Origin of the sequence: Xenococcus sp. PCC 7305, from assembly GCF_000332055.1 — a bacterium.
In the GTDB taxonomy this organism is placed as follows: Bacteria; Cyanobacteriota; Cyanobacteriia; order Cyanobacteriales; family Xenococcaceae; genus Xenococcus.
The window spans coordinates 1-57,671 of sequence record NZ_ALVZ01000215.1 but is presented as its reverse complement, the minus strand read 5'-3'; the positions used below and the strand labels follow the sequence as shown (position 1 = coordinate 57,671).

The window sequence follows — 57,671 nt, the reverse complement described above, 5'->3', positions numbered from 1 at the left end:
GGAGATCGGTTTAATCCAGTCGGCATTTGCCCAATTATGAATCACTGCTATTTTTGAACTGGTTCGAGGATGCTTGGCGACAATACGGTCCTTCATTGTATCGCTGAGGACAATAATTCCTTGAGCTCTCGACCAAATGCGATTGTTACACCAATTCCATAGTTTTGCGATCGCATTTTGGGAAGAAATCAACCCAAATTCTGTCACGACATCCGGATATAAATCGTAAACTAAACAAACATACGGCGTCTTAAAAAATATATTGGCCAAATAACCTACCGTAAAGAGAAATGGTGGGGCAGTTGTTAAAAGGAGAACATCCTGGTTCTTGCGATGTCTGATGATATGTAACCCAGCTCGAACACTAAAAATAATGCCATTCAAGGCTTTTCCCAGAATTTTTTTAGATAATAACTGAGTAGCACGAGTTCTCTTGACTTTTACTCGCTGATTTTCCTCTATTCTCGGTGCTCTACTGTTACTAAAAGCATAGCCAGGTTGTCCCGTAAAGACACTTACTCGCACATTCTCATCTCCTAACTGAGTTGCCAGCTCTTGAATTAACTGGCCTGTTGCAGCGTAGTCAGGAGGGTAAAATTGAGTGATTATTGATAAACAGAACTTTTGCTGCTTGGGCCGAACTCTGTTCTTCCTTTTGCGCAATCTATTTAGAAGATTTAATTTTGATTTTTTATTCCATGCTACCAATAAATTGAGCATTATTATTGCCATCTTTTTAAGAAACCGATAGAGAGATTCAGATTACAAGCCCTAGTCCAGATTATTCCCAATTCTCAGAATTTCTACGCATATTTATCCAATAATTATCTAAAGTTTTCAGTCTTGTTTTATTCAGTAACCAAAGTGTAGAGAGCTTTACATTCTGGCAAATCTTATCTTTTAGCTAAAGTAAAACTAAAGATTAACGACTAAGCATTGTAAGTATTACCACGTAAGTAAATATATGCAATAAGATGATTCTTATATTTAATTTTTTATATAAGAATCAAATGAAGTTTTTATCTCCTATAGTTGCTTTACTCGCTGTTGGTAATTTACTAACAATGACAGTAAAGGCAGATGCCAATATTGCTAATCCAGAAAACACAATTGGTCAATCTTCATGCTCTACTATCCCAGAATTTGCTGCTGACAAAATCAGTAAAAATACTATATCTCTGAAGAATTTTCCTTTCGCAGAGCAAATTTCTGTTTCCCTAGAAAATTCAAGAATATTAGCTAAATTCTCTCCTCAAGATAATCGAGGACAAAAAATTTCCTTAAAGTCTTTAGCGGCAACTTTGGGTTACAAAAACTTTAACTGGGTGAATTACGTAGAAAAGGATCCCCATGGCATAGCTAATAATAAAGGGGATAAATTGGTAACTCCTTATAATGATCCACCATTTGGCGGTTATCAATATGATGGAGCTGATAATTTTCCTTTCTATTGGGATATAGAATCCTGTGAAAATTGTCGTTCCCGGCATAATTACCAACATCATCAGGTTAAGAATCAGTTTGAGTTAATCTTTGAGGATATGCCTTCTGACTATAGACTAAAAGATCAAGAATCAATTGATTTTATAACCCATTTAGTCGGTGTCAAAAGCTATAATCAAGCTCAGAAAAAAGCCGAATGGGAGGTATTAACAACTTTTCGCTGGAAACTAACAAATTTGGCTTCTGGAAAAGGGCAGGTATCTTTAGTTAGCTTTGACATTAATCCTCATAATCTACCTCCATCATTAATGAGTCAGATGCAAATAGATGGTGGGATGATCCGTTCAGAGTTTCAAGTTGCTCGTAATACTAATTACAATCCACTTGGTAGCCCCCAATGCCCACGACAAAATCATCAAAGTCAACATCTTGATAGTCTGTTTTAACGAGTTGAGAGCCAGTATCGTCAAAACGAATCAGAACCCCCCCATTAATCAGCGCTTCATATTGGTTGACATTGCTGTCAGGAACATTTTGGCGGGAAACTAGTTGAGCGGTGGCGACAGAACCTTCCTCAAAAATAGCCTGGACATTCCCTTGGCTATTTAAGTCCGTTGAGGAATAGACGATCCCCGCAAATCCGCCATTGAAGGAAGATTCTAGGTAAAAAGCATACCTTTTCCCCGCTTCAAACTTAAACTCACTCATGGGGCGAGGCACTGTATTTCCTGGGGTTCCCACAAAGTCTGTTTCTCGGGACTGATTGACCAAAGAATCTTCATAGGTTGAGCTGCGAGCCACTGTGTCGTGAGCGTCAGATGCTTTGGCTTCTACTAGTAAAGCGGTCTTGTCGCAAGAGCTGAGAATGATTTCGCCTCCTGGTTGAGTCTGGCAAGAATCGATATCGAGCACTCCAAAAGTTGATTGATAGGCGCCATGGGATTCGATAAATTCAAATTCAATAATTGTATCTTGGTCAAACTGAATATTATTGTTGCCAAAATAATTTTCTGCGATCGCAGATGGGGTCATACTATGGAGCAATCCTAGAGTTCCGAGAGTCACACCCATTAATGTGATGTGAGATTTCTTAACGGACTTAATCAAAAAATTAGCTAATTGTTTCTGTCGCTTCATGGGTAATTCTCCTAAATTTACCAAAGACTATTTTCGGGTTTTAGTTGATTAATTTGTTCGATAAAAATGCTGGATTCTTCTAGTTTTGTTTCTACTATTTGGCTGGCCTCTGTCACTGTCATGACATTCCGACGAGTAGCATAGCTATCAGAGTTAGAGGTTTCTCTGACAATATTGATCTCCCCTGGAATACAATCACAATGGGCCTGAGCATCAGATTCTTTTCTGACAATCCGGCGAGAGTCGTCCGAGGCAACTATGCCATCCGATGCCGCTTTTTCAGCCGCGACCAAATCATTCAAGGCTTGGTTAAGATCGCTTTCAATCAAGTTGGCGAGCTCGTTAACAGTGATTGTCTCACCATCAAAATTATTACTAGGGCTACATGCATCCGTCAGGCAAACTATAATCTCTTCCGGTGATTTTCCTGTGACGGCATCAGCATCTGTGGTAGTTACCGATTCAAAGACATCTTGAGGAATTGAGATGGTCGTCCCATCGATTACCTCAAATTGAAATCCGGTTCCTCTTCGGGCAAGGCCACCAAAATTAATGTTTGTAACAGTATTAGAAATACTCCCTGTTGCTGAAATCCCAGTTGTTAAAGTACTTTTATTCTCCTGGGCGAGGGTTACTTCGCCAAAGGATAGGATCGCTAATCCCAAGCCAATACTTACGAGAAGTGGTGTTTTGTTGGACACTAAGTTCCTCCTTATAACTTGATATTTTTTGAGTTTGTGAATATTTAAAATCCCATTCCCGCCCCAAAAACTAAGCGTGCGCCATCTCCTTCCCCCGCAATATCTCTGACTGCAATGTTCAAAGTCAGAGGAACTCTTCTAAACGGTGAGGCAGAAACACCCATAGCCAAATCGCTGCCTGTCCATTCGACAACAGTGCTCAGGGGTCGAGCAACTCTAAAGGCTAAACTACCTAAGACATCAAACTCGCGATCGCTATCATTGTTAAATTCGCTATTACTGAATCCTACAGTGGCAGCTATTCGGCTAAAAGGAGAATTAAGCTTTTCTCTGGTACGAAAAATTTTAGAAGTTACAAGATAAAAAGAATTCTCGAAGTCATTCTCATCTCCAAGATTGAGAAATCCATTCCAGCCAGCAGCTACACCCCAGGCCCCAGGAAATTGCCGATGCATTTTGGCATTGAAACCACCCGTCCCAAAATCCCGATTATTCCCGAAACTCCCCATTGTATAAGATAGTTCCAGTCCCACAGCCTTCTTGGCATTGCCTAAACCAACACCGAAATTTGCGACTCCATCTTCATCATCATCATTGCCAAATCGAGTGTCTGATTGGTACCCAAACCCAGCAAAGAAAGCACCTCCATCTGCACCAAAACCATAGGGATTGCCAATAGTCATTCCTGGCGCCCCTCTATTAGGGGAAAAGTTGGTGCTTTCAAGATTTTGTAATTGAAAGATTACGTCTTGGGCTTTTTCGGTATCAATAGAGTCGGATTCGCTCCAAGAATTATCAGCCAGATTAGCTTCTTTGATAGGACTTGGATCTTCTACTTGAGCAATAATCGTTTTGAGCTTTGCTGCTTCTGTTATCCACTGCTGTTGAAATAACAAATCTGCCTTTCGGGAAATGGAGAAAAATTCAGTATTTTTGACCATTGGATCTTCTAAAGCTGTTGCAGCCAAACTTGTCAGCGGCAGAAGAATAGCAGTGCAGCATATTGATGTTAGTATGCGCATAAGTTTATTTAGATATTGTCTTACTTCGTGATTGCCACTTTTTGCGATAAAGATAGGTTATTTGGGCTTATATTTAGGTTTTATTTAAATTCAGATTTTTATGAATTAGCATTTGCAAGTTTATATTACTTTTGCTGTTATACTCCCAATCACTTTCAGCCTCAACTACTAGTAGCTAATTTCGTTATTTATACGGATAAAAATACTTGTCTATCTGTTATCTCTCATGAATTTACAAGATTTTTGTAGTGCTTTTACTTACTTGAAATTAGTATTTTTGGCATAAAGGATGATTTTTTTAACCCTTATACTCATTTTTAGGGAGGTTATTACGGATAATCAATTTTTTAAATAGATTAAAGCTAATTTCTAATGTATAAGATATCTTGGTTCAAGAAATCAATTAATGCATTTATTCTGTCGCCAACTGTAGTAAAAAAATGAAACTCTTAGCGAATGGCAGTTTGGCGTTAAGCCTATTGCTTCTAGAGTTATTACAAGCTCCTGCCAAAGGCTTTCCCCTCAAAGCTTTCGCCGATTTTGAGGGCAGTAATACCTTTCAATTCGCGGCAACCCAAAGGTTTGATCCAATAACAATAGATGGAGCAGATGTGCAAAGATCAATTCAATTAAATGTCTTGGCGTTGAATCTAGGAACAGGAGATGGCGATATAGAATTTAATTTTGAGTTTAAAGACACAAATGATAATGTGGCGACTATTACTCAAATGCTGACGGCCAATATAGATTCTCCCAAATCACTTTTTTTTGCCTACCGGGATCGAGTTGAATCGACTAGTGATGCTGGTGGGGATATAAACCTTGCCAATGTTGATTACATCCTCTTTTATACTTCAGATGAAAATGTAGGTGATGATTTTACGTTTGACCTTTTGCAGACTTCACAAACCATTCCTTTTAAATTTAGTCCTGGATTAAGCATGATCATAGTTAGTGGTTTTCTGGAATCGAATCTTTTAAAGAAAAGAATAAATAAATCCTCTTAGGTATTTGCCATGATAAATAATAACCTAGTATTTTACAGAGAAATTGCCAAAAAAAATGGCTTTTGGTTGTGGACAATATTACTTTTCCTAGGTGTTTTTTATCTTAATTTAGTTTGGAAAGCCCTGGGCAACATAGATGATTTAATTACTAATATTTTGTTTTATGGAGCTGTTTTAGGACTAATCTGGCGACGTAGGGACAGAATCAATCTCAACAGTAATTTTTTTGCTAGTTTTCTTGGCTTGAGTTTACTGGTTGTTATTGTTATTAAAACCTTATCTTTGTTTAGTTTTGAGTCTAATTTATTATCTTTGGTTCCTTTTTGTGCAGGTCTTGGTGTTGCATTAATTGCTTCTGGCTTGAGAGGGTTGAGGCAATATGGTCAAGAATTATTTTTCGCTTGGTTTTTATTTTTTCCGACAGGTCTTATTGGCAATTTTATTGACAATATAGTAAAAATTACAGTTCTTAATGCCAAGTTCGCCACCTATTGTCTTTACTATTTGGGTTTTAATGTTATTAATCGAGGAAACGAAGTAATATTATCACTTCCGAGTCTTGGTAACTATAAGGCGATCGTCGATTATTCCTGTGCTGGGATGCCGATGATACTTTTGATGTTGAAGTTGTCTTTATTGCTCGTTAGTTTTTTTCCTGTGGCGAAATCTCAATGTTTTTCTATTCCTATGGTTTCTATTGTTATTGGTTTTGTCTTGGGGGTTGTTCGAGTTTGTATTTTGACTTTGGCAATTCCAGAACAAGCGACCTTTGATTATTGGCATGGTACGGAAGGTTCCCAGATTTTTTCTACTGCGGCAATTATGATTTTTGCGGCTTTTGCCTATTGGATGTTAAATCGAGATGGTTTGTTAGATTCGTCTCATGCAACATGATGTGAATATCTGGAATTATGTCTAATAACAGCAGGTTGCGTCGTGGCTTTCTCTCAACTATCAGTATAGGTTTTGCGTTGGTAACAGTTTATGCGATCGCGAATCCCCATGTTGGCAATCGTCGAGTTGCCGATTTTGTTTTTCCTGAGGAGATTCCCCTCACGAATTGGCAAGCCCTATCTAGCGAGTCTTTGGCGATAACAGCGCAACCAGATGAAAATGGCGAAGTTATCAAGGCGGCAAAACGATATTTTTATCAGCAAGATGATTTAAATCTGGTGTTGGAAATTCGCTATCTTGTGGGCACTAGGGGTAATATCCCAGGCTTATTACCCGAATATTTAGAGTTTGATCCCGCAATAATGACAACTCAAAAGGTCAAAAAAATTTCTCAAGTTGGTTCTTATTTATTAGTTCAAGAAAACACCAGCGATCAGCAGTTAGGAAATATCAATCATTTGAGCAGTTGCCTCACTTCTTTGGGCTATAGTATTGCTGAGCAAAAAGAGTTTTCCCTATTGCTAAATCAGGTTCAGCTGACTCCTGAATTATTTTGGGATTGGTTGTGGGGCCAGGACAGCCTTAGAGACCGTCGTTGTTTATGGATTCATCTTTCTCTTACAAATCACAAAAATAAATCAGATAGTAATGGGGATTTGCAACAGGTTTGGCTTGAGTTACATCGCTGGGGAAAACTTAATTTCCCCAAACTTTCAAAAGGCTAAGTCCATAAGGATAGCCCGAATCGAATTATCGGGCTTCGCCCTTGAAGGCAGACGGCAGACGGCAGACGGCAGAAGGTTTAAATCTACTTCTTCCTTCCTGCTTTGGGTTAAGACCTCTTCCTTTAGGAAAAAACGGGGTTCAGGAGGGAGCAAAACCTCTTCTAAACAAAAGAACTTCTGCCTTCTGCCTTCATTCTTCTGCCTTCGTTTATTGTCGTTCCTTTGATAGGATTATTATTTGGAGTGTATTTTTAAAGGATATTTATGGTGAGAGAACTCAGTCAGAAATCAGAAACATTGCTACTGAAACCAGGAAGATTATGGAATCAAGCGATCGCAAAGACTGAGTATGCTCGTCAAACTGGGGACCTCAAATCAATAGAAACTGAATATCAACTCATTGAACAAGATAACATCTCTTTTGTCATTCGCAGTTTATCAAATATCACCCGTAAAGAAGAAGCTAAAGCTCAACAAAAACTTCAGGAAGTAAAAACCGGAAAATATATTGATCCTTTTCTGCCCTACAATCCAAATTTATTTGTTTGTGATATTTCTGCTAGTCATTTATGTTTGCTAAATAAATTTAATATCGTAGACGGTCATTTACTGATCGTAACTCGCGACTTTGAAGAACAAGAAAATCTCTTGAATATTCATGATTTTGCTGCTTTATGGTCATGCATGAAAGAGATTGATGGCCTGGCATTTTATAATGGAGGCCCTGCTGCCGGCTCATCTCAAAGACATAAGCATTTGCAATTACTTCCTCTACCGCTGATCCCAGACTTGGCTTGTCTGCCGATTCAACCTGCGATTGATCAAGTGAGATTCCAAAATTCTTTGGGCATAATACCCAGTTTTCCCTTTATTAATGCGATCGCATCCTATGATTTTACCAAGATTGATAATCCTTTCACAGTAGGAAAATTAATGTTGGACTGTTATTATTCTTTATTGGAAAAAGTCGGTCTTAATTTACTTGATAATAGTCCGCAACAGCCCGCAGCTTATAATTTTTTGGCTACAAGAAAATGGATGATGGTTATTCCTCGATCGCGAGATTCTTTTGACTCAATTGCCATTAATTCTTTAGGATTTGCGGGCTCTTTATTTGTCAGAGATCAAACCGGTCTAGAATTGTTAAAAGAACAAACTCCTCTTAACGTGTTAAGCTCAGTTGCCTACTCGAAACTAATTGAAAATTGAAAATCATTGAGGTTTGATCTTAAACTTATAAGACACAATCCATTGGCCCCAAATATTTGATGCCAACAGGTGTAGTTTCGAAACTATAGGGTAGGACTTTTACCCCAGCAGCTACAGCTTTTCGCAATAAGATGCCATATTCCGGGTCAAAATTGTCCCCAGGGGCAAAGCTAGAACAGTCACTACGATTAATAAAATAAAGCATCACGGCTTGAGCTTTGGGGATTAATGCGGTTAATTCCCTGAGATGTTTTTGCCCGCGAGTGGTTACAGTATCAGGGAATAGAGCCCTTTTCCCGGCAGTAAGAGTAACATTTTTGACTTCTAGGTAAATTGGTAATTGATCATCTTCCCCTGTCAACAAAAAATCTATGCGGCTTTTCTTGTCCTGACCATAGGGAACTTCTGATCGCACTTTTTTATAGTGAGATGCTAACTCGGGAAATATTTTTCGCTCCAAAGCGGTCTTAATAACTTTATTCGGTAACCCTGTATTTACTCCCACCCACACATCATTTATCTTGATCATCTCCCAGGTATAAGCAAGTTTTCGTTTAGGATTATTGCTAGGAGAAATTTGCACCAGATTACCTGGAATGTAGATTTCCTTCATCGGGCCCGTATTCGGACAATGGGCTGTTACGATCTCTCCATTCTCAAGTTCAATATCGGCAAAAAATCTTTTGTATCGCTTAACTAATTTGCCAGATAGGAGTGGGGGATATTGATATAAATAGTCCACTAAATGTTGTGTTGATATTTTATTAAAAGCTTAATATATTCAAGATAAAACAAAAATGGTTAGACCAGAAAATCTAACCTGTCAAACCGATAAAAACACTAAATTAATTTGATAGCACGGAAACCAAAGTATAAGCCAAGAGCAAGTCCAGTAAATCCGCCAATTATGGCTACGAAAGCAATAACGCCACCCATTTTAGAGTTCTCCCCAATGAATATTAAAATTTTTTTTACTAGAAGTCATTCTACCTGATTTTAGGATTTTGCTCGTCAAATTCAGAGCTAATCTTAAAACATTACAAAATAGTCCTAAGTAAATACACTTGTCTGGTAAACATATAGAATTGAATTACTCACTATTGCTCAGATAATCGCTAGTTATACCTTGTTATGTCAGATACTGGTCTCAAGCAAGTTTTAAGCCGTCTTTCTCAAAACCTTGTTCGAGATAACATTGTTCAAGAAGTTAGCCGCTCTCTCAGAAATTATCTAGGAGTAGATCGTGTGGTTCTTTACTATTTTTATCAACAATGGGAAGGACAAGTAACTTTTGAAGCCCTGAGTGCTCCTGAGTATTCACTTTTTGGCTCTAAAGGCCCAGATGATTGCTTCAATGGGGAATATGCCGCTTTGTACCAAGCAGGAAGAGTTTCTGCAATAGAAGATATTGAGACCGCAGAAATTGCAGAATGTCATCGCGATTTCTTACGCAAACTTAGAGTAAGAGCCAACTTAGTAGTTCCTGTTTTGCCCCCCCGCGGACTGTGGGGACTTTTAGTTGCCCATCACTGTGAGCAGGCTCGCAGTTGGTCACAAGAGGATATTGAACAGATGCAACAAGGGGCCAGAAAATTAGCTGAAGCAGAATCCATCATGACCGTCTCCTAAACAAGTTATATTTCAACTGGAAATTATTATTTCTCCAACGCAGGCTTGAACTTTTATTTTCTTTTCTGCCACATTTTTGCCTGCTGGTTTATATTTTATAATCAGCATCTTATACCAATTTAAAATCAGAATACGACACTTGATTCTACAAAAGTTATTGCCCAATTGCTTTCTCACCGTGATTTGTAGTGACCGTAATTTAATTTGGCATTACTTACAGTCTGTTAATTAAGTATGTAATTTGGGTTTTAAAACTTCATCATCGTATATATTACACTTTGGGCCTTCTATATATTATTCATGAAACAGCTAACCATTTCTGGTACAAAACAAGATTTTATTCAGACTAATCTAGTAGAACCTATTTTTGCTCGCCATGAAACTTTTCATCTAAGATTTGGCTGGCTAAAGAAAGGGTTTGACCTTGTAGCCAAAGACTCAGGTATTTTTCAGAGTGAAGATGCGCCGATTCGTTTAGGAGTCGGGAAAAATATGGTACGCTCTATTCGATACTGGTGTAAAACTTTCAAAGTTTTGGGAGAAGATCGTTCTAGTGAGTTTGGACATCAGCTTTTTGCCGATGGTGGTTGGGATTCGTTTCTTGAAGATCCAGCCTCTCTGTGGTTATTGCATTGGAATCTGCTGAAACCTACTTGTAAAGCCGCTGCTTGGTATTTTACGTTCTTTGAATTTAAGAAAGTTGAGTTCACTACCGATGAATTACTCCATGAATTGAATGAGTGGCAACATACTTTCAAAAAGCAAGTAGTTGAATCTTCCCTAAAAAAAGATATTTCCTGTATTTTGCGGATGTATGGTTCGGAAGAAAGAAATACTAGTTTCTTAGAGGATTCAATTGACAGTCCTTTTCAGCAGTTAGGACTTATTCAAAATTTGGGAGGTAAATATAGTTTTAAAACTGGAGCAAAAGCCAATTTACCTGCGGCAATTGTGGTGGCTGCTTGTTTGGAATATGCAAGTTGGATGAGTGGAACTGCTAAAACGATCGCTATATCTCGTCTGGTTTACGATTCTGGCAGTCCCGGTATGGCTTTCAAGCTTTCGGAGAACGTTCTTTGTGAGGCGATTGAAAAAGTAGTTCGCAGTCACAATGAATTAGATCTTTCTGATACGGCTGGATTGATTCAATTTTCTTTTAAAAGCGATCCAAAACAGTTAGCAGAAGATATTCTAAATGAGTATTATCAGTTCAGACGCACAGGAGAATAATAATGGCAAATATGGCTAATACACTTGCTGATGTTTTTAGTGTCAAACGTCGCTATTCTCGTTCTGTCAATTTGGAAAGGGATTTAGAACAACCTAATGCTTTAGAAGGTTATATTCTGACAGAAAGATCAGTGGATGCCCTCAGACGAGTTTTATCTGGAATCAAAGAGGGAACGAGTAATTCTTGGACTCTAACTAGTGTTTATGGAACGGGTAAATCTGCCTTTGCTCATTACTTAGCTTCTTTATCTGCTCCTCCCAAAAGTAAAATGAGATCGCTTTCCTGGGAAATGACTCAAACAGCTTTAGGTGTTGAAAGTGATGAGTATCAGGCTTTAGAATCATCCATTCCCAAACAAGGTTATTTTCGAGCAGTTGCAGTAGCGCAAAGAGAGCCAATTAGCAACACTATTATTCGGGCTTTACTTCGGGGTACAGAAACATTTTGGACTACTACACAACGGAAGAAGATTGACGCAGTATCTAAATTACAGCAGCTAGCAGCAGGAATAGAGCAAGGCAACAAAATTGATGGTAAGGAAATTCCCACCTTAGTGAAAGAACTAGCCAAAGCTTCTAAAACAGGAATTTTCCTAATTATTGATGAATTAGGCAAAAACTTAGAATATGCTGCTAGCGATCGCGGTGCTGAAGATTTATATCTCTTACAACAACTAGCAGAACTTCCCAGAGACGACAAACATCCTATTTATATTCTGGGAATTCTGCACCAGGCTTTTGCTGATTATAGTCAGAGATTAGCTTCTATTCAGCGTAATGAATGGTCGAAAGTCCAGGGGCGATTTGAAGATATTCCCTTTACCGAATCCGCAGGACAAATGATGCGGTTAATCGGTCGGGCGATCAAGCACACCAGTACGGATTCTCATGCCTGTGCCTTGCAGAATCAAGCTCAAGAATGGTTTACTCGTTTAGATAATATTTTTAAGCGAGAAGAATTGGATGTCGAAGTTTTAGAGCAAGTATATCCCCTACATCCCCTTACAGCCCTGGTTCTACCAACTTTATGTCAACGATTTGCGCAAAACGATCGCTCTTTGTTTACTTTTCTCACTAGCTCCGAACCATATTCTTTTAATAATTATCTAAAAGAAGTTTCGGTTGAAGCAGATAAATTACCCTCTCTCAAGCTAGATCGAGTATATGACTATTTTATTGAAGCAGCAGGAATGGGGTTAGTATCTCGTTCTAATATGCAAAGATGGGTGGAAATTCAGGATTTGATTGCTGATGCCAAATATCTCGATCTAGATATTCTGAGAGTCCTAAAAACTATTGGTATTTTAAATTTAGTAACTTTTACTGGTTTAACCAGAGCTTCCCGCGAATTAGTTAAGTTTGCAATGTGCGATCGCCCTGGCGATACCAAAGAAATTGAATCTTGGGATCGAGTAATTGGCGAGTTACTAGAAAAAGGCTTAATCACCCACCGTCGTCAATTAAACGAACTTCGTATTTGGCAAGGTTCTGACTTCAATGTAGATAACGAGTTAATCCGATATCGAGAGGAGAATCGTGATCCATTATTCAAATTATTGTCATCGATTAGACCTTTGAAACCATTAGTAGCTCAACGTCACAGCTATCAAACAGGTACATTGCGTTATTTTGAACGTTGTTATCTCGATAGTTCTGCTAGTTTGAAGAATTTATTGTGTTCTGCTGCCGAAAGTGATGGACTTATTGGTTACTGGGTTGACGATGAAAAACCAAAATTAGTCCCAAATTTAACTGCTGATAATAAGCCTTTAATAATCCTATGTGCTGCTGAACTAGAATCTTTGCGGATGCAGGCTAGAGAATATGCAGCCTTAAAAAAAATTCAGCAAAACGCTTCTGAATTGCAAACTGATGGTGTTGCTAGAAGAGAAGTACGTTACCGAGTTGCTGAAGCGGAGCAATTACTATATGAGTCCCTTCAAGATTCTTTTGAACTGACAAATGACAAAAACGATTGCTGGATTGAAGGAAAACAGATAAAAATCAAAAATATTACTGAATTTAATTCCCAGCTTTCAGCAGTATGCGATCGCATCTATCATAAGAGTCCAAAAATTTGGAACGAACTAATTAATCGTCGTCAGCTTACCTCCCAAGGAGCTAAAGCCAGACGGGAGTTGATTGAAGCCATAATCGAACATTCCGACCTAGAAAAACTAGGATTAGAAGGATATGGTCCCGAAGTTACCATGTATCATTCTCTTCTTGGAGAAACTAAAATTCACAGAGAGGAAGATGAATTCTGGGATATTTATCCTCCAAAGGAAAAATCGGGAGTATGGACGCTATGGCAAGCTATTGATGAGTTCTGTTTGGCTGCTAAAGATAAGCCCCAAACTTTGGATCGACTTTGTCAAACCCCGGCAAATCCTAGTTAAGAGAGAATTAAAAAATCTAGTTCATAATTTAAGTTGTCAAGCGATCGCCACAGTTAAAGATAAAATAGAGAGAAATGCCATATTAAAATCGCTAAAAAATAACTTGGACAATTCATTAGAACAAGCCAAAATTGAAGCCAGAAGAAAGTTAAACTCCTTGCCACCTAAAGAGGCTCAAGCAATCATCAACAAAGTTCTTGGAGCTGATGAGCTTATGCCCGATATCAGTCAAGAAATAGATTGGGATGACATCCCCATGCCTTCATCTTGGAGTGAAGATGAGTAAAAAGTTTAGTTGCAGTTTTTTTTAATCTGCTCAAAAATCTAATTTATATTCCATCCCAGGAATTGAAAATTTAGCCACTATTTCACTAAATTTCCGTTTTGAATCAGCATTGAGTCGGATAAAAAAATGATTCTTGTTATTTTTTAAAATACTTCCGTGTAGATCGAATCGAGATTCAAGCAATTGAGCTAGAAATTCTACTTCGTTATAGGAATAGGCATGAGTATAAAAACTAACTGCACCACTAGAGCAACCATCATCGCAAAACCAAACAATTAGAGCAAATTCTGTTAGGTATTCAGTTGTCATTTTTCTAGCAATGATTTTTCTATCTGAATACCATTGTGAATGTAGTTCTGTAAGGAATGGATGTACTTTAGTTCGCAACCACCAAGCTTGATATTGTTTACCTGTTTTTGTGTGAGGCGAAGATGTACGCTCTTCAAAAGAACAAGAAAAATATTGACTAATAAACTTATATTTCCATTCCAAATATTTCTGATTGCTACCACCCTCCGCATATCTAGCATTTCGCCGACTAGAACGTTTTTCAAGATGACCATCGCCTATTAGACAACCAGTTAAAAATTCGTATAGCTTTTTGTCTGGCTTCTTCCCATTGTAGTTCAAATAGCGAGATCGCTTTATTGCCTCTTTTCCTCTTTGTGCTTTTATCCGCGAATTAATTACGGGGAGGTCGGGATAAAGTTGTTTGTATTCTTTAGTCGTCAGCCCATGTGTTTTTAGGTGGTTGTAACCAATCATCTCAAATTGTTGTTCGCACACAGCACAAGTTACCAAATCAAAACCTTGCTCTTTTAGTTGTTCGATTCGGTTGCGTTGGCGACGGAGATCCGCTTTGGCAATAGAACGCTTTTTGTAGATGGCCTGACATTCTGGACTTCCACAAGTACGATGACAAGCATGATGTACTGAATTAGGCTCTACTTTTTTAGAACAAACTAGGCAGTGGAATGATTGCGTCATAATTACTCGAACTTATTAAATCTATTGTTATCATAAATGCTAACTTTAAGTTAAAATATTGTTATCTCTAAAGTAAACAAAAGTTATTAAGCCTGAAGTATGGGTAAAGCAGGTCAAGCACTGAGATCGGTATTAGAAAGCTACAAAATAAACCAAAGTACATTAGCAACAGGCTTGGGTGTAGAACGCCCAATTGTTTTCCGTTGGTATCATGAACAGACAGATCCAACAGCGGAAACAGTGGTGCAAATTGTCCAAGCCTTACAAGTAATCAATAAATCTGCTGCCCAAGATTTTGTACAAGCTTATTTAGGCGATTTGGCACGAACAGTTAATACAACGTTCAGTCAAGATTTACCGCCATCAGATCGAGTTAACGTTTCGGTTTTGTCTCAAATCTTTGATAAAACAACTAATTCTTATAAATATCTTTTCTTTTTTTCGCTTTTAGATATTCTCAGAAGAAGAAACTTTGATACTTTATCACCCATTACGTTTCAGGAAATTGTTATCGAGATGCTAGCTAATGCTTGGTATCCGCATAACTATTTTAAATTGTCTTTTGGGATACAAGACCAGATTGCAAATAAACTAGATTCTCTTGAATTAGTAATTAGCGAACCAATATTACAATTTCGAGATTCAGATAAAAAGCAGTTACGAAAAACAATTCAAAGCCAAAGCCTTGATGATATTGTGAAAGATATTGGTAGGTATGTCCCATTTCGTTTGATAAGACCGTTTTTTGCTCGCGAAATTAAAGGAATCAAAGATTATCATGTAAATCCAAGTATATGTAAGTTATCTAATAATAATTTTGAAGAAATCAAACCATTATATTATTTTGATTCGGATTCATATAAAGACTGTACAGCGATTATCTTGCATCAAGACTGGATAGAGTATATTGCTGAAAATTATTCTATTGTTAGAGGCTGGGTGTCTTGGGAATGGTTGAATTATATGCAAGCAAAAAACATTAATATTCCTAATATAGTCAGCAAATTATTTATTCCACATAATAGAGATTCCTTAAGTAAGCAAAGTAAATACTGGAAGCTAATTTTAAATCACCAAAAACTAAAATGTATTTATTCTCAAGTCGAATTAGACAAGGATAAAATTTCATTAGATCATTACTTACCTTGGTCTTTTGTAGCCCACGATCAATTATGGAATTTAATTCCTACAACTCAATCTGTAAATTCTTCTAAGTCCAATAATATTCCTGCCGAAAAGTATTTTCAAGATTTTGTCAAATTACAGCATCAAGGCTTAGTAATTTATGCTCAGAATAATTCAAGAAAAAAATGGCTTAACTGTGTAGAAGATTATGTCGCAGAATTGAAAGTATCTCAACCAGATGATTTACTCGACTTGAATATTATTAGTAATGCTTATATTAAAACAATTAAGCCTTTGACTTCTCTGGCCCAAATTCAAGGTTTTAATCAAAATTGGGTTTACAAGTAAAAATATTCTAATGGCTAAAGTTAATAATAAAGTAAGAAAAGTTTTAGGTATTTCAGGAGGGAAAGATTCTACCGCCTTGGCAATTTTGCTGCATAAGGAAATTCCCGACATGGAATACTTTTTTTGCGACACCCATAAAGAATTACCCGAAACCTACGAATACTTAGACCGTATCAAGGCTCGTTTGGGCATCAAAATAAACTATTTAAGTGAAAAAAGAGGCTTCGATCATTGGTTAGCTCTTCATGATGGTCTGCTACCTTCACCTCAAATGCGGTGGTGTACTATCAAAATGAAAATAAAGCCTTTTGAAGAATTTGTGGGCAATGACGAAGCAATTAGTTATATTGGCATTCGTGCTGATGAAAATCGTGATGGCTATATGTCCACCAAACCCAACATCAAACCCGTATTTCCCTTTAAGGAAAGAGGATTAGTCAAAGCCGATATTATCCGCTTGCTAGAGGATAGTGGCATTGGGCTACCAGACTACTATCGCTGGCGGAGTCGTTCTGGCTGTTTCTTCTGCTTCTTCCAGCGTAAGTACGAATGGGTGATGCTGGCACAAGAACATCCCGATTTATTTGCTAAAGCAATTGAATACGAGCAAAATCATGCTGATGGTCGAACTTATACCTGGACACAAGGAGAAACATTACAAGAACTTTTAGCACGAAAAGATGAAATTATTGCCAATCATGAAAAAGCAATGAACAGGACTAAAAAAGCTGCTCCTAATCGTCCTTTAGCAGAAGCTTTAGAGGCAGTCTTAGATGACGAGGATGATGGTTTGCCCTGTTTAGCTTGTCATTTATAGATTTAATTCAAACTGAAAAAATACAATTTAAAGCAATTTTATAATTACTGAGTTAGTTTGGATCGGCTTTAATTCATTTGTAAAAAATAAATTATGGTTGATCTAAAATTCAAGCACTTGCACGAAGAATTAAATAAAGCAAGAGTGCCAGTAGGAGAATACCAAAATGACAATCAATTTCTTTGCGAAGCAGACTATTTATTGCGCCCACATCAACACGAAGGGCAAGTGATAACTTATGGTTTTGTATCAGTCGAAAATTTAAAAAATGTGCAGAATTTCACACTAGTTTCTTCTGAAGAGATTGCGATTGATAAAGCACGTAGTCTTGCTGATGGTAAAAACATATTTGTTGTTGTTGAAGCCAATCAGTATTCGGGACTCTTGATACTGTCGCAACCTCTAGAAACAGAATATTCTCTAGTAAGCTTTCAAAAAAGTCTTAGTGGAATTGTTGGGATTACCGATTCTAATGGCATTACCCGATTCTTCTCTAAAAATGGTATTGCAATCCACGAACTAAGAAACTGGAGAACTAAACCTAATATTTCTAGCACTGCCAGGATAATTCAACGTTCGGCATCAATGATTAATTACCAAGATCTTTGTAAAATTTTGGAATTCTGTTTTTATTCACTTAGTGCTAATAAAACTGGAGCAACGATAGTCTGGTTTCTTCGCGAACCGAATGCAACTATTTTGGCAGCAGCAAAACCACAAATAGACACTCAGTCTCTACAAATGAATTTGCTAGCCTCTCAAAATCTTTATGCACTTCAATCCATTCTTGAGAGAAACGACGGTGCAGCATTAATGTCACCAGATGGGGAAGTGTTTGGTGTTGGTGCGCATCTTCAACAATCAGAAAAAAGTATACAGCTAATTCAACCTTATTCTGGCACTCGCCATACTTCTGCTCGACGATTTTCTTACGATTGTGCCGAATCAATAATTTTTACGGTATCTAGCGACGGACCCGTATCAATTTTTTCTGATGGATTAAAGGTAACTGAGTTATATATTGATACTAATATCATTGCGGAGAGTTACCGCTCATTGTCATCTGACAGAAACGTTGTTGTTGAGGATTCATGGGAAGTTATTTGTCCCAAGTGTGGAAAAACTTCTATCGTTAATGAAATTTTTATATATGGTTGGAGAGAGCGTGAAACAGAGGAATGTCCTCTTTGTAATACGCAAATTGCTGCCAGTAAATGCTATCAGCTAATTGCGCATTTAGTGAAAAAAATTTGAACTTCAACGAATCAACTAAATTCCAGCACATCTGGCAGTTCAAGCGATGCGAGACAACGGCTATAAAAATGCAGCTTATGCACTTGCCGAACTAATGGATAATTCTATACAAGCTGGTGCTAAAACTGTTGAATTATTGTGCGGAGAGAAAAAACAGCAAGTAGGATCGAGAATGCGATCGCGTATTCATCAAATAGCAGTCCTCGATAACGGTAGTGGAATGGATGCGACAGTGTTGCGTCTAGCTCTCCAGTTTGGCAATGGAACGCATTTGCAAGAAGAAAAACATACGGGAATTGGACGCTTTGGTATGGGTTTGCCCTCTTCATCTGTTTCCCAATGTCAAAGAGTCGAAGTTTGGACTTGGCAGTATGGAGTAGAAAATGCTTTCTATAGCTATCTAGACCTCAATGAAATTAAAACGCAACACATTAACGAAGTTCCCGAACCCCAGCCAAAACCAATTCCTAGTATCTGGCAACAGGTAGGCAAAAATTTCGATCACAGTGGAACATTAGTGGTTTGGTCAGATATTGATCGCTGTATGTGGAAGACGGGCAAAACTATTATTGATAATTCCGAACTCCTCATCGGCAGAATGTACCGCAAATTTCTCGACGCAGGAGAAGTCGCGATCCGAATGTTGGCTTTTGATTTAGAAAATCCAAACACAGTTATTGAAGAAAAATCTGCTAAACCTAATGACCCTGGCTATTTAATGGCAAACACTTCTTGCCCTGCACCCTTTGGTAAACAATCAATGTTTCAACCTTGGGAAGAAGCAGGTCAATATGAAGCCGTTTTTACTATTGATTTTCGTGATCGCCAACACGAAGTCAAAGTCCGTTTTTCCTATGCCAAAGAAGAAGCTCGTCAAGCATCTGGTAACAAAAATCCTGGCGATTTACCTCATGGTAAACACGCAGCAAAAAACATTGGGGTATCGGTGGTACGTGCTGGTAGAGAATTAGATTTAGACCAGTCGTTAGTCATTAAATACGATCCTACCGAACGCTGGTGGGGTATTGAAGTCGAATTCCCTCCTTCTCTTGACGATCTCTTTGGCGTAACCAACAACAAACAATCCGCTCGTAACTTTGCAGAGTTGATTAACATTGATATTGAATCCATGCTTCAAGGTGGCAAAAGCATCGTTCAGTTTAAAGAGGAGTTAAAAGAGGACGAAGATCCCAGAGAACCTTTGTTGGAAATTGCCATCAAAATAAATACTCAATTAAGCACTCTTCGTAAATTAATTAAAGCTCAAAGAAAAGGAACTCGAACCAAAAATAATCGCTGCCCAGGTTCTAGCCCCGAAAAGCAGGCTACCAGAGTCACCGAAAATCGCAAACAAGATGGGTACAAAGGTACAAGCGATAAAGATGAATACCTTCCCGCTTTGGAAAGACAAACAACTATCGAAAAAACCTTAACTGAGGCAGGAGTAACCGAAAATCAGGCCAAGGAATTAGCTGCAACCACTATTTCTGATAATCTAAAATACGTATTTGTCGATGCCGATTTAGATAATCCCGCTTTTTTCTCAGTTAAACCAAAAGGTGGAGCAATTGTTATTACTTTCAATACCAAACATCCAGCCTATGAGAATTTAGTAGAGATTCTAGAAGATGAAGTAGACAACGTAGATACAGAAACATTGCGATCTCGTTTAACTAATTCTCTTAAGGGGCTAAAACTCTTACTTGCGGCTTGGGCACGTTATGAGGACGAGCAACCTAAAGGTAAAAGACGACAAGATACTCAAGATGCTCGTGTTGACTGGGGCAGAATTGCGCGACAATTTTTAGAGCGTGAAGAATAGCTAAAATTGTCTTTAATGTTAGGAACAGAATTATCCAAGCTTTGTGCAGAAGCCCGCAATGAAATATTACTTGTTGCTCCTTTTATCAAAGCTCCTGTGCTTGAGAGACTACTGACAGAAATATCTCTTGATGTTTCTCTAAAGTGTAGTGTATTACCCGTTGGTTTCCCGATGAAATAATAACAGGTGTCAGCGATCTAGAAGTATGGTCTTTGATTAAAAAGCGTCCTAATTCATCTCTATGGTTAAGACCCGATCTACACGCTAAATATTATCGAGCAGATGATTGCTGTTTGGTAGGTTCGGCTAATTTAACAGGTAAAGCTTTGGGTTGGTCAGATTGCGCTAATTTAGAGCTTTTAGTAGCTTTATCAGCCAATGAACCAACGATCAAGAGTTTTGAGATTGAGTTATTAAAAGCTTGTATCCCAGTAACTGAAGATTTATTCGAGCAAATGTCTCTTGCTGTGAAACTATTAGCGGAACAAACTTCTAATTTAGTAGCCAGTAATTCATCAAAATTAGAATTTTTAGAAAGTAACTTAACTACTCAGGATTTAATTAACGTAAATACTTGGTTGCCAACTCTCCGCAATCCAGAAGATTTGTATTTGGCTTATTGCGGACAGACAGAAAAATTAACTTCTGCTTCAAAAATAGCTGCTTCAACTGACTTGCGATCGCTCTCAATTATTCCTAACTTATCTCAAAAGGTATTCAAGGCTTACATCGGGACTCTTTTACTCCAGAAGCCAATTATCCAGAAAGTTGACAGTTTTGTTAAATTTCCACAAAGATTTGGTGCAGTAAGAGATTTCTTAAATTCTCTACCTTGCGCTACTATTCTCTATTTCGATGCCGAACGAGCCTGGCAAACCTTGATGCGCTGGTTACTTTATTTTCTTCCCAATCGTTATGCTTTATCTGTACCCAACTATTCAGAAGTTTTCTATCGAATCAAAACATAAACTTGTTATTTAGCAAAAGATAGAACCCATAAAGTATGAATTCCAAGTCTTCCAATAATTCTCCAATTTATCTCGATTATCATGCTACTACTCCCATCGATCCAAGAGTTGCCGATCTAATGCTGTATTATATGACAACCGCATTTGGCAATGCTAGCAGTACAGACCATATCTACGGCGATGAAGCAGCAAATGCTGTCTCTCAAGCACGCAATCAAGTTGCTAAGTTAGTTGGTGCATCCGCAAGAGAAGTAATTTTTACCTCTGGGGCAACAGAAAGCATTAACTTGGCTATCCAAGGAACTATAATCAAGCATCTTGATAACCCTAATAAACCTCGCATTGCTTTTTCCCCACTCGAACATAAAGCAGTATTAGATACTTGTCAGGAGATCGCGAAGAAAGGATCAGCCGATCTTATTAGTCTTCAGGTCGATTCAAAAGGCAGATTAGACTTAGAATATCTCGAACAAGTCTGCCAACAAGGGCTTTCACTATTATGCGTTATGGCAGCCAACAACGAAATAGGTAATATTTATCCAGTTAAAGAAATTGGTGAAATAGCTCAAAAACACAATATCCCTTTTCTTTGTGATGCCTCCCAAGCAGCAGGCAAAATACCAATCGATTTTGAACAATGGGGAATTACTTATCTAGCAATCTCTGGTCATAAATTCTATGCACCCAAAGGAATAGGAGCGTTAATTGTGAGAAAAGGGCATCATTTAGAACCAATTATTTTTGGTGGTGGGCATCAAAAAGGATTGAGATCGGGAACACTTAATGTTCCTGGGATTGTTGGTTTGGGAGAAGCCTGTCGATTAAGACAGTTAGAAATGGAAAAAGATGAACCAGCGATCGCTATACTACGAGACAAGTTACAAAATTTGCTCCAAGAAAAAATATCTAATCTAGTTGTTAATGGTGATGTAACTTCTAGATTAGCTGGAAACCTTCATCTTGCCATTCCCACAATTCCTAATAGTGCCATCATTGCTAGGATTCGCGATCGCTTAGCTATTTCCACTGGCTCAGCATGTTCTTCTGGAGTTGCTGCTCCCTCTCATGTCTTGCGAGCGATAAATTTACCAGATGAGTTAATCGAAGGATCGCTAAGGATAGGATTAGGAAAATTTACTACTAACCAAGAAATCGATATATCAGCCACAATAATTTCTGATGCAGCCTGCAAAATCAACCTACTGATGAATTCATAATTTTCTTTGGCAAAATTATTAAGGTTTGAAAAATAAGAGAAAATTGCTGTAAATCGAGGGAGTATAAGAAAATAAGACTCAATATCTAGCTCGTATTCAACCATTTGGGGAAATAGTAACTACTTACCTTCTGAAATATTCAAAACTACCAAACTTTTAATCAAAAAAGCTTGACCAAAGTGGCAAATCTCGTTACTATGGCTAGGCCGATAAATAATAAATCAATAAGCGCGGATGTCGTATAGTGGTAATACCTTAGCCTTCCAAGCTAAAGCTAGGGGTTCGATTCCCCTCATCCGCTTTTCCAGTTATACCAAAGGTTTCAGTCTACCGAATTCGGTAAGGAATCTAGGGGGCCAGTTTCCTTAAATCAGTGGAGTATGTCGAGCATTGTCCCCTGCGTTAATCATTTATGAATAAGCTGTAATGTCTTTATCTCTGTCTGAATTGCTCAATGAAAAAACGTTCAATCATCAAAACAATTTTTGTTGGTGCTATTAGTGGTTGTGTTGCTTTTATAACGCCCTCAGCTGTCGCACAATTTGAAAGTGGCACAGACGACCTGACTCCTACAGAGTTGTTAGAGCAACATTCTGAGCAGTTTAAGCCGGAAATTATTCAAATCACAGAAAATATCTATACTGCGGTGGGATATGATGGCTCGAATGCAAGCCTAATCGTAGGGGAAACAGGGTCATTTATTGTGGATACCCTACGGGCAACATCCGCTGCCGAAGTTGTTTTAGCCGAGTTTAAGAAAATCACAGATAAGCCAATTGAGGCTATTATTTATACCCATAGTCATGGAGATCATATTGGTGGCGCGAAAGTTTTTGCCCAGGATTTTAACCCAGTAATTTATGCTCGCTCCAACTTTGCCCCAGAGATCCGAGAATCAAGCGTAATTAAAGCTCGGAGAGTACGAGGTGCTAGACAATTTGGCCGTAATTTGTCGGACGATGAAATCATTAACCGAGGGATTGCACCTGCTAGAACGCCCACAGTTGGGGTAGGTGAGGGTTTTCTCCCACCCACTGAAACCTTTGGGGATGAAAAATTAGCGGTGACGATCGCAGGTATTCAAGTGGAGATGGTGGCTGCCCCAGGAGAAACTGATGATCAACTCTATGTATGGCTGCCAGAGCTAGAAGTACTATTTTCTGGCGATAACTTTTACCGAGCATTTCCTAATCTTTATGCTATTCGAGGTACGCCCTACCGGGATGTACAACAATGGGCCAATAGTGTGGCACAAATGAGTCAATTGGGAGCTGATTATCTAGTTCCAGGACATACTCGACCGATTACCGGCGAACCAGAAATTCAAGAAGCGCTTGCAAACTATAGTGCTGCAATTCAAACCGTTTATGAGCAAACGATCGCTGGAATCAACCGTGGCTTGACCCCCGATGAGTTGGTTCAGGAAGTGCAACTGCCCCCAGAACTGGCTAGTCAACCTTATCTAATAGAATTCTATGGTGCAGTACCTTGGGCTGTACGCTCAATCTTTACTGGCTATTTAGGGTGGTTTGATGGCAATCCTGCTAATTTATTTGCTCTGCCACCAGAAGCAGAGGCGCAACGGATGGTTGAATTGGCGGGTGGTTCTGAACTATTTTTGGCAGAGATCAAAACCTCTCTGGATCAGGAAGATTATCAATGGGTGTTGCAACTAGCTGACCATAGTATTCGTCTTGGTGGGGCATCTGCAGTAGAAGCCAAAAAGTTAAAGATACAAGCCTTACGAGCACTGGCCGAACAACAGGTTAATGCACCGGCTCGGAATTATTATTTATCTGTTGCTAATGAACTAGAAGCTGAATTAGAAACCGAATAGAGCGCAATTGGGCTCATCGACAGGCCATTCACTTAATATGAGACAATATATCTTGTTAAAAACACAGTAGTTTGAACAAGAACTGTGTTTGCACTAGACCTGATTAGTTGAGGAGCTAAATTGAACCTAAAATTTGTCCAAAGAGAGTGGTTTTTTAATACTAGACAAGATCTTTTAGCCGGGGCCGTAGTCGGGCTGGCATTGATACCAGAAGCGATCGCCTTTTCGATTATTGCCGGAGTAGATCCGAAAGTAGGACTTTATACCTCATTTATTATTGCTGTTTTGACAGCTTTTTTTGGGGGTAGGCCAGGATCGATTTCGGCTGCGACGGGGGCAATGGCTTTGCTGATGATCGACTTAGTTAAAGACCACGGCTTGCAGTATCTCTTGGCAGCTACTGTTTTAACAGGAGTAATCCAGGTCATATTTGGCATACTGAAGCTAGGGCGTCAAATGAAGTATGTACCTAGAGCGGTAATGATTGGTTATATCAATGCCTTAGCCGTGCTAATTTTCCTGGCCCAGTTGCCCCAACTGACTAACGTCCCAGTTACGGTTTATATCTTAACCATCCTTTCTTTGGCAATTATTTATATTTTGCCTCGCTTTACCCAAGCTGTTCCTTCTCCTTTAGTCGCCTTAGCTGTAATGACCATAGCGGCGATCGCCTTGAAGCTGGAAGTTCCCACCGTAGGAGATATGGGGGAATTGCCCACCGCCCTACCAATATTTGCCTTGCCGAGCGTACCATTTAATCTAGAAACCCTACAGATTATCTTGCCTTACTCTTTGACCATGGCGATCGTGGGTTTATTAGCTTCTTTTCTGACTGCGGCTTTAGTAGATGATCTGACCGATACTCCCAGCGATAAAAATCAAGAAGCCAAAGGACAAGGTATTGCCAATATAGTTACAGCTTTCTTTGGCGGCATGGCAGGTTGTGGCATGATCGGACAATCGGTCATCAACGTGCAATCGGGTGGTCGAGGTAGATTATCCACTCTTGCGGCGGGAGTTTTTCTCTTGTTTGCTATTTTGGGATTGCAAGATTGGGTCAAAGAAATGCCCATGGCAGCATTGGTGGCAGTGATGATTATGGTTTCTATTGGGACATTCAGTTGGTCGTCTTTTAAAAATATGTCCCGTACTCCTCGTACGGAAACCGCGGTGATGCTAACTACGATGTTTGTTATTATCTTCACTCGCAATTTTGCCTTGGGTGTGGCAACAGGAATTGTGATGAGTACAGTGTTCTTTTCCCGTAAGATTGCCCTGTTGGTATTTGTCAATAAGACTTTGAGTGATGATGGTGCTCGCCGTATTTATCAAGTAGCTGGTCAAATTTTCTTTTTGTCGAAAGAAGAGTTTTTAAGGTCTTTTGATTTTAGAGAACTAGTGGAATGTGTCACAATCGATCTAACCCAGGCTCATCTTTGGGATCAAGGAGCAGTAGAAACAGTCGACAAAGTAGTCAGTAAATTCCGCCGTAATGGGGCAGAAGTCGAGGTAGTCGGTTTAAATGAAGCTAGTGCAACTCTATTCAATCGATTGGCAGATAATAAGGAATCCGCAGTTATTGAAAATTAAGACTTGGAACCATGAAAAAAATTTTACTTTGTAGTGATGGCTCGGCTTTTGCGGAAAATACTTACCGCTATGGTGCATGGTTTGCCAATAAATTAAAAGCAGAAGAAGTAGATGTTTTATGTGTGACTGATATTCGGGGTCAACAAACAATGTCTTCACAAAATTTAAGCGGAAGTATTGGGATTGATGCTTCGGAAAATTTGCTCGATCGCCTGGTGGAATTAGAACATGAGAAAGCGAAGATTAATCACCAGCGGACGAAATTAGTGTTAAAAGCGGCAGCCCAAACCCTTAAAGCAGAAGGAGTAGAACGGATTAATCTGCTCCACGAAACGGGTTTTCTCGTAGATTGTTTGTCGGAATTTGAAGGCAGTTGCGATCTGATTGTCTTAGGAAAGCGAGGGGAAGCTGCCGAGTTTGCCTCGGGACATTTGGGGGCTAATCTAGAAAGAGTTGTTCGTAGTAGCCATAAACCATGCCTCGTAACTTCTCGTCAGTTCAAACCGATTGAACGAGTGTTGATTGCCTATGATGGTAGTCCCAGTTGCCAAAAAATTCTGCAATTTATCGCGGATTCGTCTGTTTTTGCCGGTTTAGAATTACATATTGTGACCGTTGCCAAAAATGCCACAGATCAGACGGCGATCGCGCGTCTCGAATCAGCCAAGCAGCTATTGCAAGAGACAGGATTTGAACCAGTTTGTTCGGTGAGAGAAGGACATTCTGAAAAAGTGATCTCGAACTATGTTACCGAGCAAGACATCAGTTTATTGCTTATGGGAGCTTATGGACATAGCCGAATTCGTCATCTAGTAATTGGGAGTACGACGGCTCAGATGCTTCGTAGCAGTCATATTCCAGTTTTATTATTTCGAGACAATCCCCATCCTTAAAAATCATGACTATTCAAAATCAAGAAAAATTAGAGCAAGAAAAATGGCTGGAGATTGGTACTATAGTTGCGGCCCAGGGATTGCGTGGTGAGGTTAGAGTTTATCCTTCTTCCGATTTTCCTGAACGTTTTTTAGAGGCTGGAACTCGTTGGTTGCAACATCCCGAGACAGGAAATATTCAAGAAATAGAATTATTAGGCGGTCGCTATCTTCCTGGAAAAAACCTATATGTTGTCATGCTCGAAGGTATAGAATTTCGCGATCAAGCAGAAGCTCTAAAAGGCCATACATTATTAGTCTCAGATCAAGATCGCCTCGATTTATCTGAAGATGAATACCATGTTGCGGATCTAATGAACCTCGAAGTATTTAATCAAAAAACAGGAGAAAACATTGGCATCGTAGTCGATATTTTCTATGCGGGAAATGATTTACTAAAAGTGCAACTTTATAAGCAAGTAGACGATCAAAAGAATATAGAGCAGCAAGATAAAGATTTATCAGCAATTAGTCGCAAATCTAAAAGGAAAAAATTCAAAAAGAAGAAAACGCAAGCCCCTACTATTTTGATTCCTTTCGTAAAAGAAATTGTTCCCATCGTCGACCTGGAGCATAATCGACTGGAAATCATGCCGCCAGAAGGTCTTTTGAGGAATGAGGGATAAAAAAGGATGAGGGATAAAGGATGAGGGATGAGGAATTCTACTAACCTTAACCTTCTTTCATAAGTATCGAGGGGAGAAAGGTTGGAATTGAGGCATTTTGGAGAGATTGCTATAAGATTGTAGGATTATTGATGGGGGAATTAGACGCGATCGCATGTTCTAACTTATCATAGCTATGTTTTCGATACTCTTAGGTATTAGCTAATAAGTTGAACCTAAAACCCAAAACCTAAAACCCAAAACCTAAAACCTAAAACCTAAAACCTGATTTAATGATGAAATGGGTGCAACAGTCAAAATTGCTAATTCTAATTTGTCTTCTTGCTGTAACGGGAATAGTTTCAAGAGATATTGCCCAAAGAAAAAGCAAAACCCTAGCATCCCAACCTTCAGAGCTGAGAATAGAGCAAGTTCGTGAGATTGCCACTGAGATTACAGTCAAAATATCGAATCAAGAATTGCTCGGTTCGGGTATTCTTATGCAAAAAAAAGGTAATCGATATATTGTCATCACCAATCAGCATGTTCTTAGGGCCGGGGAGAAACCCTATCAAATTGAGACCTTTGATGGTAAGATTCATGCTGCGACCGTGATTCCGACCCGAGCATCTTCCCGCTATGATATTGCAGTATTAGAATTTGTCGCCCGTCAAGATAATTATCGAATAGCAACCATGGGCAATTCTTCAGAACTCCAAGTGGGAGAGCCCGTTTTTGCCGTGGGATTTCCCTATCAATATCAGGAAACGGATTCTTCTTCTGCTACGCCTAAAGAATTAAAAGAATTATCTGATGATAGTCCGACCGGCATAAAATTTACGAAAGGTCGAGTGTCGGTAATTTTGGATCAAGCTTTAGAAGAAGGTTATCAAATTGGCTACACCAACGAAGTTCAAAAGGGCATGAGTGGTGGTGCTTTACTAACTATTCAAGGATTGCTCGTGGGAGTTAATGGCAAACATGCCTACCCTTTGTGGGAAGCTCCAGATTACTATGAAGACCAGTCTCAGCCTTGCGAGCCGCTACAGGAATTGATTATCCGTTCGAGCTTGGCAATTCCCCTAAAAAAGGTTACTAATGCAACACCAGAAGTTGCTTGGCAAGCACTGCCGAATAGCTCAATTTTTACGACGGATAAAACCTGGTCATCGGTAACTATTGACGAAACCGAGACCAATCCAGAAGAATTAATTGCCACAATGCAAGCTGAAGCTGCAAGTTCCAAACTTTGTCAATAATAGGGAATGAGCCTTTAGTTTTTCCTCATCCCTTATCCCTCATCCCTCATCCTTTATCCCTCATCCCTTAAAATCCCCCCAAATAGCTAGGGTCATCCCTGGCCGAAAAATATTGACAAACATCGTCTGACCGTCTGGAGCAAAGCACACTCCTGCAAATTCACTATTATTCAAGGCATTGCGGGCAAAATGATAATATTCCCCTTCAGGGGTAATCCCAACCAAAAACTGTTCTCCCCTGCCATCTTCACAAACTATCAGATCGCCAAAAGGAGCAACTATTAAATTGTCAGGATAATCTAGCACTTCCCGACCAGGAGATTCGACAAATAACTCTAATGTTGATTTGGCTAGGTTATAGCGAAAGATCTGACCAACTTTAGCTTGTCCCCCACTAGTACAAGTCCAATATAATTCTCCATCGGCATAACAAATACCTTCCCCTCTTCTAAAGATGGCAGCGCCTTTAGCTTGGGCTTCGTAACGCAAAGTATCATGCTCGGGATCTACATCCTCAAGTCTGACCCATTCGACAGTTTGGGGTTCTCCCACGTTTAGATCGATTCCTGTATCGATTTTGGGTTTGTTTTTAATCACCATCGTTTCTAAGATGCCCCCTGCTTGGAGATTTCCTGGCTCTTGGGGTAGGAAGCGATAAAAACAGCTATCTGTCTGGTCTTCAGTTTGGTAAATATAACCTGTTTGAGGATCGATCGCGATCGCCTCATGACGAAATCGACCCATTGCGGTCAGGGGAATTGGTGCGGCTAATCCTCCTGTGGCGGGAACTTCAAAGTTATAACCATGTTTTTTGGTGACTTTACCCCAATAAGGGAATAGTTCTTCTAGGCTATATCCTGGTGGAGCGTAGGGTGTGGCAATTTCTTCTTCGCAACTAATCCAAGAACCCCAAGTGGTTGTGCCTCCTGAGCAGTTGCGATTAGTTCCTGCTAGAGAAAGATAATGTTGCTCTAAATTGCGATCGCGATCTATCACTAAAGTAGTTGTTCCTCCTGGACAAACGGGATCATATTGGGGAATCTCAGCAGCTAGCTTATTTTTCGTATATGCAGGATTAAGTTCATGGTTTCTCACCAAAATAGTAGAGCCATTCTGGCCGGGAAAAGCAGCCATGCCATCATGATTATTGGGAACAGGTAACCCATCATTCATCTCTTCTCCAACACCAGAGATGATGCGGTATTCAAAGCCTTCGGGTAAATCCAAGATTTTTCTAGGGTCAGCCTTTAAAGCCCCAAATTTACTAATTCTAAGGGATTGTCCCCTGGCCGATTGAGAATATAGATTCTTCAGTGGTGAAGCGACTATTGCCGTTGTAGCACTGCTGAGACCCACTAGCCCCAAAAAATTTCTTCTTGATAGTTTCACAATGGCAGATAAGATTATTTATATTAATCTTATCTCGGATTTTTTATTTTTCGGCGCAGGCGATCGCAGCCAAATAAGCCGAGCACTAAAGCAAGACCCGCAGCAGGAGAAAACTCAAAAGGGACTTCTTGCACTTGAAAATTATCAACAAATAAACCAGAGGTATCGCCCACGCCATCAACATCAACAACACCTAATCCTACGACATAGGTACCCGCAGGCAAGGTCGCAGAAGTATAAAGGTCGTAGTCGCTTATTCCATTGCCACCAGAACCTAATGGATTGGCAAAATCTGTGCCACTGGTAAAATCAGTATTACTGAGAACTAAATCATTACTAGCATCAGCTAAAACTTCTATCGTACGACTGTTGACATTAGAAGTAGTATCGTAAATCGTGAATAATGCATAATCTTGATCGCCAAAGGTCGCATCATTAGAATCATTGGTTACAAAATGCCAATTAAAGCTTAGGGTAAAGTAATTATCGACAGTAATTGTTTGTCGAATAGCCGAGCCTTCTTTCGGAGTCCGAGTGCCACTTAAAGCCCCATTTTCGCGAGCTATATTTAAAGTATTTTTATCTAGACCTAAAAAGTCTTGTAAATTATTTGGGGAAAAAATGCCCGTAGCGTCCTGACCATCAGCACTGACTTGATCATTGCCTGAAAAATTAAAGTGATTACTACCCGAACTTTCAACACCATCAAAACTAGTGGCATCGTCATTTCGTACCGTAGTCCTAGTTTCATCTTGTTGGTCAAAACATTCTCCAGCAGGAAAGGCAGTATCAGGACAACCTGTAGTGATAAAACCTTGTTTGTTGTCATACTGAAGTAGCGAATCAAAATTTTGCTGGATGCTAGTATCTCCCGTTGTTGTCCAGCTATCAAAGTCATTTTCAAAATCAGTATTTTCAAATGTCACAGAAAAAGCCTGAACCGGACTGATTGAGAGCAAGCTACTCAGACCAACTAAGGTCAGCAAACCCATGAAAGGGGTAATTTTTTTAGAGTAAATAAGTATCGGATATTGATTAATCATAGATAGAGATAGAGAGAAATTATCGAGCAAGATATTAATTAAAACAAGATACTCACGAACCAATATGAGACTGGGTATTTTTCTTCTGGGAACTAAAAAATTAGATTATTAGCTCCCAGGGTCGTTTCATTGATATCAGCATTGGCTGTATCCACCACTAGAGCGACATCTTTAGGGAACAAATCACCCGTCCCATCAAAATCAATTTGTACCATTGTCCCCGTAGTGCCGTAATCAACCAGTACAACATAACCATCTGAGATCGCATCAGTTCCTGTGTAGCCAACCTCATCCCGTAATATTTGAGTCAAAATAATCTGGTCCCCACCACTCCCAACAGTAAATCCGTTAACAATGTCAACTCCATCACTAGTTTCGCTATAGCAGAAAGAATCAACCCCAGCTCCACCAGTTAGAGTATCTTGCCCTTTATAACCAGCAATTACACTACCACCAGGATCAGCAACGATGAGATCTGCTCCATCGGTTCCTCCCTTGCCACTACTGACCACACAGACATGATAATCTTCCACTTCGCCATCACTGAGCAAACCAATTGAGTCAGAGTCTTCAATAGTATCGAGGGCCGAATCTGTGCTGAGACGGAAGCGGGCATAGGTTTCGCCGGCTGTGGGAGTAATACTATTCCAGGTAATAGTTGCTGTTTGCTCAGAGCTGTTACTAGCAACTGTTGCCGTTGCAACTTCTGTGGCTTCAAAATTACCATCTTGATCAAAATCGATCCAACCGACCAAGGTGGCATTGCTACCCGTATCATTGGTGATATCAACCGTAACACTATAGCTAGTGTCTCCTGCTTCGAGAGTCGCCAGGAAATTTACCCCATCTTCGTCGTTGGTGCCATTATTATCATCTGCAACAGCGCCAACTCCTTCCAAAATGCCATCATCTTCATCTACTAGATCACCAATAAACAAATCACTGACAATAGTATGACTCGCTCCCCCATCAGCTAAAGTTGTTTTGTATTCTCCTGTGCCAGTGCCCACACCAACGGCCCCAACTACCGTATCCGGCGCATCACCATAATCGACTCCTCCTTGAACAGGAAGTTGATAGTCTTCAACTTCGCCACTATCAAATTGACCTATCGAGTCACTATTTTGAATATTTCCCAGATCAAGACTCGCATCTGCTGTGAGACGGAAGCGCGCATAGGTTGTCCCGCCGACAATTCCTGAAAGTCCAGTCCAGTCCAGGGTCGTATTTTGACCGCCAATGGCATGAGATATGGTTTGGGTAACAGCTTCGGTAGCTTCAAAATCACCATCTTGATCGAAATCTATCCAGCCAACTAATTTGGCATCACTCCCAGTTTCGTTGGTGACGACTAGATTAACACTATAGCTAGTGTCATTTTTATTGAGAATATTGTTAAAGGTGACTCCATCCTCATCGTCGGTATTGTCATTGTCATCTGCGATCGCATCTCGATCTTCTAAAGTACCATTATCCGCATCAACTAAACCACCAAGATACAAATCATCAACTATGATATGACTTGCTCCAGTGTTTCCCTCTGTAGTTTGATAGTCACCAGCACTATTCCCCACAAAACCGTCATCAGGAGCATCCCCATAATCTACCCCAATAATATTTAATTGATAGTCTTCAACTTCGCCATCGGTTAAGGCTCCTGTGGAATAACTTGTAGTGAGAGTGGTCGTATCTGTGCTCAGGCGGAAACGAGCGTAGGTTATGCCTTCACTAATATCGGAAGAGGTAAATCCGTTACCGTTAGTATCCCATCTCAGGGCTTGGCTACTGGAAGTCCCACTGGTAGGAATTGTTCTAATCACAGCTTCGTCGCTATCAAAAGTCCCCGAGCGATCGAAGTCAATCCAGCCGATTAATTTTGCGTCGCTGCCAGTATCGTTAAATACATCCAAGGTAATGCTGTAACTAGTATCTCCCGTGGCAATATCAGTTAAGGTTGAGGTGACACCATCCTCATCATCAGGACTGCCATCGGTATCATCAGCATCGGCATCATCATTTTGTAAGGTTCCGCTATCGGCATCCAAATTAGCGCCGAGACGTAAATTGTTATCAATTCCGTGAGCTGCACCATCATCAGTAGCAGTGGTCGCATAGTCTCCCGCACTAGTTCCCGAAGCAATATCCGGGGCATCGCCATAATCGGCTGCATCAATGGTAATTTGATAATCTTCTACTTCTCCACTACTGAGCAGACCAGTAGAATAGCTAGTGGTTAAAGTTGTGGTGTCATTACTAATGCGGAAGCGAGCATAAGTTGTACCCGGAAGGATATCGGAGGGAATAGTGTTCCAGGTTAAGGTTTGAGTTTGTAAAGCACCGCCATTACTAGAATAGGTTGCGGTAACAGCTTCGTCACTATCAAAGGTTCCAGATTGGTCGAAATCGATCCAACCAAGCAAAACTGCATCATTGCCTGTGGTATTGATGACATCAACATCTATACTGTAAGCACTATCAACTACTCTGAGATTATCAACAGCAGAGAAATCAACCCCATCTTCATCATCTGTGCCATCGTTATTATCGGCAGTTGCCGCATTATTTTGTAATGTTCCATCGTCGGCATCTGCCGCAGTGCTACCAATACTCAAATCAGCAACAATAATATGAGCCGCTCCATCATCATTTTCTGTGGTTTGGTAGTTACCAGTTCCTGTTCCTGTTCCTGTATCAGGCGCATCACCGTAATCTGTAGCGGTTATAGTAATCAAATAATCTTCGACTTCCCCGCCATCTAAGGCTTCAGTAGGAGTATTAGTATCAAGATTTCCTGGGTTGTCATTAAGTCGGAAACGAGCGTAGGTATCACCGACTTGAGTACCAGCCGGAATATTCGTCCAATTAAGAGTTACTTGCCCACTAGCAGAAATAGTAAGCACTTCCGATGCTTCGTCAGCGTCAAATACTCCATTTTGATCAAAATCAATCCAGCCAATCAACTCGGCATCACTACCAGTGGTATTCACTGCATCGACGGTAACATTATAGGTTGTATCGGTAGTTTGAAGATTGGAGCTAAAGGTGACGCCATCTTCATCATCTGTTCCATTGTTATCATCTGCATCAGCAGTTGCATTAGCAGTTGGAGAAGTATCATTATCAATGATACTTCCTAGGTTTAGTCCACTAACAATATTATGACTAGTTGTGGTCGATGCATAACTATCATTAGCACCAGAATTAGTAGCATCACCAAAATCAGTGCCACCTTCAATAAAGATTAAATAATCTTCTACTTCACCATCGCTAGCTGAACCTACTGAATCTATAGTTGCGTCTGGCAGTAATATTACATTGACATCATCAACACCAACCTCAATAACACTATTGTTGGCAACATCTGTAGCAATAAATCGTAAATAAACAGTAGATCCTGCAAAAGCATTTAAAGAAGAGTTAAATGTAGTCCAAGTTCCAGTTTGCTGAGCAGAAGGAGTTTCATCTAAAAGAGTTGACAAAAGAGTATCATCTGAAGTCTGACGAAGTTCGATAGTAAAGTTGTCGTCATTTGCCGCACTAACCGATAAATAATACTCAAGTTCTAACTCAATTGAACCAGCAGTGCTAGGTAAAGTGAAGTCAGGAGAATCAACGGTTGTCACCCCATCAGTACCACTACCACTAACATCAACATCTGTGTTAGTGCCTCCAGAACCAGTAACTAATGCATTAGGAGAACTATTAGCTTCGAGTTGTTCATTATTCCCGTCTCCAAATCGATCATGGGCGACGGGCTCAGCAATAATCCATTGGCCCTGAGCATCAGCTGTTGCAGTATCAGTACCATTGGGATTAACAGTCCAACCAGTAGCACTATCATCAAAATCTTCAGAAAAAATAGTGCTGGCATAATCCGTACTGAGACGAAAGCGGGCATAAGTCGTACCGCTAATAATTCCAGGGAAAGAATCCCAAGTTAAAGTAGTATTTTGATCTAAAATGCTATCGAAGACAATGGCATTAACTTGTTCATCTGAATCAAAACTTCCAGATTGATCAAAATCTATCCACCCAATAATCGCAGCATTACTACCAGTATCGTTTGTGTAATCCACAGTAACGTTGTAGGTTGTGGCAGAAACATCGAGAGTGGAACTGAAGGTAACTCCATCTTCATCATCATCATCGTTATTATTATCAAGATCATCAGCAGTTGCCGCCGTATTTTGCAAAGTCCCATTTTCCGCATCTACTGTAGCGCCAAGTTTTAAGCCATCAGTAATTATATGGCTCGCTCCGCCATCAGCTAAAGTAGTAGCATATTCTCCTGGACTGGGATTAGTTTCTCCAACAGTTACATCGGGCGCATCAGCATAATCGATACCAACAATATTAATCTCGTAATCTTCAACTTCTCCATCACTCAGTTGGCCTGTGGAGTAATTAATATCTAAAGTATCATCAGTACTCAAACGGAAACGCACATAAGTATCACCATCGGTAATATCTTCAGGAATAGAGCTAGAGCTCCAGGTCAAGGTTTGATTCTGCAAAGTGCCACCGTTACTAGGGAAAGTTGCAGTAACTGCTTCATCGCTGTCAAAAGTCCCTGACTGGTCAAAATCTATCCAAGCAATTAATTCTGCATCATCTCCAGTCGTATTACGAATATCTACACTAACGCTATAGCTAGTGCTATCAGTTCTTAACGTATTGCTAAAAGTTACACCATTTTCATCATCAGTAGAACCGTCATTGAGGGCATCATCATCAGCTGTTGCTCCTGTATTTTGTAAGGTGCCATCATCGGCATCAACGCTACTACCAATACTCAAATCAGAATCAATAATATGAGATGGACCATTATCATTGGCTGTAGTGCTGTAATCTCCTGTGGCGGTTCCAACTCCAGTATCCCGAGCATCACCATAATCTAGACCAACAGTTAGTTTATAATCTTCAACTTCACCATCACTCAATGCTCCATTGGCAAAATCACTATCTAAATTACCATCTGTACTAAGACGGAAACGAGCATAGGTTGTACCAGATAAAATAGTGGCAGGTAAGTCACCGTTGCCACTTAGATCACTTGTAGCATTATTGCCTGTATTATCATCCCAAGTTAGAGTTACAGTTGCATCGGTGCTGTTATCCGGAACAGTGGCAACAACTGCTTCACTCGATTCAAAAATGCCATCTTGATCAAAATCTATCCAACCAACTACAGTTGCACTGCTTCCTACAGTTTTATCATTCGTGACTTGCAAAGTAACACTATAGCTAGTGTCATCAATCTCTAGGTTAGAAGCAAAGGTAACCCCATCTTCATCATCGGTATTATCTATATCATCAGCAGTTGCATCAGTGTTTTGTAATGTGCCATCATCAGCATCAATGTTATTCCCAAGACTTAAATCGCTATCAATAGTGTGACTTGCCCCGTCATTCTCACGAGTAGTTTGGTAATCCCCAGTTCCATTTCCACTAGATGTATCGGGTGCATCACCATAGTCTACAGCAACATTAATTTTATAGTCTTCGACTTCTCCATCGTTTAGTAATCCTGTAGATGGTAGAGGATCGGGTACATCTACATTAACCGTAACATCTTCAGTGTAAGTTACCGTAATGTCATCAACACCTGCTTCTACTCTATCGTCACTACCACCATCTTGAGCTGTAAATTCTAGATAAACAGTTTTGCCATTGAAACTACTATCGATCGCCTGAGTAATTTCTGTCCAAACGGCTGCTTGAGTAGCGTCAGAAGCTACTGTATCGGTGAAGAGATTAGCGCGATCGCTGGTATTAGCAGAATTAACAATATCAACGGTAATTTCATCAGTGACGTTAGAGGTAAAAGAAGAAAAGAAATAGAAGAAGTTAACACTATGACTTCCAGAACCACTATCTAAAGTAAAAGTATCTGAGCGAGAGGTAATCGCACCTCCATCTATATCTGCTGTACTTAGATCACTAATTAAGGCATTAGTCCCACCATTAGCATCTCCTGGTTGCATGATAGTTCCACCAAGAGTACTTTGTGTTGGGTCTCCGATTGCCCAGTCACCACCAGATGCAGTATTGCCTGTGTTTAACGAACCATCATTTCTCCAGTCAGTAATTCCTTCAAAGTCTTCAGAATAAATTGTAGTGGTTACAGGCGAAGTCGTACTTTCAGTTGTAGTGGTAAAGTTTGTACTAAGCCTAAATCGAGCGTATGTAGTTCCAGATAGGATAGTGGCAGGTAAATCGCCGTTGCCACTTAAATCATTAATGGCATTATTGTCTGTATCATCATCCCAAGTTAGGGTTACATTGGCATCTGTATTGCCATTGGGAATACTAGCAACAACTGCTTCACTAGTTTCAAAAACTCCATCTTGATCAAAATCTATCCAACCAGTGATGATGGCATCTTCTCCAGTAGAGTTAGTAAGATCTACATCGACACTGTAGGTCGTATCTGTCAGGGAAAGATTCGTCGCAAAGGTTACTCCCTCTTCATCATCGCTACCATCAGTATTATCATTATCGGCATCGGTATTCTGTAAAGTGCCGTTATCAGGATCAACAATACTACCAATATTTAAACCAGTGGTAATTCCATGACTAGCACCTGTATCTGCTGAGGTCGTTTGATAATTACCTGTCCCTGTGCCAGAACTTGCATCAGGAGCATCACCATAATCGAGACCAACAGTAATCAGATAATCTTCCACTTCTCCATCGGAAGCAGCACCAGTGGCATAGCTAGTATCTAAATTACCATCAGTACTAAGACGGAAACGAGCATAGGTTGCACCATCGATGATGCCAGGAAAAGAATTCCAAGTTAGAGTTTGAGTGCTATTACTAGAAACAGTGGTACTAACTGCTTCATCGCTATCAAAAGTTCCTGATTGATCAAAATCTATCCAACCAACGAGAGTTGTGCTGCCAGTAACATTTACATCAACATCAACGCTGAAACTTGTATCTGTCGTTTGCAAAGTAGAAGTGAAAGTAACCCCGTCATCACTATCAGCCGTCGCATCGCCATTTTGCAACGTTCCATCATCAGCAGAAATTCCACTACCAATGGTTATGCCACTAACAATTGTATGACTTGCTCCTGTATTAGCAGCAGTTGTTTGATAATCCCCTTCTCCTATCCCACTAGTTGTATCTGGCGCATCACCGTAATCAGTAGTAGTGGCATTAGTTAAACCAAAATCAAAACTATAATCATTGGTTCCCGAGGCACCTGTCGTAAAAGTAATGCTAGGCAGACCACTATTATTAGTTGCATCAGAGTCTATTCTGTCACTACCATCACTATTGGCATTTTGAATGGTTGCTAAATAGCCATCGAGAACAGCTCCAGAAGTGAAGTTACTCGCAGCTAATCGTATTTCGTAATCGGTAAAAGGAGCGAGTCCTGAGAAATAATACTCTCCATTAGTAGTGGTAGTAGTAGCTATTTCAGTACCACTGCTATCGTAAAGTTCAACCTCAATTGAGTTGTTAGTGTCAAAATTAGTTTCGTCAGCATTTTGAATGCCATCCTGGTTAGCATCATCCCAAATTCGATTGCCAATTTCGATATCTGAGGCAGCGAAGATAAATTCGAGGTCACCTAAGCCATTAGATTTACCGAGAGAGTCAGCCACGGTACCATCAAAAATATCTAATCCGCTATCTCCGTTGGCAGCAAAGTGACCAGCAAAACTACCATCAACAGTATTGAACCATTCAAATCCTCCAGCAAATGCATCAATCGGATCTTCTGCCGTAGTCACAACTTCGGTGAAACCAGGAACTACTGTTAGACCACCCTGCGCAGATTCACTGTGCAATTCATTACTGTCATTAGCTCCGCCGTTTTCAAAAAATTCGTTACCGAATAATTCTCCATCAGGGTCATTATTTCCATTGATATTGTCTGTAGTGACATGGGTTTCAATCGTCCAGGTGTCAGTATCGGGATCTAAAATAGCAACTAGAAGATCTCCTCCCGAATTACCTGTAAACCCAGAACCTCCAGTCCCATCAGGCCTGTTTACTTGTCTTCCAATCTGATCTCCCCAGCGATCGCGAAAACCGAGGAGCATATTACCATTAATATCAAAGTCAATATCACTGAGAATTGGTTGTGTATAAGCTTCTTCTCCAGTTCCTGCGATCGTATCGGTAGGAAATGAGGCCACCCAAGGATGCCAATTAGCACTAGGTTCTTCAGCACCTAATTGAGCAGAACTTGATGCGAGATCTCTTTCGTAATCCAAAGGAATATCTAAAACCTGAACTGGTGCTGCGGTTGGGTTTTCAGGATCAAAAGTATAGACAAACGCTCGTAGATCACTAGCAGAAGTTGTATCATCAACCCCACCTACTCCATTGGGTGTACCTTCATTACCATCAGCATCATATTGTGCTGTATTAACCATTCCAAAATAGACTAAACCTTCTCTTATCGATAGTGCAAAGGGTCGAATATTTTCTTCGGGATTAACACCTAAATCATCACCATTATTGATAATATCTGTGATCAGATCATAGCTATCGATATCTGCACTAGCAGGGGTAGCCGGAGTTAAAGGGTCAGCACTGTCACCAACAGGGACTTTATATAATTTGCGATCGTTAAGATTTACTGCCCAAAGAGTTGTTCCATCAGCAGATAATTCTAAATCTCCTAAACCATATTTTCCAACAGCATCAAAAACAGCGTTGCCCCCAGCTGTATCTTGTCCAGTTCCTTGATCGCTCTCCCAGCTATAACCGATAGCATCAGAATCGATCGCACCCCGAGGATCTACTACATCATCTAATCTGGCAAAAATACTGACATTCCCCGTCGTATTAGCATTGCTATTATCAACGGTATAAATAATGCTTGTATATGCTGCACCTGTCGCATCATTAGTGTCTGCATTAGCATTATTATCATTAGTAAAGTCAATTGTTCCCAATAGAGCCGAATGCCGCTTATAGAAACTTCCTGCAAACAGAGTTTCACTTTCGCGATGATAGGCCAGACCATTGACTGTTCCAACTTCTTGGACTGTTGCTTTCTGAGTATAAGCATTTTGATTTTGGTCATCAAAATCGTTATAACCGTGGATGACAATACCTGAACCAGTACCGACCCCTTCAACATAACAAACAGTAATCAGTTGGATACTACTAGCATCTCCACTAGTAACTTCATGGGGACGGTGAATGCCCAAGTCCATCGTCGCCGCAACGCTTGCAAAGGCAATATCGGAGACTGTACTACTAGGGGCTGTATTTAAAGAAGTAGAAACAAAGCCACTAGGCAAGGTAAATTCTACTCTTACTGGATCATCAGTATTGATATTGAGAGTATAAGTCCCATCTGCTCCTGTAGTAGCAGTACCCACCACAACTTCTGAAGCATTATAGGCCGTGATTGTAATGCCTTCGACTCCCGATTCTGAGGCAAACCCCACTCCTCTGGCTGTCCCATCATTTACTCCGTCGCTGTCATAGTCATTAAAGACTGTCCCTGAGATGACATAACTATCAGTAAAATTAGTAGTTGCGATCGCGCCAGAATCTAACCCCAATGCTGTGAGCTCAAATTGAGAATTTAGCGAGTCAAAAGGATCAACAAACCAGCTAGTCTCAATATTACCATCGACAATGCCGTCTAGATCCCCTACTAAATTTCCAGCATCGTCGAAAGAGCTAATCCCATCTGTAATTTGCCAAGGTTGATGTTCCGGTCTGGTATTATCTCGTCCGTCCGTATGTAAAACTTGGAGCTGAACCGTTTCTCCTAAGGCGAAACCAGAGCCCACAATAAATGCTGTTTCCCCAGGAGAGTAATCTCCTTTGTCAGTAGTGACCGTGGCTTCTTGTATAGTCGTATTCTCTTGTGCTAATAAAAAGTTGGTAGATGATTCAAAAGTTTGATTCTTTCTGCCAAATCGAGAAGACCTAATTCGACCACGATCCAAAGTTTTAACCCATTGAAGGAGGGAATCTTGTTTACTACTATTCTCCCCAGAAAAATCAAAATTTAAGTTAAAACGACCCTTTGCTAAAGAATCAAGCAAGTTATCCAACTTTCTAAGCCCCTGAATAAACTATGTGTTCTTGTTTTATTGATAAGATAAACTTGTAGAGTGACCCCAACAAAGCTGATAAACTATGAGAATGCGTGGTTTCCGCTAAATATACTGAACAATCAACTTAAAAATATAAATACTTGATACTTCTGATATAAATATGTAACTACTTTCTAGGACAATGCTTAAAACCTAGTTGCAGGTTACTTATGTGTAAAATTGAACTATATAAATTTAGTGTCAATCTATACTTATTGTCATCAGTGAATTACACAGTCAATAATCAAAGAAAATCGGGTGACTAAAGTGAAATTACTGAGGGATCAAGCTAAGGAAATCAACTGCGCAGTGCATGTTAACTCATAAGGGTAATTTTAAGAATGACGCTAACAATAAGCCAAGATTTCCTCTGCCAGTCCAGATTTTAGTACAATGATTCTTTGAGAGTTTACCTGACGGGTTTTAGATATTGATAAGCAATAACATGATGGATACCAAAGCTTTTAAACGCTCCTTAAATCAATCGGACAACTACCATCGCAAAGGTTTTGGTCATGAGGCAGAAGTTACTGGCGTACTGAACGCTGAATATCAGAGCAATTTAATTCAAACCATTCGCGACAACAACTACCGTCTGCAACGAGGCAATGTCACAATCCGTTTAGCCGAAGCCTTTGGTTTTTGTTGGGGAGTCGAAAGAGCCGTGGCCATGGCCTATGAAACCCGTCAGCATTTTCCCACAGAAACTATTTGGATTACCAATGAGATTATCCATAATCCTTCGGTAAATGAACGTCTCAAAGAAATGAATGTGGGTTTTATCCCTGTTATTGATGGGGTTAAAGATTTTTCGGTGGTGAGCTCTGGAGAAGTGGTAATCCTACCAGCTTTTGGCGCTAGTGTAACTGAGATGCAATTGCTGAATGATAAAGGTTGCACAATTGTCGATACGACTTGTCCTTGGGTATCCAAAGTATGGAATTCGGTAGAGAAACATAAAAAACGTGATTGCACCTCCATTATTCACGGTAAGTATAAACATGAAGAAACGGTTGCTACCAGCTCATTTGCCGGAACCTATTTAGTAGTCTTAAATCTCGAACAAGCGAACTATGTGGCCGACTATATACTAAACGGTGGAGATAAAACAGAGTTTTTAGCTAAATTTGTTCATGCTCATTCAGAAGGATTTGATCCCGATCGCGATTTGGAAAAAGTGGGAGTCGCCAATCAAACTACCATGCTCAAAAGTGAAACCGAGCAAATTGGTAAATTATTTGAACAAACCATGCTTAAAAAATATGGCCCCTTAGAGTTGAACAACCATTTTATGAGTTTCAATACTATTTGTGATGCAACGCAAGAAAGACAAGATGCCATGTTAGATCTAGTGGAAGAAGATCTGTCTTTGATGCTAGTTATTGGTGGTTTCAACTCTTCTAACACTACTCATTTACAGGAAATCGCGATCGCGAAAAATTTCACGTCTTATCACATTGATAGTAGCGATCGCATTAAACCTGACAATACTATTGAACATAAACCACTGGAAAAAGATATAGAAGTCCAAGAGAATTGGCTCCCGAGCGGCAAAATTACCGTAGGCGTGACTTCTGGAGCTTCAACCCCGGATAAGGTTGTCGCTGATGCGATCGAGAAAATTTTTGCCCTGAAAAGATAAAAGTATTAAATAAGTATTGAACTTGCGATCACGTAGTGCCTGCAAAGCAGACCACGCAGTGCCTGCTTTGGCTGATCTTAGTATTTATTTCTAAGACTAAATACTACGTGATTGCGACTATTATATATCTAGTCGCTAAGACATAATTTTTTCTGTTTAAGAACTGTATGCTTTGAAATCGCTTCAAAATCTCTATCGCAATGATAGAGTGTTAAATGATTTTCTATGGCAAGAATAGAGATTGCACAATCGATATTGCTGCGAATAGTAATTCCTTTACGGCGCAGTTCAAAATAAAGTCGGGCTGAATTTTCCCAAATTGAGTCGTAATTTGGCATTAGATAGTTTTGACTGGCTAGATAAGAACTCATTTTTACCCATTCAACTTCATTTTTACATCCCTGCAATAGTTCCATCTTGGTAAATATAGGTAGATAGTAATCTCGTACAGCAATTATCTTTTTCAGCTTGGTTGCTTTAACTCTAGATTTATCCCGCAATACCTCAATCCAGATCGAAGTATCAATCAATAACATAACGATTGTTTCTCAAGGTATCCGTACTAAAATCTTCGATGAACTCAATTTCTCCTGCTAAATCGAAAAGGTCTTTTTTGCTATTTTTCTTAATTAATTCTGCTAAAGCAAAATTAACCAATTCCTTTTTAGTTCTTAATCCTGTAATAACAAATGCTTGCTCCACTAGTTGATCATCTAGATCTATATTAGTTTTCATACTTATGCACATAAAACACATTTTCATATACATTATATATATGATTTTCCTGTTTGGTTTTTCCCTGTTGAGTTTCCTCCTGTCTATGTAAGAATATATAAAGATAAAAGAAGGACGAATATTCGCCCTTTAAACAGGATTAATAAAGCAATAAACCAATAACTCCGGCAACAGGAATTATAAACACTACTTCGATGTTAAATTTCCAAATAGCAGCTAAGGACACCACAAAAATCCCCAAACTAACTATTTGTTCTTGCAATAGATCCATCGGCGCATCTTTGGCAACAATAAATCCTGCGATCACAATCATGCCAATTACCGCAGGTCGAATCCCCTTGAGTGCAGCCTGAATAATCACAGACCCCTTAATATGTTCCAATAAATGGGACATGGTAACCATCAACAAAGCAGGCGGAAAAAAGATCCCAACCGTAGAAACAATTGCCCCCCAAATACCCTGAACTTTGTAGCCAATAAACGCTGCACTAATAAGAATTGGGCCAGGAGTAATTTGTCCCATCGAGATCGCACTAGCAAATTCCTGCTGATTTAACCAACCAAAATTATTAACTACAATCTCTTGAATCATAGGAATAATCACATAACCGCCACCAAATAGCATCAGGCTCATTCCAGAAAAAGTCGTAAACAACTTGGCTAAGCTATCTTGACCCACAGGTAAAGGAAGGAAAGAAAATGACAAAAATACAGCAAGTATAATCAGAGGAATAATAATTGGTTTAAGAGCTAATGGCCCTTTTTCGGCAATGTCTTGTTTCGCTAGCTCTTTCGCTACTCGGCGACGATAGAGTAACCAACCAATAATCCCGGAACCACCAATGACAATAAAAGTAATATAAATACCACCAATGGTCTGTAGCAAGATGGCTGACACTCCCGCGATCGCAACTTCTCGCCATCCTTTTACCGCTTTTTTGCTCATGCGATAGGCAGCACTAATAATAATTGCGACAACTGCGGGAATAAATCCGGCCAAAATTCTATTAACTGCGGGAATGTCTCCTGCTTGTAAATAAACAATTGTCAAACCAACGACTAATAAAAAAGAAGGTAATAAAACAGCGGTTGTCGCGGCCAAAGCACCCAAACCACCACGCAAACGATAGCCAACATAAGCCACCACATTAGCGGCTACGGGGCCAGGTAACACACTAGCGAGGGAAATTCCGTCCAACATATCTTCGTGATTCAGCAATTTACGTCGTTCCACAATAATATTTTCGATCACGGAAACCAAAGCCATAAAACCGCCAAAAGCAGTACTACCTATTTTGAGAAAATTTCCAAATAAATAAACTAAAGATACTTTCTCGGGCTTTGAATACTCTTGAGGGTTGAGATTTGCATTATCAATCATTTTTTTAAGCAGTAGGATGTGAAGGGAAAGCAAAAATTAAAGGGTAAAAATTTAGGAAAATGTCTCTGGCTTACAGCTTAGTGTTTGGCGATTTTAAATTTCTCACCAGCAACAAGAACTGCTATAAATTATTATTGCCTCAAACTTATAAATTCTTATGTGCGGGAAAAACTCTCATATTATTAGTTTTACTACGACCTAAAAATTCCTATTTTAAGCTTAGCTGTAGAACTCGACGAAACTTAAGGTGATTGTGAGGGAAAGGTTTTAAGTATGGGATAAATATCGAGCTCTCTCCTTTTTGCATTCGAGGTCCTGTGAATTACAAATACTATTTGGGAAGACTATGCTTACAGTTGGCTGAAAAATAGTAACGCTCAGCAAAAAAGCTCAGCAAATATCATTGTGAATCAGCAAGAAATCCAAGGATTATTTATTAAAGGCGATCGCGCTTTGCAAACCGGTGATTATGCGCAGGCTATTGAACTTTTCGAGCAACTATCCCGAGAAATAGATGTTAGTTCTCCTCATTATTTTCATATTCAAAGAGGATTAGCTAAAGCTTATTATCAAAACCAAGCCATAGATAAAGCGATCGCATTATGTACAGAGATAATTGCTAACTCTTCATCCGGTAATCGTCTCTGGGGTGAACAATTGTTAGCAACCATCACAGGAGAATCAATAGCTGAAAAGATAACAGATACAGAATCAGACCCCAACAAAAAACAGGCGTCTAAACCGATAAAACTAAAAAGCCTGACGGAATTTAAAAACTATTGTCGAGCTAATTTATTACCGCAGCTCAAAGAATTAGAACACAAAAGAATCCAAGCACTGATTAGCATTATCATCTCAGGAATTATCTGTATATTATTATCAGGTGCAATCTCCTACTGGTTAACTTTTTTTCTAATACCCAAAGATTCTTTTTCGATCTTTTTTCTTATGGGATTAGTTTGTTTATTTCCTGTTTGGTTAATTTTTTGTCGTTCTTGTATCCAAGTATATGGACTAGGTTTCAAAAGAAAAATAATTGAAAAAATAGTAAATTTCATTGATAGCAATAATACTTTAGACTACGCTTCCCATCTATTCCTTTTAGATCAACATCATACTGAAGCATGTTTTCGTCATAGTCAACTTTTTAACAAAAATACAGAAATCCCCAATTTTTTAGAACAAGAAGATTGTATTTACGGAAAAGTTGGTGACACAGATATTTTTTTTGCCGAGATTTTAGTAGAGAGAACATCTAGTCTAAAAGAGAGATTCACCGCTAATCTTAGTGATTTATCACCAAAAATAGGCTCTAATAATCCAGTAATCAGAACCTGCTGGCAAACATTTTCCCTGATTCTCAATACAATACTTTATCTGATAGTTTTGGTAATTAAGTTAGAGCAAACAGAAAGTATAAGACAAAAAAAACCATATCCTTCAGAACTAACTTATAAACCATCCAAGACCAAAATTTTCAGAGGACTTTTCTTTGTTGCTAAATTCCCCAAGAAATTTGAAAGTAGAATTTTTATTTTGCCTAAAACCTTTACAAATAAAATATATAAACAATCGTGGCGAGGACAAACAATAAGGTTAGAAGATCCAGAACTCAATCAGATGTTTGATATTTATGGAGACTCTCAACTGGAATCTCGTTTTATTTTATCTACTAGTTTAATGAATAGACTAGTGAACTTTCAGAAAAAAGCTAACAGAAAAGTACATATATCCTTTGTTGACGGTCATGTATGCATTGCCATTCGCTACCACCACAATCTTTTTGAACCAAAGATTTTCACTAGCATGTTATCTTTTGCACCTCTGCGAGAATATTTTGAAAGTCTACAATTGATGATTGGGATCGTGCAAGATTTAAATCTCAATCAAAAAATATGGCAAACAGAAAATGGGTAATGGGCAGAGACGTAGTATGCTACGTCTCTACATACATGTATGAAAAAACTATTTCTATTCAACAATAGCCCCTTCAACTTCATTTTGATTGCGATATTGCTGTAGAATTCTTTCCTGTTGTAAACGCCTATATTCTGCTGCCGAATTTTGGATTTGTCCTTGGGATTGTTCGTTAAATTCTTCGGCACTTAGGCCACCACTAAGGTTGGCTCTGTGAATTAGATCCATAGGATTGATACCTGTGATTCCATCACCATACAGAGCATCTTTTTCCCCAGATTGATAGCCTTGATCATTGGGATCTACATATTGAGATCTAGCGGTTGAAGCTAAGCTGAAAGCAACAGCAACACCTAAACCTAAAGCGATCGCTATTTGAGAGAGTGGATTTTTCATAATAAATAAAAAGTTAAAAGATTTTTTTTAGGCAAAACGACGACGTAACAAAGGTTGAATAGTTAATAAGACTAAAGCATCAAAAGCTAGTAACACTAGGATAACACCTGCAAAACTAACCGATGTCCAAGGAGTATCCATTACGATACTGCTAATTGCCCAATCTCCGTGGGAGTAGAGATAACGAATTGGTTCGATCGCGTAGGTTAAAGGATTGAGACTCGCTACGACCTGTAGCCAACCTGCCATAAAATCTAATGGTGCGAGAGCTGTACTAGCAAACAAAAGCGGTAAGTTAGTGACAAAAATCACCGCAATCAGTTCAATGTGACCAGGAAGGGCAAAGGCTAAGCCCAAACTTAAAGCTGTGACTCCCAAGACCACCAGAAAGACAATTAAAGCGATCGCGCTTAATCCCGCCAGATTAGGGAATCCCGCACCCAAAAAAGCACTAGCAACAATAATTACTGCCGTTTGGATAAAACTCAGGGCAATAATATAGATTGTAGAAGCGGCCACAATCGAGTAGCGTGAGGCCAAAGGCGCAACTAATAAGCGATTGAGAAAACCAAATTCGCGATCAAACATTACAGGCAATCCAGCATTCAAAGCTCCCGAAAAAGCAGTAAACACAATCACTCCTGGGGCCAGGAATTTTGCATAACTAAGATCATCTCCAAATAAACCTTGAGGAGCGTTGCTAAACAAAGCCCCAAAAAGAATCAACCACATAAAAGGTTGAATAACTCCTGCAATCAAAGTCGAAGGACGACGTTGTAGTTGAATAAAGAGACGTTTGGTTTGGGCTAATGTTTCCTGAATAAAGTCCCCAACAGGACTACTAACAAATTCAGGCTCTTGACTAACGTTGGAATCTGGGGCTAAAACAGAATTTAACTCTTTAGTTGTTACCATATTTGTTTCTTCTCTAACCTGCTGTGAGCTCTTCAATCATTGTAATATTGTTCTCGTGATTGGAAATCACTAATAATAAAGTATTTACCCATTACCCATTACCCATTACCCATTGCTCATTTCATCTGCAATTTTTTCTCTTTCTTAAGATCCCTCGTTCCCGCAGCCGCCATTTCTGCATCTAAAATCGTTTGACCTGTCGCTGCAAGGTAAACATCATCCAAACTAGGACGAGATTGGGAAAGACTAAAAGTTGGCAATTCTACGACCGACAAGGCTTGTTCTATTTTACTGAGAACGTTATTTTCTCCTTGAACAATCAGATTTAAGGCATTGCCTCGGGAAGGATTAACAATGACAGTTTTAACAAAGCCCAAAGATTCTAAAAGAGATTTGGCTTGAGTCGCTTCTTCTTTGGGAGTAAATTCTCGGATTCTCAGGGTCACGCGATCGCCACCAACTTTGTCTTTCAGCTCAGAAGGCGTCCCTTCTGCGATCACAACTCCTTTATCGATGATTGCTAGGCGATCGGCTAAAGCATCAATTTCCTCTAAATAGTGACTGGTAATTAACACAGTTGTACCAGCTGCTTTAAGTTGACGCAAAAAGTCCCACAACACCATCCGACTTTCTATATCTAAACCCACTGTCGGTTCATCTAAAACCAGAACTTCTGGTTGATGTAACAACCCCGCAGCTAAATCCAATCGTTTCCGCATTCCCCCAGAATAGGTACCAGCTTTTTTATCGGCATATTCTTGCAACCCCAGGGTTTCTATTAGTTGGGGAATCCGCTGTTTACTTCTGGCCTTGGGAATATGGTAGAGTGCGGCTTGCAATTCTAATAATTCCTTTCCTGTGAGCATTTTGTCGATCGCGACTTCTTGGGCAATATAACCCAATCTACGCCGGGCTTCCCGGGGATTATTCACCGCAGAAACTCCCCCGACTTCAATTTTGCCTTGATCTGGTTTCGTCAGAGTACACAGACAACGAATTGTCGTCGTTTTCCCAGCACCATTGGGGCCGAGTAAACCAAAGATCTCTCCTTGGGGAACTGTAAACGAGATGTCCTTTAATGCTTGAACATCTCCGTAGTTTTTTTGTAGTTTTTCTATAGAAACGGCAACGGCCATAAAACTTTAATCATCTGGAGCTTTCTTTTGATTATTGTAATAGAGAATGATAAGGCGATGGATACATTATTGGTGATCAAACTTTGAAGACTAAAACATTCTGTACTATGATTGGGCAGTTCCCTGCATTACTAAATCGACAGCAATTATCATTTTGAAACCTTAAGTGGAGAAAAGAGAGGATACAAGATAAGAATTGCTGCTAAAGTTCCTTTTGCCGAATCTATCGGCGCATTATGATGTAACAGTCGGACAAATTGATCAGATGAACTACTTTACTCCTTAGTCCATGTTTGAAATTAAATCCTCAATATCCCTTTGAAAAGAATGAATTGACAGCCCATTTAAATCGTAACTGCATTCAAAATAAGGCTCTCTATCGTGGTTTTTTAATCCAATCATTCTTACGTCTATTGTGGCAATTCTAGGATTAGAAAACACTGTTATTTCTAGTTTTGACTTGTTGCTTTGATAAAAATAGCAGGGCACTTCCACAAGATGTACGCTGGTTTTACGTAACTTGCGATTTAGAAAATCAACCACCAAAGAAAAGTTGTGATCAATAGTCTGCATTGTTTGTTTGTTTAATCCTGTCATGAGTCTAAATTGAGCAATTGCCAAAAATACACTTAAATAATACTGAATATCTCGAAGAAAATGTTCATAAATTATTATAAAGAAGCATCTTGCATTAGAAATATTAACTTCTCTCACTTCTATCAATTGATAAAAATCCGATCCACATCAATATTTTGTCTTTCTGCTGCTGTCGCCACAAAAACATCCTTGATGCGATATCCCATCATATTCGCAATGATATTACTAGGAAACATTTCCAGAGCATTGTTATATTCGGTGACAGCGGTATTAAAAAATCTTCGGGCCGCAGAAATTTGTTCTTCTACTTCAGTCAAAGTCCCCAATAACTGACTGATATGTTGATCAGACTTTAATTCAGGATAATTTTCAATCATTGCCAAGATATTACCCATGGTGCGAGAAATTTGATTTTCTAGAACTAATCTGCGGTCTTGTGAAAGATTACCCGTCATTACTTGCGATCGCAATCTGGTGATTTCAGCCAAAGTCTTTTGTTCAAATTGCATATGTTGTTTGACAACAGCAACCAAATTGGGAATGAGATCACATCTTTTTTTCAGTAAAACATCCACGCTGGAAAAAGAACGATTTACTTGATTTTTCCTGATTACTAAACTGTTATATATGGAGATTCCAGTAATACCAATAATAACAATGACAAATAATAAAACGATTAAAGTAATTCCTAACATCGGTTTCCTAAAAAGTATGATGAGTAGTTGTGTAAAATAATTCTATGAGGGAATAGGGAATAGGGAACGGGGAACAGAAATCAAATAATGTGTCATCGATTCTGCTTAGGTACTTAAATATAATTCCCTAATTTTCATAATTCCCTAATTTTCAATTTTTAATTTCATCAAGCCTTCTTGTATTTTTCCCAAATGTAATGAATGTATTTTTCCCAAATCAAAATCATCGATGCTTTCTTGTTGATCTGTAACCACTAAAACCAAGGTAGGGATATTAAACTCCTGAAGATTGCGAATTAATTTTTTCCGAGCTTCATCCCAACGCATCAAGATACAAATACAGCCACTCAACAAAGAAACTCGATTCATCACCGTCGTAGTCAAACTTTCAAAAGACGTATCCTGACAAGTCTTAACTGCTGCCAAGATTTCTAGCATTTTTTCTGTTGTCCCCAATCCTCTCCCTGCCGTAAAACAATAAGCTTGATCTGCGACAAACATCAAATCCAATAAGGATTCCTGAGTCTGAAAATCACAAGCAAAAGAAGCCGCAACAGATACAGTTTCCTCCATAATTTCGCTATATTCATTCGAGTCGAAATTATCCAAAATCAAGGCATGACGGACAAAAAACTGTTCTCGTTCTTCTCTGACAATCGGTTTATTGGTTTTGGCCCAACTTCGCCAATGAATTTTTCGCAAAGGATCACCAGGGCGATAATCTCGTAATGAAACAAATTCTTCTGAATCACCCACAGCAGCAGCTAAAGAAGTACTTCCCGATTGAGCTTTTCTCATGCCAGGAAGTTCCAAACGTGGCACTTGATAGCGTTTTGGTAAAATCAACAAAGATTGTTTGAGCGTAATAGTTTTACAAGCATTAAATAGAGCAAAAGGATCAGGGCGTGCAATAGTCATCCCAGTTAATTCGATAATGCCCCTAGCGGTAGGTTCAATTTCCATCACAACCTTAGTTTTGCCATGAGCTTGAATAGTGGGAATATCAAAGACTTTGGTCGTAGCTTTGGTTCTGCGATTAACTAATTTCCGCCAACGATAATATAAATAAGAAATAGAGGTAAAACGATATTTATTTGTAGAAACAGCATGGCTAAATTCTGTATAACTAGGGCAAGAATCAGCGAAATTTTCTTTTAAACTTAAGCCCTTTTGTATTTTGTCCGTTTGATTTTCAACAAGAACTGAATATTGCAACTTCACGCCCACAGTTCCGAATCGAGGAAGAGTACGAGTTACAACAAGACGAGCAGCAAAGCGCAGACTAAACAAGATTGCGATCGCCAAAGCTGCCAGCAAAAAGGCAAATACTTGATATGCCATAGTTAGTCGGGTATCAATTCCGACAATGGCAGAGATCAGCAAACAAATAATAATTCCCTTACCCAGAACTGTAAATCTCCTGTTGAGCCATTGCTTCAACCTATGGAGCGATCGGAATAGATGATAGGGGGTTTTGTAACTCATAACTCTTATCCCAAGTTGGGAATTCTATCTTGGCACAGAAATGAGGGGAAAAATGCGGCATGGTGTTGTGAGCCAAATTGCATTTCTTTCTTGTAGCTTCAGTGATAAAGTTACCATTGATATATTGAATAAACTTTTTGGTTGAGAACAAGAAAACATGAGTGCTACTGTATCTGACATCAAAGTCAAAACTATTAACGGTTTAGAAAAGAAATTAGCTGAATATTCGGGAAACGTACTACTAATCGTCAATGTAGCTTCCTATTGCGGCTATACCCCTCAATATTCAGGTTTAGAAGAACTTAACCAAAAATATGGATCTCAAGGACTGAAGGTTCTAGGTTTTCCTTGTAATGATTTCGGAGCGCAAGAACCAGGAAGTAACAACGAAATTGCCCAGTTTTGTGAGACAAAATATGGTGTTACTTTCGAGATGTTTGATAAGGTCGCAGCCCTTGGTGCTAGTAAACATCCTCTCTATGCAACTCTTACCAGTTCTGTGGAGCCTCAAGGGGATGTCGCTTGGAACTTTGAGAAGTTTTTAATTAGTAAACAAGGAGAAGTTGTTGCTAGATTCAAAAGCGGCGTTGCACCTAGCGACTCTAGTTTAATTGCTGCTATTGAGGCTGAATTAGCCAAGTAATCATTGACCATTAATCATTAATCATTGATTATTTAATAACTACGAAGTTAGTTATCAGGCATATTTAGTTATTGCTTTTGTTCAATTAAGGTAATAACTAATTGTCTGAATTCTTTAATTGTTCTATTACGGCCATTTGCTTTTGCCTTCGCTAAATATTCAGGGATAATCTCAAGTAAAGGAATACCTGCAAAGATGGAGCTAAATTTAGATTTTAGATAAACACCATCTCGTAAGATATCGATCTTTAACTGGCCTTTTTCAAATCGCCACAATTCAGCAACTCCCAACTTCGCATAAATACTAAGGTTGCTTCGGGATGTCACTTCCACTTCAATAGCCAAGTCTGGAGGTGGGTCAACTGTCAGGTCTATCCTATCTTTACCTCTCACGGCTAATGAATTTTGGATGTAAAAACAATTGTCAGGCTCAATTCCTTGAAGCATAATTTTGTTTTTAAAAGTTGTTGACCCCAAAGACCAAAATTCCATATCTGATTCTTCCAACAGAATCTCAACTAAGTTGGTAATCAAGACCTTGTTAACTTCATGTTCTGGCAATGGCGTCATAATAGATAAAATTCCGTTATCATAGGCGATTCTAGAACTGCGACTTTCTCCCAAATCTTCGAGAATTGCTTCAAACTCTGACCAAGCGATATCCCGTAAAACGACAGTTTGTCCCGGAGGAACAACGATTTTCTTAACTTCTAATAACATAATATTTACTACTTATTACTTATTACTTATTACTCAATCCCAAAGCTCTCCCTTCATTACCGTAACAGCTTGCCCCTGTAGAAAAACCCTAGCCCCTCCATCATATTTAACTTTTACCACACCCCCACGAGCAGAAGCTTGATAAGCAGTAAATTCATTTTTCTGTAATTTGCTGTGCCAAAAAGGAGCCAGGCAACAATGGGCAGCACCTGTCACTGGATCTTCATCAATTCCCAATCCTGGAGCAAAAAAGCGAGAAACAAAATCATATTCGCTATCAGTTTCTCCTATACTTGTCACAATTACATCAGGCATAGCTAAACTCTTTAGCAAGGAAAAATTTGGTTGTAAATTACTGACAATAGATGCTGATTCTACTTCCACCAAATACCCGAGAGAGTTTTTAACTGTTGTTATAATATTTGCTCCTAAAGCAGTTACTAATTCTGGTGGTGGAGTTGTAACTTCTGAAAAATTTGCTGGAAAGTCCAACTCGATCCAATCTCCTTGTAAGCGAGCTTTTAATAAACCACTTTTGGTCTGGAAATTCGCGATTTCTTCTGGTTGTAAATATCCCTCTGCCCATAAAGTATGGGCGCTAGCTAAAGTCGCATGACCACATAAGGGAACTTCGGTTGTGGGAGTAAACCAACGCAGATTGAAACCAGATTCTTGCTTGAGAATAAATGCAGTTTCCGAAAGGTTCATTTCTCTGGCAATTAGTTGCATCCATTCTGCACTTTGAGGTTTTTCTAGGACACATACCGCAGCAGGGTTCCCTTTAAAAGGAGTATTGGTAAAAGCGTCTACTTGAATTATTTTTTGATTCATATGATAGGTTTTAGGTTTTAGGTTTTAGGAGAAATTTAACGAAAAATCAAGAAGTCAGGTCGCAAAATTTTGATTTGATGATTTATATTTGATTGTAAAACTTATTACTTATTACTTATTATTTATTACTTATGACTAATAGTGATCTCAATATTATTGAAAATGCGATCGCAAAATTAAGGGCTCAGACTCAATTAGATATCCAAGATAATTGGCATTATGATCCAGAATTTAATCCTCAACAAGATTTAAAAGCAATTAAGTTAGAAAATAAGCAAAAAGCAAAACTTAATGAGAACAAGTACATTGTATTTCCCAAAGGCAGACAAATCAGATGGCTAGTCCAAAAAATAAAGGTTCCTCAATGCTTAAAAGATTATCCTTTACCTGGATTAATTTTACGGTTAGTGTTGACTTGGTGGGCAGAAGATACTCGAATATTTGTCAATGGCAAACTGCTACAAGAGGGTGATTTATTTGATTCTTCGGCTAGAGTTTTAATTACAAATAATGCTATTGCTGGAGAAGAATTTTTAGTCGCTATTCGTTTAGTAAGTCCTAATCATGATATTGGGGCTTTGATGCGATCGCATTTAGTTTACGAAAAAGATAATTCCCAACTGGAACTTCAACTAGATCCTGGCCTAGTCGCTAATGAACTTAGTGTCTTAGCCAAATATATTACCAAATTTGAACCAGAGAAAGTACCAGATTTTCTAGTAGAAATCAAACAAATAGACTGGAATATTTTTCATAATATGGCAGAGGCAGATCGTCATTTAGATAGTATTCGCCAAAATCTGCTACCTCTAGCAAAAAACATTAAACAAAGAGAATTTAATCTACTAGGACATGCCCATCTCGATATGGCATGGTTATGGACAACAGCAGAAGCTTACGAAGTTGCGCAACGTACTTTTAAATCTGTACTAAATTTACAACAAGATTATCCTACACTTACTTTTTGCCACACTAGCCCGGCATTGTATCAATGGATTGAAGAAAATTGTCCGGATATATTTACCGCAATTCAAGATTCAATTCGACAAAATAAATGGGAAGCTGTTGGCGGAATGTGGATCGAACCAGAGGTCAATATTATAAGTGGAGAATCGATTATTCGTCAGTTATTATATGGGCAAAAATATCATCTAGAAAAATTTGGTAGTAGGACAAAAATTGCTTGGCTGCCCGACAGTTTTGGTTTTCCTTGGCAATTCCCTCAGCTATTACAACAATGCGGTATTGATTATTTTGTGACGAGTAAACTCCATTGGAATGATACAACCAAATTTCCCCATGGTTGTTTCTGGTGGGAATCTCCTGATGGGACAAAGCTCTTGACTCTGATGGCTCCTCCTAATGTTGCAGGTGTTATGGATACCAACCCAATTACCATGACTAATCATGCTGTGGAGTGGGAAAGTCAAACGGGATTGCAAGATATCTTATGGTTACCTGGGGTGGGGGATCATGGAGGGGGGCCGACAAGAGATATGTTAGATGTTGCCGCATTATGGCAAAAGTCGCCTTTTTTCCCTGATATAAAATTTACCACCGCAACAGAATACTTAGATAAGGTTTCTAAAAAGTCTCCCAATAATAAGATTCCTGATGAGTCAACTGAGTCAACAATTGATAGCATTCAACATCCAGTATTTCCAATTCATAATTCAGAACTATATTTAGAATTGCATCGTGGTTGTTATACGACCCATGCAGAACAAAAAAGATTTAATCGCTATTGTGAAAATTTACTTTATCAGGCTGAGTTGTTCGCAACTTTAGGAAGTTTGACTAATCGGAGTGAGCAGCATGAAGCAAAATTTCTATCTTGGCAAGATGAAATAGAAAAAGCTTGGAAAAAAGTATTATTTAATCAATTTCATGACATTCTGCCTGGAACATCTATTCCCGAAGTGTTTACTGAAGCTAATCAAGAATGGGACGAGGCGGTGAATATTGGGGAAAGAGTTTTACGGCAATCTTTAGAGGCGATCGCGTCTTTTATCAAACTCCCTGATCCACCAACTCCTGATGCTAAAGCGATAGTTATCTTTAATGCTCTTAACTGGATGCGATCACAAATAGTCTCTATTCCCATGCAACAAGAATACTATCAAGTTTACGATCTAGAGCGGAATCCTATCCCATGCCAGATCACAGATAATAATCAATTACTATTTACCGCCAAAGATATTCCTTCTGTTGGTTATTCTGTATATTGGTTATCGCCAATCTTAGAAGCAGAATATATTACATTTCAACAAAAGAAAGAGCTAAAACTAACTCATAAAAAATACAGCCTAGAAAACAAATATTTAAGTGTGGAGATCAATCCAGAAACGGGAGACTTAAATAGTATTTATGACAAGATTAATCGACAGGAAATATTATCAGGACAAGGTAATCAACTACAGTCTTTTACCGATAAAGGACAATATTGGGATGCTTGGAATATCGATCCAGAATATGAACAAAAAGCACTACCAGAAGCAAGCCTAAAATCAATTCAATGGTTAGATCAAGGAATAATACAACAAAGTATTAGAGTAGTCAGAATTATTGGGCAATCAGAATTCATTCAAGATTATATATTAGAGGCTAATTCTCCAGCCTTGAAAATATCTACCACAGTAGATTGGCAAGAAACCCATGTACTCGTCAAAGCGGCTTTTCCTCTGACGATAGAAAGTGATTATGCTACCTATGAAATAGCCTGTGGTGCCATAGAACGCCCCACAAAACCCCAAACAGTCGCAGAAAAGGCTAAATGGGAAACCTCGGCCCTAAAATGGGTAGATCTAACAGATCAGACCCAAAAATATGGCGTAAGTTTACTCAACGATTGTAAATATGGTTATGACATTAAACCTAGCCAAATTAGAATTACCTTGTTGCGTTCTCCTCTGTGGCCAGATCCCAATTCCGACAGAGGAAAGCATCAGTTTACCTATGCTATCTATCCCCACAGAGATAGTTGGCAGCAGGCACGAACAGTGCACAAAGCTTATGAGCTCAATATTCATTTACAAATAGTAGCAGCAAGTCAAGAAAATCAAGAAAATTCCTATCTTGACTCTGGGTTAAGTTTTCTCAATTTGTCAGCAGATAATTTAATTTTAATGGCTTTTAAGGGAGCAGAAAATACGGAAAAACAAGCTGGAAGCGATGTTATTTTACGCTATTATGAATGTCATGGGGAAGTAGCCAATTTGGCTTTGAAAAGTAATTTAGGATTGGCAATTAGCAGTGAAGTAAATTGTCTGGAAGAGAAAAATAATCAAACAGTGAATCTTTCTATTGATCCTTGGAAGGTGAAAAGTTTTAAATTGAATTGAAATTGGATATAGTAATCATTTTGCTCCTGGAACACAATAAATCTGCACTTTAGGGAATTGGGAATTGGGAATCGGGAATCGGGAATCGGGAATCGGGAATAGAGGAAAATTAATCCTCAACACACTTGCATATTTAATTTTCAATTTTCCCCCATTCGAGGACAAGCAATTTTGGCGTTGCTGATTTAAAACATGAAAGAATTTTGGACTAATCTTCTTTGCTTCTTTCTTTGCGTCTTTGCGCCTTTGCGCGAAACGAATTCATATCTGGATTCAGCAACGCC

At 39.2% G+C, this 57,671-nt stretch carries 46 protein-coding genes and 1 tRNA gene (1 of these 47 running past the window's edge); 26 read left to right on the top strand and 21 right to left on the bottom strand.

Features of this window, described 5'->3' with window-relative positions; all coding sequences use genetic code 11:
* Nucleotides 1-720, bottom strand: the 5' portion of a protein-coding gene (locus XEN7305_RS18785) for a glycosyltransferase family 4 protein (protein WP_006511076.1). 612 nt of this gene lie to the left of the window's left edge; only the first 720 of its 1,332 coding nucleotides appear in the window; it begins with the start codon at nt 718-720; its stop codon lies beyond the left edge, outside the window.
* A 290-nt stretch (nt 721-1,010) separates the two neighbouring features.
* On the opposite strand from XEN7305_RS18785, the gene XEN7305_RS18780 reads away from it, so the two are divergent.
* A complete protein-coding gene (locus tag XEN7305_RS18780; RefSeq protein WP_006511075.1) occupies nt 1,011-1,889 on the top strand; it encodes a hypothetical protein in 879 nt (292 codons plus the stop codon).
* Here XEN7305_RS18780 and XEN7305_RS18775 read toward each other — a convergent pair.
* Genes XEN7305_RS18775 through XEN7305_RS18765 form a run of 3 tightly spaced genes read right to left on the bottom strand, consistent with a single transcriptional unit; the run spans nt 1,813 to nt 4,303 of the window.
* Entirely contained in the window at nt 1,813-2,580 is a 768-nt protein-coding gene (locus tag XEN7305_RS18775; RefSeq protein ID WP_006511074.1) for a hypothetical protein, read from the bottom strand. The genes XEN7305_RS18780 and XEN7305_RS18775 overlap by 77 nt on opposite strands.
* Nucleotides 2,581-2,597: 17 nt before the next feature.
* Nucleotides 2,598-3,281, bottom strand: a complete 684-nt coding sequence (locus tag XEN7305_RS18770; RefSeq protein ID WP_006511073.1) for a hypothetical protein — start codon at nt 3,279-3,281, stop codon at nt 2,598-2,600.
* A gap of 44 nt (nt 3,282-3,325) precedes the next feature.
* The gene (locus tag XEN7305_RS18765; RefSeq protein WP_006511072.1) at nt 3,326-4,303 is read right to left on the bottom strand and encodes a hypothetical protein; all 978 of its coding nucleotides are present in this window, start codon (nt 4,301-4,303) and stop codon (nt 3,326-3,328) included.
* Between the two features lie 440 nt (nt 4,304-4,743).
* Here XEN7305_RS18765 and XEN7305_RS18760 point away from each other — a divergent pair, with 440 nt between their 5' ends.
* From XEN7305_RS18760 to XEN7305_RS18745, 4 genes are all read left to right on the top strand, one after another.
* On the top strand, nt 4,744-5,310 hold the full coding sequence (locus tag XEN7305_RS18760) for a hypothetical protein (protein WP_006511071.1): 567 nt from the start codon (nt 4,744-4,746) through the stop codon (nt 5,308-5,310).
* A gap of 9 nt (nt 5,311-5,319) precedes the next feature.
* Entirely contained in the window at nt 5,320-6,204 is an 885-nt protein-coding gene (crtA, locus tag XEN7305_RS18755) for a cyanoexosortase A (protein WP_006511070.1), read from the top strand.
* Between the two features lie 17 nt (nt 6,205-6,221).
* The gene (locus tag XEN7305_RS18750; protein ID WP_006511069.1) at nt 6,222-6,929 is read left to right on the top strand and encodes a cyanoexosortase A system-associated protein; all 708 of its coding nucleotides are present in this window, start codon (nt 6,222-6,224) and stop codon (nt 6,927-6,929) included.
* A gap of 264 nt (nt 6,930-7,193) precedes the next feature.
* Nucleotides 7,194-8,138 (top strand): DUF4922 domain-containing protein, encoded by a 945-nt coding sequence (locus tag XEN7305_RS18745; RefSeq protein ID WP_006511068.1) that lies wholly within the window; start codon nt 7,194-7,196, stop codon nt 8,136-8,138.
* 25 nt (nt 8,139-8,163) lie between these two features.
* Here XEN7305_RS18745 and sfsA read toward each other — a convergent pair whose 3' ends face one another.
* Both sfsA and XEN7305_RS27830 read right to left on the bottom strand, forming a co-directional pair.
* Complete coding sequence (gene sfsA / locus XEN7305_RS18740) at nt 8,164-8,880, bottom strand: DNA/RNA nuclease SfsA (protein WP_006511067.1); 717 nt, start codon at nt 8,878-8,880, stop codon at nt 8,164-8,166.
* A 98-nt stretch (nt 8,881-8,978) separates the two neighbouring features.
* Nucleotides 8,979-9,074 carry a cytochrome b6-f complex subunit PetL gene (locus tag XEN7305_RS27830; RefSeq protein WP_006511066.1) on the bottom strand — a complete coding sequence of 32 codons (96 nt, stop codon included), beginning with the start codon at nt 9,072-9,074 and terminating at the stop codon, nt 8,979-8,981.
* A 195-nt stretch (nt 9,075-9,269) separates the two neighbouring features.
* Between XEN7305_RS27830 and XEN7305_RS18735 the strand changes: the two genes are divergently transcribed.
* The 4 genes from XEN7305_RS18735 to XEN7305_RS29135 all read left to right on the top strand — a co-directional run bounded on the left by XEN7305_RS18735 (nt 9,270) and on the right by XEN7305_RS29135 (nt 13,682).
* Nucleotides 9,270-9,767 carry a GAF domain-containing protein gene (locus tag XEN7305_RS18735; RefSeq protein ID WP_006511065.1) on the top strand — a complete coding sequence of 166 codons (498 nt, stop codon included), beginning with the start codon at nt 9,270-9,272 and terminating at the stop codon, nt 9,765-9,767.
* Nucleotides 9,768-10,067: 300 nt separating this feature from the next.
* Nucleotides 10,068-10,997, top strand: a complete 930-nt coding sequence (locus XEN7305_RS18730; protein ID WP_006511064.1) for a DUF4007 family protein — start codon at nt 10,068-10,070, stop codon at nt 10,995-10,997.
* An 11-nt stretch (nt 10,998-11,008) separates the two neighbouring features.
* Nucleotides 11,009-13,396, top strand: a complete 2,388-nt coding sequence (locus XEN7305_RS18725) for a hypothetical protein (protein ID WP_040898619.1) — start codon at nt 11,009-11,011, stop codon at nt 13,394-13,396.
* A gap of 103 nt (nt 13,397-13,499) precedes the next feature.
* Nucleotides 13,500-13,682: a hypothetical protein gene (locus XEN7305_RS29135; RefSeq protein WP_158500423.1), complete on the top strand. Its 183-nt coding sequence runs from the start codon at nt 13,500-13,502 to the stop codon at nt 13,680-13,682.
* 30 nt (nt 13,683-13,712) lie between these two features.
* Here the strand turns inward: XEN7305_RS29135 and XEN7305_RS18715 are convergent, their stop codons facing one another.
* The gene (locus tag XEN7305_RS18715) at nt 13,713-14,669 is read right to left on the bottom strand and encodes an LAGLIDADG endonuclease (protein WP_006511062.1); all 957 of its coding nucleotides are present in this window, start codon (nt 14,667-14,669) and stop codon (nt 13,713-13,715) included.
* 99 nt (nt 14,670-14,768) lie between these two features.
* Between XEN7305_RS18715 and XEN7305_RS18710 the strand changes: the two genes are divergently transcribed.
* The 13 genes from XEN7305_RS18710 (at nt 14,769) to XEN7305_RS18655 (ending at nt 28,443) form a co-directional block, all read left to right on the top strand.
* Nucleotides 14,769-16,142 carry an HNH endonuclease domain-containing protein gene (locus XEN7305_RS18710; RefSeq protein WP_006511061.1) on the top strand — a complete coding sequence of 458 codons (1,374 nt, stop codon included), beginning with the start codon at nt 14,769-14,771 and terminating at the stop codon, nt 16,140-16,142.
* Nucleotides 16,143-16,152: 10 nt separating this feature from the next.
* On the top strand, nt 16,153-16,959 hold the full coding sequence (locus XEN7305_RS18705) for a phosphoadenosine phosphosulfate reductase family protein (protein WP_006511060.1): 807 nt from the start codon (nt 16,153-16,155) through the stop codon (nt 16,957-16,959).
* A 93-nt stretch (nt 16,960-17,052) separates the two neighbouring features.
* Nucleotides 17,053-18,213, top strand: a complete 1,161-nt coding sequence (locus XEN7305_RS18700) for a DNA integrity scanning protein DisA nucleotide-binding domain protein (protein WP_006511059.1) — start codon at nt 17,053-17,055, stop codon at nt 18,211-18,213.
* A gap of 46 nt (nt 18,214-18,259) precedes the next feature.
* Nucleotides 18,260-20,035, top strand: a complete 1,776-nt coding sequence (locus XEN7305_RS18695; RefSeq protein WP_006511058.1) for an ATP-binding protein — start codon at nt 18,260-18,262, stop codon at nt 20,033-20,035.
* 6 nt (nt 20,036-20,041) lie between these two features.
* Nucleotides 20,042-20,215 (top strand): hypothetical protein, encoded by a 174-nt coding sequence (locus XEN7305_RS29130; RefSeq protein WP_158500422.1) that lies wholly within the window; start codon nt 20,042-20,044, stop codon nt 20,213-20,215.
* Between the two features lie 32 nt (nt 20,216-20,247).
* Nucleotides 20,248-21,003, top strand: a complete 756-nt coding sequence (locus XEN7305_RS18690; RefSeq protein ID WP_006511056.1) for a hypothetical protein — start codon at nt 20,248-20,250, stop codon at nt 21,001-21,003.
* Nucleotides 21,004-21,038: 35 nt separating this feature from the next.
* A complete protein-coding gene (locus tag XEN7305_RS18685) occupies nt 21,039-22,220 on the top strand; it encodes a cysteine desulfurase family protein (protein WP_006511055.1) in 1,182 nt (393 codons plus the stop codon).
* Nucleotides 22,221-22,450: 230 nt separating this feature from the next.
* A tRNA-Gly gene (locus XEN7305_RS18680) sits at nt 22,451-22,521 on the top strand.
* A 153-nt stretch (nt 22,522-22,674) separates the two neighbouring features.
* Nucleotides 22,675-24,057 (top strand): alkyl/aryl-sulfatase, encoded by a 1,383-nt coding sequence (locus XEN7305_RS18675; RefSeq protein WP_006511054.1) that lies wholly within the window; start codon nt 22,675-22,677, stop codon nt 24,055-24,057.
* Nucleotides 24,058-24,177: 120 nt separating this feature from the next.
* On the top strand, nt 24,178-25,647 hold the full coding sequence (locus XEN7305_RS18670; RefSeq protein ID WP_006511053.1) for a SulP family inorganic anion transporter: 1,470 nt from the start codon (nt 24,178-24,180) through the stop codon (nt 25,645-25,647).
* An 11-nt stretch (nt 25,648-25,658) separates the two neighbouring features.
* Nucleotides 25,659-26,540 carry a universal stress protein gene (locus XEN7305_RS18665; RefSeq protein WP_006511052.1) on the top strand — a complete coding sequence of 294 codons (882 nt, stop codon included), beginning with the start codon at nt 25,659-25,661 and terminating at the stop codon, nt 26,538-26,540.
* Nucleotides 26,541-26,545: 5 nt separating this feature from the next.
* The gene (gene rimM / locus XEN7305_RS18660) at nt 26,546-27,205 is read left to right on the top strand and encodes a ribosome maturation factor RimM (RefSeq protein ID WP_006511051.1); all 660 of its coding nucleotides are present in this window, start codon (nt 26,546-26,548) and stop codon (nt 27,203-27,205) included.
* Between the two features lie 272 nt (nt 27,206-27,477).
* Entirely contained in the window at nt 27,478-28,443 is a 966-nt protein-coding gene (locus tag XEN7305_RS18655) for a serine protease (protein WP_006511050.1), read from the top strand.
* A gap of 60 nt (nt 28,444-28,503) precedes the next feature.
* Here XEN7305_RS18655 and XEN7305_RS18650 read toward each other — a convergent pair whose 3' ends face one another.
* From XEN7305_RS18650 to XEN7305_RS18640, 3 genes are all read right to left on the bottom strand, one after another.
* A complete protein-coding gene (locus tag XEN7305_RS18650) occupies nt 28,504-29,832 on the bottom strand; it encodes an alkaline phosphatase PhoX (protein WP_006511049.1) in 1,329 nt (442 codons plus the stop codon).
* 29 nt (nt 29,833-29,861) lie between these two features.
* Nucleotides 29,862-30,875, bottom strand: coding sequence for a hypothetical protein (locus tag XEN7305_RS18645; RefSeq protein ID WP_006511048.1), 1,014 nt, complete (start codon nt 30,873-30,875; stop codon nt 29,862-29,864).
* A gap of 92 nt (nt 30,876-30,967) precedes the next feature.
* Nucleotides 30,968-40,912 carry a GEVED domain-containing protein gene (locus XEN7305_RS18640; RefSeq protein ID WP_006511047.1) on the bottom strand — a complete coding sequence of 3,315 codons (9,945 nt, stop codon included), beginning with the start codon at nt 40,910-40,912 and terminating at the stop codon, nt 30,968-30,970.
* Between the two features lie 490 nt (nt 40,913-41,402).
* On the opposite strand from XEN7305_RS18640, the gene XEN7305_RS18635 reads away from it, so the two are divergent.
* Complete coding sequence (locus XEN7305_RS18635; RefSeq protein WP_040898595.1) at nt 41,403-42,596, top strand: 4-hydroxy-3-methylbut-2-enyl diphosphate reductase; 1,194 nt, start codon at nt 41,403-41,405, stop codon at nt 42,594-42,596.
* 128 nt (nt 42,597-42,724) lie between these two features.
* On the opposite strand, the gene XEN7305_RS18630 is transcribed toward XEN7305_RS18635, so the two are convergent.
* From XEN7305_RS18630 to chrA, 3 genes are all read right to left on the bottom strand, one after another.
* The gene (locus XEN7305_RS18630; protein ID WP_006511045.1) at nt 42,725-43,132 is read right to left on the bottom strand and encodes a PIN domain-containing protein; all 408 of its coding nucleotides are present in this window, start codon (nt 43,130-43,132) and stop codon (nt 42,725-42,727) included.
* Nucleotides 43,119-43,331 carry a type II toxin-antitoxin system VapB family antitoxin gene (locus tag XEN7305_RS18625; RefSeq protein ID WP_040898594.1) on the bottom strand — a complete coding sequence of 71 codons (213 nt, stop codon included), beginning with the start codon at nt 43,329-43,331 and terminating at the stop codon, nt 43,119-43,121. The genes XEN7305_RS18630 and XEN7305_RS18625 overlap by 14 nt, the downstream gene beginning before the upstream one ends.
* A gap of 139 nt (nt 43,332-43,470) precedes the next feature.
* Nucleotides 43,471-44,712 (bottom strand): chromate efflux transporter, encoded by a 1,242-nt coding sequence (gene chrA / locus XEN7305_RS18620; RefSeq protein ID WP_006511043.1) that lies wholly within the window; start codon nt 44,710-44,712, stop codon nt 43,471-43,473.
* Nucleotides 44,713-45,117: 405 nt separating this feature from the next.
* On the opposite strand from chrA, the gene XEN7305_RS26905 reads away from it, so the two are divergent.
* Nucleotides 45,118-46,629 carry a DUF3137 domain-containing protein gene (locus XEN7305_RS26905; RefSeq protein ID WP_006511042.1) on the top strand — a complete coding sequence of 504 codons (1,512 nt, stop codon included), beginning with the start codon at nt 45,118-45,120 and terminating at the stop codon, nt 46,627-46,629.
* 54 nt (nt 46,630-46,683) lie between these two features.
* Here the strand turns inward: XEN7305_RS26905 and XEN7305_RS18610 are convergent, their stop codons facing one another.
* The 6 genes from XEN7305_RS18610 to XEN7305_RS18585 form a co-directional block, all read right to left on the bottom strand.
* On the bottom strand, nt 46,684-47,025 hold the full coding sequence (locus tag XEN7305_RS18610) for a hypothetical protein (protein ID WP_006511041.1): 342 nt from the start codon (nt 47,023-47,025) through the stop codon (nt 46,684-46,686).
* Nucleotides 47,026-47,052: 27 nt separating this feature from the next.
* Nucleotides 47,053-47,940, bottom strand: a complete 888-nt coding sequence (locus tag XEN7305_RS18605) for an ABC transporter permease (RefSeq protein WP_006511040.1) — start codon at nt 47,938-47,940, stop codon at nt 47,053-47,055.
* Between the two features lie 116 nt (nt 47,941-48,056).
* Nucleotides 48,057-49,076 (bottom strand): daunorubicin resistance protein DrrA family ABC transporter ATP-binding protein, encoded by a 1,020-nt coding sequence (locus tag XEN7305_RS18600; RefSeq protein ID WP_006511039.1) that lies wholly within the window; start codon nt 49,074-49,076, stop codon nt 48,057-48,059.
* Nucleotides 49,077-49,358: 282 nt separating this feature from the next.
* Entirely contained in the window at nt 49,359-49,697 is a 339-nt protein-coding gene (locus tag XEN7305_RS18595; RefSeq protein ID WP_144053320.1) for a hypothetical protein, read from the bottom strand.
* 98 nt (nt 49,698-49,795) lie between these two features.
* A complete protein-coding gene (locus tag XEN7305_RS18590; protein WP_006511037.1) occupies nt 49,796-50,368 on the bottom strand; it encodes a LemA family protein in 573 nt (190 codons plus the stop codon).
* Nucleotides 50,369-50,512: 144 nt separating this feature from the next.
* A complete protein-coding gene (locus tag XEN7305_RS18585) occupies nt 50,513-51,853 on the bottom strand; it encodes a DUF58 domain-containing protein (RefSeq protein WP_006511036.1) in 1,341 nt (446 codons plus the stop codon).
* Nucleotides 51,854-52,010: 157 nt separating this feature from the next.
* Here XEN7305_RS18585 and XEN7305_RS18580 point away from each other — a divergent pair, with 157 nt between their 5' ends.
* Nucleotides 52,011-52,496 carry a glutathione peroxidase gene (locus XEN7305_RS18580; RefSeq protein ID WP_006511035.1) on the top strand — a complete coding sequence of 162 codons (486 nt, stop codon included), beginning with the start codon at nt 52,011-52,013 and terminating at the stop codon, nt 52,494-52,496.
* 68 nt (nt 52,497-52,564) lie between these two features.
* Here XEN7305_RS18580 and XEN7305_RS18575 read toward each other — a convergent pair whose 3' ends face one another.
* Together XEN7305_RS18575 and XEN7305_RS18570 are read right to left on the bottom strand one after the other, a co-directional pair.
* Entirely contained in the window at nt 52,565-53,215 is a 651-nt protein-coding gene (locus tag XEN7305_RS18575; RefSeq protein ID WP_006511034.1) for a Uma2 family endonuclease, read from the bottom strand.
* Between the two features lie 33 nt (nt 53,216-53,248).
* The gene (locus XEN7305_RS18570) at nt 53,249-54,046 is read right to left on the bottom strand and encodes a PhzF family phenazine biosynthesis protein (RefSeq protein WP_006511033.1); all 798 of its coding nucleotides are present in this window, start codon (nt 54,044-54,046) and stop codon (nt 53,249-53,251) included.
* Between the two features lie 131 nt (nt 54,047-54,177).
* On the opposite strand from XEN7305_RS18570, the gene XEN7305_RS18565 reads away from it, so the two are divergent.
* Entirely contained in the window at nt 54,178-57,387 is a 3,210-nt protein-coding gene (locus XEN7305_RS18565) for an alpha-mannosidase (RefSeq protein ID WP_006511032.1), read from the top strand.
* The last annotated feature ends 284 nt before the right edge of the window (nt 57,388-57,671 follow it).

Coding starts and splice junctions, on each gene's coding strand:
- XEN7305_RS18700 (WP_006511059.1), top strand. CDS start 17,053: ATGGTTGATCTAAAATTCAAGCACTTGCACGAAGAATTAAATAAAGCA.
- XEN7305_RS18655 (WP_006511050.1), top strand. CDS start 27,478: ATGATGAAATGGGTGCAACAGTCAAAATTGCTAATTCTAATTTGTCTT.
- XEN7305_RS18775 (WP_006511074.1), bottom strand. CDS start 2,580: ATGAAGCGACAGAAACAATTAGCTAATTTTTTGATTAAGTCCGTTAAG.
- XEN7305_RS18710 (WP_006511061.1), top strand. CDS start 14,769: ATGGGTAAAGCAGGTCAAGCACTGAGATCGGTATTAGAAAGCTACAAA.
- XEN7305_RS18610 (WP_006511041.1), bottom strand. CDS start 47,025: ATGAAAAATCCACTCTCTCAAATAGCGATCGCTTTAGGTTTAGGTGTT.
- XEN7305_RS18760 (WP_006511071.1), top strand. CDS start 4,744: ATGAAACTCTTAGCGAATGGCAGTTTGGCGTTAAGCCTATTGCTTCTA.
- XEN7305_RS18765 (WP_006511072.1), bottom strand. CDS start 4,303: ATGCGCATACTAACATCAATATGCTGCACTGCTATTCTTCTGCCGCTG.
- XEN7305_RS18675 (WP_006511054.1), top strand. CDS start 22,675: ATGAAAAAACGTTCAATCATCAAAACAATTTTTGTTGGTGCTATTAGT.
- XEN7305_RS18685 (WP_006511055.1), top strand. CDS start 21,039: ATGAATTCCAAGTCTTCCAATAATTCTCCAATTTATCTCGATTATCAT.
- XEN7305_RS18730 (WP_006511064.1), top strand. CDS start 10,068: ATGAAACAGCTAACCATTTCTGGTACAAAACAAGATTTTATTCAGACT.
- XEN7305_RS18705 (WP_006511060.1), top strand. CDS start 16,153: ATGGCTAAAGTTAATAATAAAGTAAGAAAAGTTTTAGGTATTTCAGGA.
- XEN7305_RS27830 (WP_006511066.1), bottom strand. CDS start 9,074: ATGGGTGGCGTTATTGCTTTCGTAGCCATAATTGGCGGATTTACTGGA.
- XEN7305_RS18695 (WP_006511058.1), top strand. CDS start 18,260: ATGCGAGACAACGGCTATAAAAATGCAGCTTATGCACTTGCCGAACTA.
- XEN7305_RS18725 (WP_040898619.1), top strand. CDS start 11,009: ATGGCTAATACACTTGCTGATGTTTTTAGTGTCAAACGTCGCTATTCT.
- XEN7305_RS18780 (WP_006511075.1), top strand. CDS start 1,011: ATGAAGTTTTTATCTCCTATAGTTGCTTTACTCGCTGTTGGTAATTTA.
- XEN7305_RS18735 (WP_006511065.1), top strand. CDS start 9,270: ATGTCAGATACTGGTCTCAAGCAAGTTTTAAGCCGTCTTTCTCAAAAC.
- chrA (WP_006511043.1), bottom strand. CDS start 44,712: ATGATTGATAATGCAAATCTCAACCCTCAAGAGTATTCAAAGCCCGAG.
- XEN7305_RS18630 (WP_006511045.1), bottom strand. CDS start 43,132: ATGTTATTGATTGATACTTCGATCTGGATTGAGGTATTGCGGGATAAA.
- XEN7305_RS18635 (WP_040898595.1), top strand. CDS start 41,403: ATGGATACCAAAGCTTTTAAACGCTCCTTAAATCAATCGGACAACTAC.
- XEN7305_RS18605 (WP_006511040.1), bottom strand. CDS start 47,940: ATGGTAACAACTAAAGAGTTAAATTCTGTTTTAGCCCCAGATTCCAAC.
- XEN7305_RS18570 (WP_006511033.1), bottom strand. CDS start 54,046: ATGAATCAAAAAATAATTCAAGTAGACGCTTTTACCAATACTCCTTTT.
- XEN7305_RS18600 (WP_006511039.1), bottom strand. CDS start 49,076: ATGGCCGTTGCCGTTTCTATAGAAAAACTACAAAAAAACTACGGAGAT.
- rimM (WP_006511051.1), top strand. CDS start 26,546: ATGACTATTCAAAATCAAGAAAAATTAGAGCAAGAAAAATGGCTGGAG.
- crtA (WP_006511070.1), top strand. CDS start 5,320: ATGATAAATAATAACCTAGTATTTTACAGAGAAATTGCCAAAAAAAAT.
- XEN7305_RS18590 (WP_006511037.1), bottom strand. CDS start 50,368: ATGTTAGGAATTACTTTAATCGTTTTATTATTTGTCATTGTTATTATT.
- XEN7305_RS18575 (WP_006511034.1), bottom strand. CDS start 53,215: ATGTTATTAGAAGTTAAGAAAATCGTTGTTCCTCCGGGACAAACTGTC.
- XEN7305_RS18745 (WP_006511068.1), top strand. CDS start 7,194: ATGGTGAGAGAACTCAGTCAGAAATCAGAAACATTGCTACTGAAACCA.
- XEN7305_RS18750 (WP_006511069.1), top strand. CDS start 6,222: ATGTCTAATAACAGCAGGTTGCGTCGTGGCTTTCTCTCAACTATCAGT.
- XEN7305_RS18580 (WP_006511035.1), top strand. CDS start 52,011: ATGAGTGCTACTGTATCTGACATCAAAGTCAAAACTATTAACGGTTTA.
- XEN7305_RS18625 (WP_040898594.1), bottom strand. CDS start 43,331: ATGAAAACTAATATAGATCTAGATGATCAACTAGTGGAGCAAGCATTT.
- XEN7305_RS18715 (WP_006511062.1), bottom strand. CDS start 14,669: ATGACGCAATCATTCCACTGCCTAGTTTGTTCTAAAAAAGTAGAGCCT.
- XEN7305_RS18565 (WP_006511032.1), top strand. CDS start 54,178: ATGACTAATAGTGATCTCAATATTATTGAAAATGCGATCGCAAAATTA.
- XEN7305_RS18645 (WP_006511048.1), bottom strand. CDS start 30,875: ATGATTAATCAATATCCGATACTTATTTACTCTAAAAAAATTACCCCT.
- XEN7305_RS18585 (WP_006511036.1), bottom strand. CDS start 51,853: ATGAGTTACAAAACCCCCTATCATCTATTCCGATCGCTCCATAGGTTG.
- XEN7305_RS18665 (WP_006511052.1), top strand. CDS start 25,659: ATGAAAAAAATTTTACTTTGTAGTGATGGCTCGGCTTTTGCGGAAAAT.